43 protein-coding genes and 5 pseudogenes (1 of these 48 running past the window's edge) are annotated in these 53,865 nt (G+C 72.3%); 18 read left to right on the forward strand and 30 right to left on the reverse strand.

Annotated features, from left to right (window positions below):
* Together AB0D85_RS40520 and AB0D85_RS40525 are read right to left on the reverse strand one after the other, a co-directional pair.
* A protein-coding gene (locus tag AB0D85_RS40520) for a class I SAM-dependent methyltransferase (protein WP_362332171.1) crosses the window boundary here: on the reverse strand, positions 1 to 559 show its 5' portion. It extends 200 nt beyond the left edge of the window; only the first 559 of its 759 coding nucleotides appear in the window; the start codon lies at positions 557 to 559; its stop codon lies beyond the left edge, outside the window.
* Between the two features lie 5 nt (positions 560 to 564).
* Positions 565 to 870, reverse strand: a complete 306-nt coding sequence (locus AB0D85_RS40525; protein ID WP_362332174.1) for a 4a-hydroxytetrahydrobiopterin dehydratase — start codon at positions 868 to 870, stop codon at positions 565 to 567.
* A gap of 151 nt (positions 871 to 1,021) precedes the next feature.
* On the opposite strand from AB0D85_RS40525, the pseudogene AB0D85_RS40530 reads away from it, so the two are divergent.
* From AB0D85_RS40530 to narI, 7 genes and pseudogenes are all read left to right on the forward strand, one after another.
* Positions 1,022 to 1,932, forward strand: a pseudogene (locus tag AB0D85_RS40530) (helix-turn-helix transcriptional regulator).
* Between the two features lie 110 nt (positions 1,933 to 2,042).
* On the forward strand, positions 2,043 to 2,906 hold the full coding sequence (locus AB0D85_RS40535; RefSeq protein ID WP_362332177.1) for a helix-turn-helix transcriptional regulator: 864 nt from the start codon (positions 2,043 to 2,045) through the stop codon (positions 2,904 to 2,906).
* 20 nt (positions 2,907 to 2,926) lie between these two features.
* Complete coding sequence (locus AB0D85_RS40540) at positions 2,927 to 3,742, forward strand: SAM-dependent methyltransferase (RefSeq protein ID WP_362332180.1); 816 nt, start codon at positions 2,927 to 2,929, stop codon at positions 3,740 to 3,742.
* Positions 3,743 to 3,820: 78 nt separating this feature from the next.
* On the forward strand, positions 3,821 to 7,504 hold the full coding sequence (locus AB0D85_RS40545; protein ID WP_362332183.1) for a nitrate reductase subunit alpha: 3,684 nt from the start codon (positions 3,821 to 3,823) through the stop codon (positions 7,502 to 7,504).
* On the forward strand, positions 7,504 to 9,108 hold the full coding sequence (narH, locus tag AB0D85_RS40550; RefSeq protein WP_362332186.1) for a nitrate reductase subunit beta: 1,605 nt from the start codon (positions 7,504 to 7,506) through the stop codon (positions 9,106 to 9,108). Before AB0D85_RS40545 ends, narH begins: the two co-directional genes overlap by 1 nt.
* Positions 9,108 to 9,602 (forward strand): nitrate reductase molybdenum cofactor assembly chaperone, encoded by a 495-nt coding sequence (gene narJ / locus AB0D85_RS40555; protein WP_362332189.1) that lies wholly within the window; start codon positions 9,108 to 9,110, stop codon positions 9,600 to 9,602. The genes narH and narJ overlap by 1 nt, the downstream gene beginning before the upstream one ends.
* Positions 9,599 to 10,321 (forward strand): respiratory nitrate reductase subunit gamma, encoded by a 723-nt coding sequence (gene narI / locus AB0D85_RS40560; RefSeq protein WP_362332192.1) that lies wholly within the window; start codon positions 9,599 to 9,601, stop codon positions 10,319 to 10,321. Before narJ ends, narI begins: the two co-directional genes overlap by 4 nt.
* A gap of 1 nt (position 10,322) precedes the next feature.
* On the opposite strand, the gene dnaK is transcribed toward narI, so the two are convergent.
* From dnaK to AB0D85_RS40590, 6 genes are all read right to left on the reverse strand, one after another.
* The gene (gene dnaK / locus AB0D85_RS40565) at positions 10,323 to 12,170 is read right to left on the reverse strand and encodes a molecular chaperone DnaK (RefSeq protein WP_362332195.1); all 1,848 of its coding nucleotides are present in this window, start codon (positions 12,168 to 12,170) and stop codon (positions 10,323 to 10,325) included.
* A gap of 136 nt (positions 12,171 to 12,306) precedes the next feature.
* On the reverse strand, positions 12,307 to 12,732 hold the full coding sequence (locus AB0D85_RS40570; protein ID WP_362332198.1) for an OsmC family protein: 426 nt from the start codon (positions 12,730 to 12,732) through the stop codon (positions 12,307 to 12,309).
* 58 nt (positions 12,733 to 12,790) lie between these two features.
* Complete coding sequence (locus AB0D85_RS40575; RefSeq protein ID WP_362332201.1) at positions 12,791 to 14,614, reverse strand: hypothetical protein; 1,824 nt, start codon at positions 14,612 to 14,614, stop codon at positions 12,791 to 12,793.
* A complete protein-coding gene (locus AB0D85_RS40580; protein ID WP_362332204.1) occupies positions 14,611 to 15,672 on the reverse strand; it encodes a MoxR family ATPase in 1,062 nt (353 codons plus the stop codon). Before AB0D85_RS40580 ends, AB0D85_RS40575 begins: the two co-directional genes overlap by 4 nt.
* A 158-nt stretch (positions 15,673 to 15,830) precedes the next feature.
* A complete protein-coding gene (locus AB0D85_RS40585; RefSeq protein WP_362332207.1) occupies positions 15,831 to 17,831 on the reverse strand; it encodes an alkaline phosphatase family protein in 2,001 nt (666 codons plus the stop codon).
* 132 nt (positions 17,832 to 17,963) lie between these two features.
* Positions 17,964 to 18,395, reverse strand: a complete 432-nt coding sequence (locus tag AB0D85_RS40590) for a hypothetical protein (RefSeq protein ID WP_362332210.1) — start codon at positions 18,393 to 18,395, stop codon at positions 17,964 to 17,966.
* A gap of 84 nt (positions 18,396 to 18,479) precedes the next feature.
* On the opposite strand from AB0D85_RS40590, the gene AB0D85_RS40595 reads away from it, so the two are divergent.
* Together AB0D85_RS40595 and AB0D85_RS40600 are read left to right on the forward strand one after the other, a co-directional pair.
* A complete protein-coding gene (locus AB0D85_RS40595) occupies positions 18,480 to 19,253 on the forward strand; it encodes an MBL fold metallo-hydrolase (RefSeq protein ID WP_362332213.1) in 774 nt (257 codons plus the stop codon).
* 14 nt (positions 19,254 to 19,267) lie between these two features.
* Positions 19,268 to 19,894, forward strand: a complete 627-nt coding sequence (locus AB0D85_RS40600; RefSeq protein ID WP_362332316.1) for a VTT domain-containing protein — start codon at positions 19,268 to 19,270, stop codon at positions 19,892 to 19,894.
* Between the two features lie 68 nt (positions 19,895 to 19,962).
* Here the strand turns inward: AB0D85_RS40600 and AB0D85_RS40605 are convergent, their stop codons facing one another.
* The 3 genes from AB0D85_RS40605 to AB0D85_RS40615 all read right to left on the reverse strand — a co-directional run bounded on the left by AB0D85_RS40605 (position 19,963) and on the right by AB0D85_RS40615 (position 23,437).
* Positions 19,963 to 21,078: an MBL fold metallo-hydrolase gene (locus tag AB0D85_RS40605; RefSeq protein ID WP_362332216.1), complete on the reverse strand. Its 1,116-nt coding sequence runs from the start codon at positions 21,076 to 21,078 to the stop codon at positions 19,963 to 19,965.
* The gene (locus AB0D85_RS40610; protein ID WP_362332218.1) at positions 21,075 to 22,355 is read right to left on the reverse strand and encodes an aminotransferase class I/II-fold pyridoxal phosphate-dependent enzyme; all 1,281 of its coding nucleotides are present in this window, start codon (positions 22,353 to 22,355) and stop codon (positions 21,075 to 21,077) included. The genes AB0D85_RS40605 and AB0D85_RS40610 overlap by 4 nt, the downstream gene beginning before the upstream one ends.
* 80 nt (positions 22,356 to 22,435) lie before the next feature.
* A complete protein-coding gene (locus tag AB0D85_RS40615; protein WP_362332221.1) occupies positions 22,436 to 23,437 on the reverse strand; it encodes a hypothetical protein in 1,002 nt (333 codons plus the stop codon).
* A gap of 201 nt (positions 23,438 to 23,638) precedes the next feature.
* Here AB0D85_RS40615 and AB0D85_RS40620 point away from each other — a divergent pair, with 201 nt between their 5' ends.
* Positions 23,639 to 24,019 carry a DUF2795 domain-containing protein gene (locus AB0D85_RS40620; RefSeq protein ID WP_362332224.1) on the forward strand — a complete coding sequence of 127 codons (381 nt, stop codon included), beginning with the start codon at positions 23,639 to 23,641 and terminating at the stop codon, positions 24,017 to 24,019.
* A 105-nt stretch (positions 24,020 to 24,124) separates the two neighbouring features.
* On the opposite strand, the gene AB0D85_RS40625 is transcribed toward AB0D85_RS40620, so the two are convergent.
* The 3 genes from AB0D85_RS40625 to AB0D85_RS40635 all read right to left on the reverse strand — a co-directional run bounded on the left by AB0D85_RS40625 (position 24,125) and on the right by AB0D85_RS40635 (position 26,903).
* A complete protein-coding gene (locus AB0D85_RS40625) occupies positions 24,125 to 24,373 on the reverse strand; it encodes a DUF6158 family protein (protein WP_362332227.1) in 249 nt (82 codons plus the stop codon).
* Between the two features lie 85 nt (positions 24,374 to 24,458).
* Positions 24,459 to 26,078 (reverse strand): ATP-binding cassette domain-containing protein, encoded by a 1,620-nt coding sequence (locus tag AB0D85_RS40630; RefSeq protein ID WP_362332230.1) that lies wholly within the window; start codon positions 26,076 to 26,078, stop codon positions 24,459 to 24,461.
* Between the two features lie 165 nt (positions 26,079 to 26,243).
* Positions 26,244 to 26,903: a histidine phosphatase family protein gene (locus AB0D85_RS40635; protein ID WP_362332233.1), complete on the reverse strand. Its 660-nt coding sequence runs from the start codon at positions 26,901 to 26,903 to the stop codon at positions 26,244 to 26,246.
* A gap of 71 nt (positions 26,904 to 26,974) precedes the next feature.
* On the opposite strand from AB0D85_RS40635, the gene AB0D85_RS40640 reads away from it, so the two are divergent.
* Both AB0D85_RS40640 and AB0D85_RS40645 read left to right on the forward strand, forming a co-directional pair.
* Positions 26,975 to 28,456, forward strand: a complete 1,482-nt coding sequence (locus AB0D85_RS40640) for a phosphatase PAP2 family protein (protein WP_362332237.1) — start codon at positions 26,975 to 26,977, stop codon at positions 28,454 to 28,456.
* Positions 28,457 to 28,598: 142 nt separating this feature from the next.
* Entirely contained in the window at positions 28,599 to 29,414 is an 816-nt protein-coding gene (locus tag AB0D85_RS40645; RefSeq protein WP_362332242.1) for a methyltransferase domain-containing protein, read from the forward strand.
* A gap of 24 nt (positions 29,415 to 29,438) precedes the next feature.
* Here the strand turns inward: AB0D85_RS40645 and AB0D85_RS40650 are convergent, their stop codons facing one another.
* Both AB0D85_RS40650 and AB0D85_RS40655 read right to left on the reverse strand, forming a co-directional pair.
* Positions 29,439 to 30,104 (reverse strand): GvpL/GvpF family gas vesicle protein, encoded by a 666-nt coding sequence (locus AB0D85_RS40650; protein ID WP_362332245.1) that lies wholly within the window; start codon positions 30,102 to 30,104, stop codon positions 29,439 to 29,441.
* Between the two features lie 142 nt (positions 30,105 to 30,246).
* Positions 30,247 to 32,094 (reverse strand): transketolase, encoded by a 1,848-nt coding sequence (locus AB0D85_RS40655; RefSeq protein ID WP_362332248.1) that lies wholly within the window; start codon positions 32,092 to 32,094, stop codon positions 30,247 to 30,249.
* A 378-nt stretch (positions 32,095 to 32,472) separates the two neighbouring features.
* On the opposite strand from AB0D85_RS40655, the gene AB0D85_RS40660 reads away from it, so the two are divergent.
* Positions 32,473 to 32,823, forward strand: a complete 351-nt coding sequence (locus AB0D85_RS40660) for a VOC family protein (protein WP_362332251.1) — start codon at positions 32,473 to 32,475, stop codon at positions 32,821 to 32,823.
* On the opposite strand, the gene AB0D85_RS40665 is transcribed toward AB0D85_RS40660, so the two are convergent.
* From AB0D85_RS40665 to AB0D85_RS40715, 11 genes are all read right to left on the reverse strand, one after another.
* Positions 32,824 to 34,740: a DUF5107 domain-containing protein gene (locus AB0D85_RS40665; protein WP_362332254.1), complete on the reverse strand. Its 1,917-nt coding sequence runs from the start codon at positions 34,738 to 34,740 to the stop codon at positions 32,824 to 32,826.
* 69 nt (positions 34,741 to 34,809) lie between these two features.
* A complete protein-coding gene (locus AB0D85_RS40670) occupies positions 34,810 to 35,373 on the reverse strand; it encodes a GNAT family protein (protein ID WP_362332257.1) in 564 nt (187 codons plus the stop codon).
* Positions 35,374 to 35,392: 19 nt separating this feature from the next.
* On the reverse strand, positions 35,393 to 35,638 hold the full coding sequence (locus AB0D85_RS40675; RefSeq protein WP_362332260.1) for a LapA family protein: 246 nt from the start codon (positions 35,636 to 35,638) through the stop codon (positions 35,393 to 35,395).
* Between the two features lie 58 nt (positions 35,639 to 35,696).
* Positions 35,697 to 36,620: an LD-carboxypeptidase gene (locus tag AB0D85_RS40680; protein ID WP_362332263.1), complete on the reverse strand. Its 924-nt coding sequence runs from the start codon at positions 36,618 to 36,620 to the stop codon at positions 35,697 to 35,699.
* Positions 36,617 to 38,560 (reverse strand): prolyl oligopeptidase family serine peptidase, encoded by a 1,944-nt coding sequence (locus tag AB0D85_RS40685; protein WP_362332319.1) that lies wholly within the window; start codon positions 38,558 to 38,560, stop codon positions 36,617 to 36,619. The genes AB0D85_RS40680 and AB0D85_RS40685 overlap by 4 nt, the downstream gene beginning before the upstream one ends.
* On the reverse strand, positions 38,557 to 39,861 hold the full coding sequence (locus AB0D85_RS40690) for a M20/M25/M40 family metallo-hydrolase (protein WP_362332266.1): 1,305 nt from the start codon (positions 39,859 to 39,861) through the stop codon (positions 38,557 to 38,559). The genes AB0D85_RS40685 and AB0D85_RS40690 overlap by 4 nt, the downstream gene beginning before the upstream one ends.
* Positions 39,854 to 40,687 carry a M55 family metallopeptidase gene (locus AB0D85_RS40695; RefSeq protein WP_362332269.1) on the reverse strand — a complete coding sequence of 278 codons (834 nt, stop codon included), beginning with the start codon at positions 40,685 to 40,687 and terminating at the stop codon, positions 39,854 to 39,856. The genes AB0D85_RS40690 and AB0D85_RS40695 overlap by 8 nt, the downstream gene beginning before the upstream one ends.
* Positions 40,688 to 40,891: 204 nt before the next feature.
* Positions 40,892 to 41,617, reverse strand: a complete 726-nt coding sequence (locus AB0D85_RS40700; RefSeq protein ID WP_362332272.1) for a class I SAM-dependent methyltransferase — start codon at positions 41,615 to 41,617, stop codon at positions 40,892 to 40,894.
* Between the two features lie 136 nt (positions 41,618 to 41,753).
* On the reverse strand, positions 41,754 to 44,201 hold the full coding sequence (locus AB0D85_RS40705) for a SpoIIE family protein phosphatase (protein WP_362332276.1): 2,448 nt from the start codon (positions 44,199 to 44,201) through the stop codon (positions 41,754 to 41,756).
* A gap of 163 nt (positions 44,202 to 44,364) precedes the next feature.
* Positions 44,365 to 46,794 carry an MFS transporter gene (locus AB0D85_RS40710; protein WP_362332279.1) on the reverse strand — a complete coding sequence of 810 codons (2,430 nt, stop codon included), beginning with the start codon at positions 46,792 to 46,794 and terminating at the stop codon, positions 44,365 to 44,367.
* Between the two features lie 173 nt (positions 46,795 to 46,967).
* Positions 46,968 to 47,411 carry an SRPBCC family protein gene (locus AB0D85_RS40715; protein ID WP_362332282.1) on the reverse strand — a complete coding sequence of 148 codons (444 nt, stop codon included), beginning with the start codon at positions 47,409 to 47,411 and terminating at the stop codon, positions 46,968 to 46,970.
* A 204-nt stretch (positions 47,412 to 47,615) separates the two neighbouring features.
* Between AB0D85_RS40715 and AB0D85_RS40720 the strand changes: the two are divergent.
* Positions 47,616 to 47,846: pseudogene (locus AB0D85_RS40720) on the forward strand (radical SAM protein); the annotation flags it as partial.
* A gap of 862 nt (positions 47,847 to 48,708) precedes the next feature.
* Here the strand turns inward: AB0D85_RS40720 and AB0D85_RS40725 are convergent.
* From AB0D85_RS40725 to AB0D85_RS40735, 3 genes and pseudogenes are all read right to left on the reverse strand, one after another.
* Positions 48,709 to 49,450, reverse strand: a pseudogene (locus tag AB0D85_RS40725) (leucine zipper domain-containing protein); the annotation flags it as partial.
* Positions 49,447 to 50,058: pseudogene (locus AB0D85_RS40730) on the reverse strand (Cmx/CmrA family chloramphenicol efflux MFS transporter); the annotation flags it as partial. The pseudogenes AB0D85_RS40725 and AB0D85_RS40730, both read right to left, overlap by 4 nt.
* A gap of 397 nt (positions 50,059 to 50,455) precedes the next feature.
* The gene (locus tag AB0D85_RS40735) at positions 50,456 to 51,421 is read right to left on the reverse strand and encodes an Lrp/AsnC family transcriptional regulator (RefSeq protein WP_362332285.1); all 966 of its coding nucleotides are present in this window, start codon (positions 51,419 to 51,421) and stop codon (positions 50,456 to 50,458) included.
* 104 nt (positions 51,422 to 51,525) lie between these two features.
* Between AB0D85_RS40735 and AB0D85_RS40740 the strand changes: the two genes are divergently transcribed.
* The 4 genes and pseudogenes from AB0D85_RS40740 to AB0D85_RS40755 form a co-directional block, all read left to right on the forward strand.
* Positions 51,526 to 52,431 (forward strand): NADP-dependent oxidoreductase, encoded by a 906-nt coding sequence (locus AB0D85_RS40740; RefSeq protein ID WP_362332288.1) that lies wholly within the window; start codon positions 51,526 to 51,528, stop codon positions 52,429 to 52,431.
* Positions 52,432 to 52,440: 9 nt separating this feature from the next.
* A complete protein-coding gene (locus AB0D85_RS40745) occupies positions 52,441 to 52,896 on the forward strand; it encodes an antibiotic biosynthesis monooxygenase family protein (protein ID WP_362332291.1) in 456 nt (151 codons plus the stop codon).
* Between the two features lie 268 nt (positions 52,897 to 53,164).
* Positions 53,165 to 53,587 carry a hypothetical protein gene (locus tag AB0D85_RS40750; RefSeq protein ID WP_362332294.1) on the forward strand — a complete coding sequence of 141 codons (423 nt, stop codon included), beginning with the start codon at positions 53,165 to 53,167 and terminating at the stop codon, positions 53,585 to 53,587.
* Between the two features lie 37 nt (positions 53,588 to 53,624).
* A pseudogene (locus AB0D85_RS40755) lies at positions 53,625 to 53,865 on the forward strand (hypothetical protein); the annotation flags it as partial.

Consider the following 53,865-nt stretch of genomic DNA (forward strand, 5'->3'; position numbering starts at 1 on the left):
CGGCCTGCCCGGCGGGGAGCAGGCCGTGCGCTGCGGCGTGCGCGGTCACGTGCCCGGTGGCGTCCGGCGCCGGGCGGCGCGGGCGTGCGGCCAGCACCGCGTCGATGTCGCTGCCGACGTCGTGCGCGGCGGCCTTGTCGACGGTCGTGACGTACACCCCGCCGGGCCGCAGCACCCGCGCGCACTCGGCGACGATCGCGCGGACCTCGCTCGGGTCCGCTATGAGGTGGAGCAGCCAGACGGTGGCCACCGCGTCGAACGTGCCGTCCCGGAAAGGGAGTCGACGGCCGTCGGCCAGTGCGACCGCCCCCGGCAGCCGGGCCGCCGCCATCCGTGCCATGCCGGGCGCGCGGTCCGCCCCGGTGACCCGGAGGGCGGGGCGGGCCGCGGCGAGGCGGCGGGTGACGATGCCGGTGCCGCAGGCGAGGTCCAGGAGGTGGCCGGGGCGGCCGGGACGGTCGGGGATCAGGCCGAGGACGGCGTCGGTCGCCGCCCCGGCGCGGGCCTCGCCGCCGCGGCTCGCGTCGTAGGCCCCGGCTTCCTTGTCGTAGTCGAGCACACGGCTCAGTGTGCGCCGTGACCTGGGGCGATGTCCTCCACCCTGCGGGCGAGTTCGAAGTCCAGCCTGGTGACGGCGCCGCCGACACTGTGGGTGTTCACGGTGAGGGTGACGGTGTGGTAGCCGAGGGTGAGGTCGGAGTGGTGGTCGAGCTCGTCCTGGATGCGGGCGATGTGCACGACGAGTGCGGTGGCGGCGAAGTGGGAGTCGAGGCGGTAGGCGCGGGCGAGCCGGTCACCGTCCAGCGACCAGCCCGGCAGCTCCGTCAGCCGGTCCTCGATCTCCTTCTGCGACAGCGGTTCGACGGCCATGGTGCGGCTTCCTTCCCGGAGAACTGCGTGTGTCCAGCCTGCTCAGCGTGGACAGCCTGCCATGAACAGGCCCTCGGGTCCGGGGTTGACCGGGCCGGGGGGGGCCGATCGCGCCGCCGAGGAGGCAGGGCTCTCGACTACGGTCGTCCGTATGACCATTGCCGCGTCCGGTCCCGCCGCCTCCCCGACCGCCCCCGACGGCAAGGGCCTCGGCCCGCTGCTGCGCGCCTGGCGGGAGCGGCGGCGGGTCAGCCAGCTGGAGCTGGCACTGCGTGCCGGCTCCTCGGCCCGGCACATCAGCTTCATCGAGACGGGCCGTTCGCGGCCGAGCGAGGAGATGGTGCTGCGGCTGGCCGAGCACCTGGACGTGCCGGTCCGGGAGCGCAACGCTCCCCCAGTGCCTTAAGGGCCTGGGGGGACCCCCAGCTGCTGGCCGCCGGTTACGCCCCGCACTACCCGGAGACCCCGCTGGACGACCCGGCGCTGGACGCTCCCCCACGCTCGAACAGACTCGCGCGGGGGGACCCCCACCGCGACGGCATGGAGCGGCTGATCCAGGGCTATGAGCCGTATCCGGCGCTGGTGGTGGACGGCACGTACACGGTGGTCGCCGCCAACCGGGGCATCGCCATGCTCCTGGAGGGCGTGCCGGAGTCGCTGCTCGCGCCCGCGCCGAACGCGATGCGGCTGACCCTGCACCCGGAGGGGCTGGCGCCGCGCATCCGTAATCTGCGCGAGTGGCGCGGGCATCTGCTGGAGCAGATGGAACGGCAGATCGCGCTGCACCGCTCCGCCGCGCTGCGGGAGTTGTACGAGGAGGTCGCGGCCTATCCGGCCCCGGCGGGGCCGGAGGACAGCGGGGGCGGGGGCCAACCGGCCGAGCCCGTCGCCTACTTCGCGCTGCCGATGCGGATCGAGCACGAGGGGCAGGTGCTGTCGTTCGTGTCGTCGATCTCGACGTTCAACACGCCGATGGACGTGACGGTCGCCGAGCTGGCCATCGAGACGTTCCTGCCCGCGGACCCGGCGACGGCCAAGTACCTGCACGCGCTGGCGGGTTGACGCAAAGCCCGCTCCGCGCGTAGACACAGGAGTCTGCCTCGACAACGTGTGCGACGGCGGCATCGCGTGTCACACTGCACGCGTACTTGTGCACGTAGGGGAGGCGTGGCGTGAGTGAGCGGCGTGCTGCGCCCACGGTGGGTCAGGTTGTGCTGGGCAAACGGCTGCAGGAGCTGCGGGAGGCGGCGGGTCTCGCCCGGGAGGAGGCGGCCCGGACCCTGCGGGTGGCCCAGGCGACCGTACGGCGGATGGAGATGGCCGAGGTCGCGCTGAAGATCCCGTACGTGCAGGTGCTGCTGGAGACGTACGGGGTGCCCGAGGAGGAGCAGGCCGCGTTCGTGCGGCTGGCCGAGGAGGCCAACCAGCCGGGCTGGTGGCAGCGGTTCCACGACGTCCTGCCGGACTGGTTCAGCCTGTACGTGAGCCTGGAGGGCGCGGCCCGGGTCATCCGCTCCTACGAACCGCACTTCTTCCCCGGCCTGTTGCAGACCGAGGCGTACGCGCGGGCCGTGATGGAGGCCGGGACGATCGGCCACACCGACCCCACGGCCGTCGAACGGCATGTGACGCTGCGCATGACCCGGCAGCGGCTGCTGGAGCAGGACGATCCGCCCCACCTGTGGGTGATCATGGACGAGACGGTGCTGCGGCGCCCGGTCAGCATCGACTGCGGGGTGATGCGCGACCAGATCGACAAGCTCCTCGCCTATATCGAACGGGACCGGATCACCCTCCAGCTCGCCGAGTTCGCCAGCGGCCCGCACCCGGGCACGTACGCGCCGTTCACGCTGTTCCGGTTCGCCGAGCCCGAGCTGCCGGACATGGTCTTCACCGAGTATCTGACCGGCGCCCTGTACCTGGACTCCCGCGACGAGGTCGGGGCCCATCTGGAGGTCCTGGACCATATGACGGCCCGGGCCGCCTCGGCCCAGCGGACCGAGGACCTGCTGCGCGAGTACCGCGACACCTTCTGAGGATCCGAGGAGCACACACCGTGACCGCACCCGAGCCCGCGTCCACCCTCATCGACACCAGCCGGCCGCATCCGGCGCGGGTGTACGACTGGTGGCTGGGCGGCAAGGACAACTACCCGGTGGACGAGGAGCTCGCCCGGAGGATCCTCGCGGTGGACGGCACGGTGCTGCGCGGGGCGCGTGCCAACCGCCGCTTCATGCAGCGGGCCGTGCGCACGGTCGCCGAGTCCGGCACCCGGCAGTTCCTGGACATCGGCACCGGCATCCCCACCGAGCCCAATCTGCACCAGGTGGCGCAGGGCGTGGCCCCGGAGTCGAAGGTGGTGTACGCGGACAACGACCCGATCGTGCTGCGGCACGCCGAGGCCCTGCTGCGCGGTACGCCCGAGGGCGCCACCACCTATGTGCACGCCGACGTCCGCGACCTCGACACCCTGCTGGCCCGGGCCGCCGAGACCCTGGACTTCGAGCAGCCGATCGCGCTGTCCCTGGTGGCGCTGACCCACTACCTCGGCGACGACCCGGACGGCGACGACGTGCACGGCCTGCTCAAGCGGTACGTCGACGCGCTCGCCCCGGGCAGCCATCTGATCCTCTCCCAGGTCACCCCGGACCTCAGCCCGGCGGCGATCGAGCAGGCGGCGGCGAACTTCCGGCGCAGCGGCACGCCCTTCCATCCGCGTTCGCTGCCCGAGTTCTACCGCTTCTTCGAGGGCCTGGAACTGCTCGGCCCGGGCGTGATCCCGGTCTCCGGCTGGCGTCCGGACCCGGAGGACGTGGCCCTCCAGCAGGAGGGCATCGTGCCGGTGTACGGCGGTGTCGCCCGCAAGGTCTGACCCGTCCGGACGTCCTGAACAGGTGCGTTCCCGTGCCCGCCCCTAGCGTCGAAGCGACGGGTGAGCAAGGGAGCGCAGGTGACGGACACTGAGACACCCCCCAAGGAGCCGGGTGCGGCGCTGCTGAGCGCTGCCCGGTTCTTCCGGCCGGGCACGCCCGCACCCGATCTGCACGGCGTCACGCTGACCGGCGGCCGGGAGGCGGACGCCTTCTACCGGGACCGGTGGAGCCACGACAAGGTCGTGCACTCCACCCATGGGGTGAACTGCACGGGCTCCTGCCGCTGGAAGGTGTACGTCAAGGACGGGATCATCACCTGGGAGACCCAGGAGACGGACTACCCGTCGGTCGGCCCCGACCGCCCCGAGTACGAGCCCCGCGGCTGCCCGCGCGGCGCCGCGTTCTCCTGGTACACGTACTCGCCGACCCGGGTGCGCTATCCGTACGTCCGGGGTGTGCTCCTGGAGATGTACCGCGAGGCGAAGAAGCGGCTGCGGGATCCCGTGGACGCCTGGGCGGACCTCCAGGGCGATCCGGACCGCCGCCGCCGGTACCAGGAGGCACGCGGCAAGGGCGGTCTGGTCAGGGCGAGTTGGGACGAGGCGGTGGAGATCGTCGCCGCCGCCCAGGTGCACACCATCAAGACGTACGGCCCCGACCGCATCGCCGGCTTCTCCCCCATCCCCGCGATGTCGATGGTGTCGCACGCGGCCGGGGCCCGCTACCACTCGCTCATCGGCGCCCCGATGCTCTCCTTCTACGACTGGTACGCCGACCTGCCCGTGGCCTCCCCGCAGGTCTTCGGCGACCAGACGGACGTGCCGGAGTCGGGCGACTGGTGGGACGCGGCCTATCTGATGAAGTGGGGCTCCAACGTCCCGGTGACCCGCACCCCCGACGCCCACTGGATGGCGGAGGCCCGCTACCGCGGCCAGAAGGTGGTGGTCGTCTCCCCCGACTACGCGGACAACACGAAGTTCGCCGACGAGTGGCTGCACCCGCACCCCGGCACCGACGGCGCGCTGGCCCTCGCGATGGGGCACGTCGTCCTGAAGGAGTTCTTCGTCGACCGCGAGACGCCGTTCTTCACGGACTACGTACGGAAGTTCACCGACCTGCCGTTCCTGGTGACGCTGACCGAACGGGACGGCGCGTATGTGCCGGGCAAGTTCCTGCGCGCCGCCGACCTCGGCCAGGAGGGCGAGGGCGCCGAGTGGCAGACGGTCGTCCTGGACTCGGTCTCCGGTCGCGCGGTCGTCCCGAACGGCTCCCTCGGCTTCCGCTGGACCGACACCGGCAAGGGCCGCTGGAACCTCGAACTCGGCGACATCGAACCGCAGTTGAGCCTGTACGGCAGTGAGGTCGCGGCCGGCGTCGAGGTGCTGCTCCCGCACTTCGCCACGGACGGCGGCGAGCACGGCCAGGGGTGGGGGGACGTGCTGCGCAGGGCCGTACCGGCGACCCGCCTGGGCGGGCCGGACGGCCCCCTGGTGACCACGGTCTACGACCTCCTGCTCGCCCAGTACGGGGTGTGGCGGCACGGGCTGCCGGGCAGCTGGCCCACCCATTACGAGGACGCGCGCGCCCCCGGCACCCCCGCCTGGCAGGAGCGGCACACCTCGGTCCCGGCCGCCAAGTGCGTCAAGATCGCACGGGAGTTCGCGCGGACCGCCGAGCGGTCGAAGGGCCGCTGCATGATCCTGATGGGCGCCGGCACCAACCACTGGTTCCACTCCGAGACCATCTACCGGACCTTCCTGGCCCTCCTCCAGCTCACCGGCTGCCAGGGCCGCAACGGCGGCGGCTGGGCGCACTACGTCGGCCAGGAGAAGTGCCGCCCGGTGACCGGCTGGGCCGCGCTGGCCTCCGCCAACGACTGGTCCCGCCCGCCGCGCCAGATGATCGGCACCGCGTACTGGTACCTCAACACCGACCAGTGGCGCTACGACCGGTTCGCCGCCGACGTCCTGGCCTCACCGCTGGGTGAGGGCAGGCTCGCGGGGATGACCGGCGCGGACTGTCTGGCGCTGTCGGCCCGCGCGGGCTGGATGCCGTCGTACCCGACCTTCGACCGCAACCCCCTCGACCTCGGCGAGGCCGCCGGCGACCCGGTGGCCGGGGCGGTGGCCGAACTCCGCGCGGGGACCCTGAAGTTCGCGTGCGAGGACCCGGACGCCCCGGAGAACTGGCCGCGGGTGCTGACCCTGTGGCGGGCGAACCTGCTGGGCTCGTCCGCGAAGGGCGCCGAGTACTTCACCAAGCACCTCCTCGGCACGCACTCCTCCCTGCGCGCCGAGGAGGCGACCCCCCAGGAGCGTCCGCGGGACGTGGTCTGGCGGGACGAGGCGCCCGAGGGAAAACTCGACCTGCTCCTCTCCCTGGACTTCCGGCAGACCTCCTCCACCCTGCTCTCGGACGTCGTGCTCCCCGCCGCCACCTGGTACGAGAAGCACGACCTGTCGTCGACGGACATGCATCCGTATGTGCACTCCTTCACCCCGGCCGTGGACCCGCCCTGGCAGGCGCGCACCGACTTCGACGCCTTCAAGGCGCTCGCGGAACGGCTGAGCGAGCTGGCCGTGAAGCATCTCGGAGTGCGCAAGGACCTGGTGGCCGCGCCCCTGCAGCACGACACCCCGGGCGAGATCGCCCAGCCCGGCGGGGTGGTGCGGGACTGGAAGCGCGGGGAGTGCGAGCCGGTGCCCGGCCGGACCATGCCGAACCTGACCGTGGTCGAGCGGGACTACACGGCGATCGGCGACAGGTTCACGGCGCTCGGCCCGCTGGTCGAGCAACTCGGCCTGCCCGCCAAGGGGATCGCCCTGCGGCCCGACCAAGAGGTGGCCTATCTAAAGGAGTTGAACGGCACCGGATACCAGGGCCGCCCGTCCCTCGACACGGCGGTGAAGGCGGCCAACACCATCCTGGCGCTGTCCGGCACCACCAACGGCCGTCTCGCCACCCAGGGTTTCCGCACCCTGGAGCAGCGCACCGGGCAGGAGATGGCCCACCTGGCCGCCGAGCACGAGGGCAAGCGGGTCACCTACGCCGACACCCAGGCGGCTCCGGTGCCGGTGATCACCTCGCCGGAGTGGTCGGGCAGCGAGTCCGGCGGCCGCCGCTACACGGCGTTCACCCTCAACACCGAGCACCTCAAGCCCTGGCACACGCTCACCGGCCGCCAGCACTTCTTCCTCGACCACGACTGGATGCACGAACTGGGCGAGGCGCTCCCGATCTACCGGCCGCCGCTGGACATGAACAAGCTCTTCGGCGAACCGTACCTGGGCCCGGACGGACAGCAGGAGGTGACGGTCCGTTATCTCACCCCGCACAACAAGTGGTCCATCCACTCCGAGTACCAGGACAACCTGTTCATGCTCGCGCTCTCCCGCGGCGGCCAGAACATCTGGATGTCCCCGCAGGACGCGGACACCATCGGGGTGAAGGACAACGACTGGGTCGAGGCGGTCAACCGCAACGGCGTGGTGGCGGCCCGGGCGGTCGTCTCGCACCGGATGCCGGCCGGCACGGTCTACATGCACCACGCCCAGGAACGGACCGTGGCCGTCCCGAAGACGGAGACCACCGGGATGCGCGGCGGTATCCACAACACGCTCACCCGGCTGATCCTCAAGCCCTCGCATCTGATCGGCGGCTACGCCCAGTTGTCCTGGGCCTTCAACTACCTGGGCCCGACGGGCAACCAGCGCGACGAGGTGACGGTGATCCGTCGTCGCAGTCAGGAGGTCGAGTACTGATGCGTCCCATGGCCCAGATCGCGATGGTCATGAACCTCGACAAGTGCATCGGCTGCCACACGTGTTCGGTCACGTGCAAGCAGGCGTGGACCAACCGGCGGGGCATGGAGTACGTCTGGTTCAACAACGTCGAGACCCGGCCGGGCCAGGGCTATCCGCGCCGCTACGAGGACCAGGAGACCTGGCGCGGCGGCTGGGAGCTGAACCGGCGCGGCGCGCTGAAGCTGAAGGCGGGCGGACGGCTGCAGAAGCTCGCCGGGATCTTCTCCAACCCCAGACTCCCGGAGATCAAGGACTACTACGAGCCCTGGACGTACGACTACAAGAACCTCACCGACGCCCCGCTCGGCGACGACTACCCGGTGGCCCGCCCGGTCTCGCAGCTCGACGGCAAGCCGACGAAGATCGAGTGGTCGTCGAACTGGGACGACAACCTGGCCGGCGCGCCCGCCTACGGCGACCTGGACCCGATGGTGGAGCGCACCCGTCAGCAGGCGGCCGACAAGGTGAGGTTCGAGTTCGAGCAGACCTTCATGTTCTATCTGCCGCGGATCTGCGAGCACTGCCTCAACCCGTCGTGCGTGGCGTCCTGTCCGTCCGGGGCGATGTACAAGCGGGCCGAGGACGGCATCGTCCTGGTCGACCAGGACCGCTGCCGGGGCTGGCGGATGTGCGTGACCGGATGCCCGTACAAGAAGGTCTACTTCAACCACGCCACCGGCAAGGCCGAGAAGTGCACGCTGTGCTACCCACGCCTCGAGGTGGGCCTGCCGACGGTCTGCTCGGAGACCTGCGTGGGCCGGCTGCGCTATCTCGGGGTGATCATCTACGACGCCGACAAGGTGACGGCGGCGGCCGAGACCAAGGACGAGAAGGCGCTGTACGAGGCCCAGTTGGGGGTCTTCCTCGACCCGCACGATCCCAGCGTGCAGGTCGCCTGCGACTACGCGGGCATACCGTACGACTGGATGGAGGCGGCCCGCCGCTCCCCGGTCCGCGCGCTGATCAGCGAGTACCGAGTGGCGCTGCCCCTGCACCCGGAGTACCGCACCATGCCGATGGTCTGGTACATCCCGCCGCTGTCCCCGGTCGTGGACGCGCTCTCGGAGACCGGTCACGACGGCGAGGACGCCCGGAACCTCTTCGCCGCGATCGACACGCTCCGCATCCCCCTGGAATACCTGGCCGAGCTGTTCACGGCGGGCGACACCGGCCCGGTGCGGTCGTCGCTGGAGAAGCTCGCGGCGATGCGCTCCCACATGCGGGCCCACAACCTCGGCGAGGAGCCGGACACGCGGATCTCCGCCGCGGTGGGGATGACACCGGAGGAGATCGAGAAGATGTACCGGCTGCTGGCGATCGCCAAGTACGAGGACCGCTATGTGATCCCCACGGCGGCCGTCGGCGACGCCCGCCGCCTCGAGGAGTCGGCGCTGCCGGAGGGATGCAGCCTCGACTACGAGGGCGGCCCCGGTATGGGCGGCGACGGCCCCTTCGGCAAGGACTCGGGGCGGAAACTGCTCCCTCTGGTGTCGGTGGAGAACTTCCACATCCTGCGCAGACGGCAGACCGCCGACACTCCCGACGAGGCGAAGGAGGACTGATGCCCTCGGACGCGGTGTTCTACCAGGCGGCGGCGCTCTGTCTCACCTACCCGGACGACGACTTCGTCGCCCGGCTGCCGCTGCTGCGCGAAGCCGCCCCGCAGCTGCGGGAGTTCACCGACCACGCGGCGGTGACCCCACCGCAGGAGCTGGCCGCGCACTATGTGCAGGTCTTCGACTTCAAGAACCGGCACAGCCTGTACCTCAGCTGGTGGCACGACGGCGACACCCGGCGCCGGGGCATGTCGCTGGTCCGCTTCAAGGACGTCTACAAGGCGTACGGCATGGAGTTCACCGGCGAGGAACTGCCGGACTTCCTGCCGGCGGTCCTGGAGTTCACGGCCCGCACCGGCAACACCGACCTGCTCACCGAGCACCGGGACTGCCTGGAGCAGCTCCGGTGCCGGCTGACCGACTTCGGCACACCGTATGCCAGCGTCCTGAACGCGGTGTGCGACACACTGCCGACCTCGTACCGAGAGATGCGCCCGTGACCACCCTCCTCTGGGGTGCCCTCCCCTACATCGCCTTCGCCCTCCTCGTGGCCGGCCTGGTCTGGCGCTACCGCTACGACAAGTACGGCTGGACCACCCGCTCCTCCCAGGTCTACGAGTCGAGGCTCCTCAACATCGCCTCGCCCGCCTTCCACTACGGCATCCTGTTCGTCCTGGCGGGCCATGTCGTCGGCCTGTTCGTCCCGGCGTCCTGGACGCGGTCGCTCGGCGTCAGCGAGCACACGTACCACCTGTTCTCCCTGTACGGCGGCACGTTCGCGGGCGTCCTCACGGTGGCCGGCCTGGCCCTGCTCCTCTACCGCCGCCGCACCCGGTCCCCGGTCTTCCACGCCACCACAGCCAACGACAAGGCGATGTACCTGGTCCTGGTGGCCGCGATCGTGCTGGGCATGACCGCGAAACTGACCCACGCCTCCGGAGACGGCTACGACTACCGCGAGACGATCGCCCCCTGGGCCCGCAGCCTCTTCACCCTCCAGCCGCGGACAGCCCTGATGGCGAACGTCCCGGCCCTCTACCAGGTCCACGCGGTCGTCGGCATGATCCTGATCGCCCTGGTCCCGTACACCCGCCTGGTCCATATGTTCAGCGCGCCGGTCCAGTACCTGTTCCGCCCGTACCTGGTGTACCGGACCCGGGACCCGGGGCAGCTGGGCCCACGCCCGGAGCGGCGCGGCTGGGAGACGACGCGTCGCTGACTCAGCCGGCCGCACCCCTCTCGTCGTCCACGATCTCCGCGTCCACCACTCCCTCCTCCTCGGGTTCGGGCGCCCGCTGTTCTTCGGCCGGACCGGCGGAGGCCGACGCGTACATGGCCTGGCCCATCCGCTGGCTCACCGTGGCCAGTTTCTCGACGCCGTTCCGGAGCTCGGCGGTGTCGGCGCTCCGTTCCAGCAGCGCCTTGAGTTCGGTCACCGCTCCCTCGACGTCGGCCTTCGTGTCCGCCGGAATCCTGTCCTCGTTGTCCCGGACGAACTTCTCGGTCTGGTAGACGAGTTGTTCGGCCTGGTTGCGGGTCTCGGCGGCCTCCCGGCGCTTGCGGTCCTCCTCGGCGTACTGCTCGGCCTCCCGCATCATGCGGTCGATGTCGTCCTTGGGGAGCGCGGAGCCGCCGGTCACCGTCATCTTCTGCTCGCGCCCGGTGGCGAGGTCCTTCGCCGAGACGTGCATGATCCCGTTCGCGTCGATGTCGAAGGCCACCTCGATCTGCGGCACGCCGCGCGGCGCCGGCGGCAGGCCCGTGAGGTCGAAGACGCCGAGCTTCTTGTTGTAGGCGGCGATCTCCCGTTCGCCCTGGTAGACCTGGATGCCGACCGAGGGCTGGTTGTCGGTGGCGGTGGTGAAGATCTCCGCACGCCGGGTGGGGATCGTGGTGTTGCGCTCGATGAGCCGGGTCATGATGCCGCCCTTGGTCTCGATGCCCAGGGACAGCGGGGTGACGTCCAGCAGCAGCACGTCCTTGACGTCACCGCGGATCACGCCCGCCTGCAGGGTCGCCCCCACCGCGACCACCTCGTCGGGGTTGACGCCCTTGTGCGGGTCCTTGCCGGTGAGTTCCTTCACCAGGTCGGTGACCGCGGGCATCCGGGTCGAGCCGCCGACCAGGATGACGTGGTCGATGGCGGACAGCCGCACGCCCGCGTCCTTGACGGCCTGGTGGAAGGGCTTCTTGCAGCGGTCCAGCAAGTCCGCGGTGAGCTCCTGGAACTGAGCCCGCGTCAGCTTCTCCTCCAGGTGCAGCGGCCCCTCGGCGGAGGCCGTGATGTACGGCAGGTTGACCGATGTCTCCGTCGACGACGACAGCTCGATCTTCGCCTTCTCGGCGCCCTCGCGCAGCCGCTGCAGCGCCATCTTGTCGTTGCCGAGATCGACGCCGTACTGCCCCTTGAACCGCTTGACGAAGTGCTCGACGACCCGCTGGTCCCAGTCGTCGCCGCCGAGGTGCGTGTCGCCGTTGGTGGCCTTGACCTCGATCACACCGTCGCCGATCTCCAGCAGCGACACGTCGAAGGTGCCGCCGCCGAGGTCGAAGACGAGGACGGTCTGCTCCTCGCCCCGGTCGAGGCCGTAGGCCAGGGCCGCGGCCGTCGGCTCGTTGATGATCCGCAGCACCTTGAGGCCGGCGATCTCCCCGGCCTCCTTGGTGGCCTGCCGCTGGGAGTCGTCGAAGTACGCGGGCACGGTGATCACCGCGTCGGTGACGTCCTCGCCGAGGTACGCCTCGGTGTCCCGCTTCAGCTTCTGCAGCACCCGCGCCGACAGCTCCTGGGCCCGGTACCGCGTGCCGTCGACGCTCCCGCTCTCCGGGAACCGCCAGGCCCCGTCGCCCATGTGCCGCTTCACCGAGCGCGCGGTGCGCTCCACGTTGGTCACCGCCTGCCGCTTGGCGACCTCGCCGACCAGCACCTCGCCGTTCTTCGCGAAGGCCACGACCGAGGGGGTGGTGCGGGCCCCCTCGGCGTTGGCGACGACGGTGGGCTCACCGCCCTCCAGGACGGCCACCACCGAGTTCGTCGTACCGAGATCGATTCCGACCGCGCGTGCCATGTCCGTCCCCTTCCGCCCGGGCGCTTCCCCGACTCCAGCACAAAACTTGAGCGCGCCGTTGTCAATGCCGGGGACCCCGTAAACGACGCAGCCGCGCCCCCGGGACGGGGACGCGGCATCAGATGGCGTACGGCGGTCAGGCGAGCTTCGCCGACAGGGTGATGGTGGTGCCGGCCAGGGCCTGGCTGACCGGGCAGTTCTTCTTGGCGTCCTCGGCCGCGGCGGCGAAGCCGTCCTCGTCCAGGCCGGGGACCGTGCCCTCGACGGTCAGGTGGATGCCGGTGATGCCGGTGCCCGGCTGGAAGGTGACGTCGGCGTTGGTGACCAGCTTGGTGGGCGGGGTACCGGCACCGGCCAGGGCGTGTGACAGCGCCATGGAGAAGCAGCTGGAGTGGGCGGCGGCGATCAGCTCCTCGGGGCTGGTCTTGCCGTTCGCCTCCTGGGAGCGGGCCGCCCACGTGACCGGCTGCTCGCTGATGCCGGAGGAGTCGAAGGTGATGACCCCGTTGCCCTCGGTGAGGCTGCCTTCCCAGACAGTGTGTGCGGTACGCGTGGTAGCCACGGTTGTTCCTTTCGGCGTGTGGACCGGTTTCGCAGGTCCCATCCGATCACATCCGGGCTCAGCGCACGCGGAAGACGGGTCCCCTCGCGCTGAAGGGCAGCCGGGCCCCCTCGGGAATCAGGTACGCGTGCTCGCGCCGCACCCGCAGGACGTCGCACCAGCCGTCGGTGATCACCAGGACCGGCGCGCCCGGCGGGAAGTCGTCCGCGCGGTGCAGCAGGTCGATGCCGGGCTGCAGAACCGTACCGCCGCGGCCATGCACCCGGACCCGGCCCGCGATCTCGGCCGCCGGCAGATACCCGGCGTCATGCGGAGCCGCGTCGCAGAAGACTACGCGGGCGGCCGGTACGTCACGGGCCTCGGCGTACGACGCGATCGCGCCGAGGGCCTTGCCGAGCAGAGTGCGGTCCATGGACCCGGAGGTGTCCAGGACCACGCCGAAGGTGCAGCGGGCGACCTCCTCGGGCGGGAACCAGCGGCCCGCCCGCGGGATGTCCGGGGTGGACGACTGGCGCCGCGACGGACGGGCGTAGGAGCGTACGGCCTCCGGGCGCGGCACGAACTCGTCGAACCAGCGGGCGAGTCGGGCGTCCCACGGCAGCGGCGGATGACTGAGCGCGCGGATCTCCTCCACCAGCCCGCCCGGCAGGAAGCCCCGGCCCTGTGTCTCGTGCAGGTCGAGCCCCTGGCAGAGCCCTCGCCGGTAGAACTCGTCGAGGTCGGCATAGGCGCCCGGCGGCCCGATCGGCGCGCCCAGCACATCACCGCGCCCCTTGCCGCGCAGGGTGGCCAGACGCCGCAGCCTCCGCAGGTCGCCGACGATCCGGTCGTACACCTCCTCGGCCGACAGGTCCTTCAACTTCGGGTCGTACAGCAGCCCTTCGGGCATCGTGCCGACGCGCATCTCGACCAGCCAGCCGTTGATGACGTAGTCGCAGGCGATGTTGAAGAGGTAGTGGTCCCGGCTGCCGAGGCGGTCGCCGTGGCGCAGGGCGGCGTGCAGCATCTCGTGGGCGAGGACGAACCGCCACTCCTCGTCGTCCAGGGTGCGCAGCGGGTTGACGTAGATCTCGCCGGCCTCGGGGTTGACGGCGGCGACGGCGATGTCGTGGGCGCGGGCCAGCTCGGCGTCGGCGACCAGCTTGATGCCGGCCGCGATACCGCCGAGCAGCGGGTAGGAGGAGACGAACCAGCTCAGCGCCTTCTCCCAGGGGCGCCGTGGGGTGGGCGGGCCGGTCATCGAGGTGCGCCGGCCGCCGGCCAGGTCCATCGCCCGGGACATGGTGCGGGTCAGCGCGTGCGCGAACCCGACCTGCCAGTCGGGGACCTGACCGGCCCAGGCGTTCCAGGAGAGCAGGAGCTGGTCGGGCTCGCCGCCGCTGGTGCCGCCGTGCTCGTACGCGGCCGGGACACCGCCGGCCCGCCGCCAGCGGGCGGCGAGCTGCTCCTCGTCGCCGTCCGGGTAGGCCGCGGGCAGGTGGTCGGGGGCCTCGCCGACCGGGAAGGTCGCCAGGAAGCGGTTGACGACGGTGCAGCGGGCGGCGAGGTCGTAGCGGTCGGGCTGGGTGCGCGGCCCGGTGGCGGCCGGGAGGTGGCCGAAGCCGAGGTGGATGGTGCAGTGGGCCAACGCCCAGGCCCACTCGGCGGGTTCGGCGCGCCGGGTGGCGTGGGCGTGCAGGACGCCGTCGGAGTCGGCACGCACCAGCCCTTCGTGGGGCGCGAGTTCGCACTTCTCGTGCCGGCAGATGGTGAACTCGACGGCCCGGAGCGCCGGGTTGGCGCGCAGCAGCTCGACCCCGGCCGCGAAGTTCTCCGCGGCGGGGTCCTGCTTCTTCGGGTTCTTCTGCTTCCCCTGGTTCTTCTGGGGAGCGGTTCGGCTCACCGGCGGGCCTCCACGAGCCGGGGCATGTCCCGGGCCGCCTCGATCAGGAACCAGGCGGGCAGCACGGGGTTGCCGTCGGCATCGGAGGCGATGACGGTCTGGGCGACCTCGACGGAGATCTCGGCGAGCTGCACCAGCAGCGACTTGGCGCGGTACGCGGACTGCCGGCCGTTCGCCGACATGTGCTCCTTGTCGACGGGCAGTTCCTTGACGAGCCGCCCCCGGAACGACTCCGCGAGGTAGTACAGCAGGTCCCGGTCCTCGACACGGTGCGGCCACCCCGCGTCGCCCTTCAGGATCGCCTCGATCCCGAACCGGCTCCGCACGATCTTGACGTAGCCGCAGAAGGCGGTCGCGTGGGCAGGGGTGAGCGTGCCGTGGGCGAGGACCCTGAGGGTCTCCTCGTCGAGGTCGCGCCCGAAGGAGTGCAGGGCGTCGGAGAGCATGTGCCAGGAGCGCGGGGTGGAGAACGGCTCCTCGGTCTTCGGCGGCTTGGACCACAGCTGGTCGGGCCGGTCGGTGAGATGGTCCAGGATCCAGGGGTGGATGCCGTTGCCCGCGGCCCAGGCGAGCCAGTCGTGCGGGGAGGCCTCCAGATGGACATGGGCCAGCCGGTTGACGAGGGCGGAGGCGATGGGCCGGGCGAGGGCGTTGTCGGTGGCCCGGTTGCCGGCGCCGATGACGATCGACCCCTTCGGCAGTTCGTAGTTCCCGACCCGCCGGTCCAGGATCAGCGAGTAGAACGCCTTCTGGACGTCGGGCGTGGCCGCGTTGAGCTCGTCGAGGAAGAGGCAGTAGGGCTCGTCGCGGGCGATCGCCTCGGGCGGGCAGAACACCGACCGCCCCTCACGGATCTGCGGAACACCGATCAGGTCCTCGGGCGCGAGCTGCGTACCGAGCAGGCTCACACACTCCAGCCCCAGCGACTCGGCGAACTCCCGTACCAGGGAGGACTTCCCGATGCCGGGCGCGCCCCAGATGAACACGGGCCGGACGGTGGCGAGACCGAGGAGGAGTTCGGGAAGACGAGCGGGCGTGACGGTGACGGCTGCCTGCAAGAGGCGGCTCCTTGGGGGGTGTTCGAGAGGTTTGCGACTCGAACAGTGTGAGCCGGGAGGAGGAGAAACGCAGCCCATTTATCCGGAGCCGAGCTAAAGCGCCCCCTTGGGGGCGCGGGGAACTGCGCGACCAGCCCCCACCGACCCGCAGCGAACGTCTACGCGGCCTTCTCGTCCTGAACAGACAAAGGCACCTGCGGCCCGTCCGCCTCCCGAATCCACCGCCGCAGCACCCCATGCACCGCCTCGGCCCCCACAAGCTCACGCCCCTCCTCCACCGGCGCCGAGAAGTCGACCGGCGACAACAGGAACGGCCTCCCCTGCGCACCCCCCAACCCCCCGTGCGACCCGGTCTGCTCCTCGAAGGCCAGCACCTCGCCGCACTCGGGGTCGTACCACGAGTTCACCATGACGTCGGCGGTATGCGGAAAGGAGTGGGTCCGCCGTACGGCGTCCGCCGCCCCCGCCCCGAAGACGGCCAGCGGCCCCGGACGGCCGTCGAGCCGGTCGAGCGGCACCTCCGCCCCGAACGCGCCGAGCACCACCCCGCCGTGCTCCTCGCTGCGCACCAGCAGAAACCCGACACCGGGATGGTTGGCGAGGGTGGTGAGCAGGGCCGGGTACCGGGCGTCTATCTCCTCCTTGGTCATCCGGTGCGGCACGTCCGGGAAGGAGATCAGCCCGAGGTTGCCGGAGGCGAGCACGATCGGCTCGGAGCGCCGGGTGGGCCGGTGCTTCTCCCCGCCCTCCTCGACCGGCCTGCGCAGGGCCGCGCGGACGGCGGCCCGCGCCTCCGTGCCGCTGTGGGTACGCTCCGCGCGCCGCGGCACATGCAGCCCGCAGCCCGCCCGGACCAGGTCGCCGAGGGTGAGCCCGTAGCGGGAGCGGAAGGTCTCGCCTGGGCTCTGGCCGTGGTCGGAGAGGACGACGATCCGGTAGGGCCGCGGGGCGTGTTCGGCGACCTTCTCGATCAGGGCGAGGGCGCGGTCCAGGCGTTGCAGCACCTTCTCGGTGTCGCGGCTGCGCGGTCCGGAGTGGTGGGCGACCTCGTCGTAGGCGACGAGGTCGGCGTAGACGGCGCTGCGGCCGGCCAGCAGGTCGCCCATGACCGCGGCGACGACGACGTCCCGTTCGACGACGGTGGCGAAGGCGCGGACGAAGGGGTAGAGGCCGCCCCGGCTGATGCGCGGGCGCTGTTTGCGGAGCCGGGCCCTGGTGGACTCGACGGTCTCCCGGCCGACCTCGGCGAAGAAGGAGAGGGCAGTGCGGACGGCGTTGGCGGGGTCGGAGAAGTAGGCGAAGTAACCGGCGCGGGAACGGTTCTCCCGGCCTCGGCGCCGGGTGGCAATGGACAGCACGAGGGCCTGTTCGTCGGCGCCGCCGCTGAAGAGGTTGCCGCGGCTGGCGCCGTCCAGGGTGAGCAGGCCCCCGTCGGCGGTGCGCTCGACCGCCCGGCGCTGGAGTTCGGCGGCGCTGGTCGGCCGGTTGCAGACCATCACCTCCCGGTGCTCCTTCTCGTACCAGCGGAACGCGGGGACGTCGAAGGTGGAGCCGTGCAGGATGCCGAGCTGGCTGGCGCCGGTCTGGCTGGACCAGTCGGTGCGCCAGGGGGTGAGCCGGTGGGAGCGGTCGAGCCAGCGGGCCACCGTCGGCATCAGGCCCTTGGCGACCGCGGCGGTGAGGACGTCGTGGCCGACGCCGTCGAGCTGGAGGAAGACGGTGCCGGGGGCGGCCGGGCACGGCGGGTGGGACCTGCGGCGGCGGGTGGCCAGGCGGGAGAGCCGGCGCCGGTAGGCGTCGTCGTCGCGGACGGCGAGGGCGCCGCCGGTGGCGGAGGCGACGGCGGACATCACGGCGGCCACGATCACGGCCGTCTCCGGCGCGGCCTCGCTCTGCCCGGAGGGGTTGATGCGCAGGGCGACGAGGAGCAGGGAGCCGTTGAGGAAGAAGACCAGCAGGCCGAGGACGAGGGCGGGCACGAGCAGCAGCAGACGTACGAGCAGGGGCCAGACGACGGCCGAGAGCACACCGAAGGCGCCGGCGCCGAGGGCCGCGGTCACGGCGATGCGGGTGGCGCTGTCACCGTCGGGGGACTGGAGCTGGAAGTCGGGCAGGATGCCGGCTAGGACCAGCATGGTGACGGTGGACACCGCCCACACCGCGACGCTCCGTCCGAGCTGACTGACGACCCGCCGCCACCGCACGCCCCACCGACCTCACGTCCGCGCCCCGCGCCGGCCGCGGGTCCTGTGCCGTCAACACTGTCACACGGTTGCGGGGTGCGAGCGGGCTCACCGCCCGTCGTACCCCGCCGTCGGCATCGACAGCCGCCGGTGGATCATGGCCTTCATCTGGGCGTCGTAGCGTGGTTCCGCGCGCCCCACGGTCACCACGCGGACCCCGCGCCGCGCGCATTCCGCCGTGAAGTCCTCGACCGACGAGAGCGCGCTCTCCAGGACCCGTCTGCTCGGTGCGACGAAGACGTCCATGCCGGGCCGGACCCCTGCCCACAGCGCGCTGTGGTCGTGGCGCAGACCGCGGACCAGGAGTTCGCGGGCGATGACGTACCCGTGTTCCAGCGCCCAGCGCGCGCACATCGCGTGCTGGCTGCGCGAGTCGACCAGGAAGGGGTCGATCTCCAGTTCCTCCAGGGGCGTCAGACTCGCGATCGCGGTCACCCGCACCGGCCCGAGCCCGCCGGAGGCACCCCGCGTCTGTCCCATGGCGTCCCCCTCACCTCCGGGTTTCGCCGCCGACCCTACTCCTGCCCGTAGGCTTCGGGGAGTCGCGCGAAGGAGGCAAAGAAGGTGCCGGTGGAGATCACCTGGTGGGGTCACGCCACCTGCACGATCGAGGATTCGGGCATACGTGTGCTCACCGATCCTCTGTTCGCCCGCAGGCTCGCTCATCTGCGCCGCCGCCGGGGCGCCCCGCCGCCGTCCGAGGCCCGGCGCGCCGACCTCGCGCTCGTCTCCCACCTGCACGCCGACCACCTCCACGTCCCCTCGCTCGCCGGGCTCGCCCCGGGCACGCGCCTGCTTGTGCCCCGGGGCGCACCACGGGCGGTTCCCGCGCTCCGTCGACTCCGTCAGTTGCGGATCACCGAGGTGGGCGTCGGCGACGAGGTGCACATCGGCCCCCTGGTCGTACACGCCGTACCCGCGCTGCACGACGGCCGTCGGCTGCCGGTCGGCCCGCACCGCTCCCCCGCCCTCGGGTACGTCGTGGAGGGCGCGGCACGGACGTACTTCGCCGGGGACACCGGGCTGTTCGACGAGATGGCCGCGGCGGTCGGGCCGGTGGACGTGGCCCTGCTGCCGGTCGGGGGGTGGGGGCCGTATCTCGGGGAGGGGCACCTGGACGCGGGGCGGGCGGCCCGGGCGCTGGCCGCGCTGGCGCCGCGCAGTGCGGTGCCGGTGCACTACGGGACGTACTGGCCGATCGGCATGGACGCCGTGCGCCCCCATGAATTCCATGCGCCGGGCGATGAGTTCGTGCGCCTCGCGGCCGAGTACGCGCCCCAGGTGGCGGTGCACAAGCTCCGCCACGGGGAGGGCGTGCGGCTGGAGGTCGCACGGTGAGACTGCTGGTGGTCATGGCGGCCGCCGCCGGGTCCACGGCGGCGACCTCGACCTCTACCGAGTCCACGCAGCAGGCGACCGGGTATCCGACGCTGTTTCTGCTGGTGCTGATCGGAGCGCTGGTGCCGGTGGTGCCGACGGGGGCGCTCGTGAGTTCGGCGGCGGTGGTGGCGTTCCATCAGACGGCGCCGTTCGCGCTGGCGCTGGTGTTCGCGACGGCGTCGCTGGCGGCGTTCCTCGGGGATGCGGCGCTGTACTGGCTGGGGCGGCGCGGGCTGGGGTCGAAGAACGGGTCGCGGTGGCTGGAGGCGATCCGGGCGCGGGCGCCGGAGGACCGGCTGGAGCAGGCGCAGGCGAAGCTGGCCGAGCACGGGGTGACGGTGCTGGTGTTGTCCCGGCTGGTGCCGGCCGGGCGCATACCGGTGATGCTGGCCTGTCTGCTGGCGGACTGGCCGCCCAAGCGCTTCGCGCGGGGGAACGCGCCGGCTTGTCTGGCGTGGGCGGCGACGTATCAGGTGATCGGGATTCTGGGTGGGTCGTTGTTTCCGGAGCCGTGGGAAGGGGTGGTGGCGGCGGTCGGGCTGACGGTCGTCATCGGTGTGGCGCCGAGTGCGTGGCGGCGGGTTCGATCTGCCGGGTGATGTCTCGTTGCGGGGTGCGAGTGCGTGGGGGCTGGTCGCGCAGTTCCCCGCGCCCCTGGAGGGGCGCTCTAGTCAAGGACGTTGGACAGGACCCTCGATCCTCCGACCGGCAGGTCCCACAGGTCCTCGCGGTCCAGTCCCGCCCGCTCCCAAGCCGCCCGTGCCCGTGTCAGCGGTTCCAGGACCGGCTCCGCCGAGAGGATGAACGTGCCCCAGTGCATCGGTGCCATCCGCCTCGCCCCCAGGTCCTGCGTCGCCCGGACCGCCTCCTCCGGGTCGCAGTGGACGTCGCTGAGCCACCAGCGGGGGTCGTACGCGCCGATGGGGAGGAGGGCCAGGTCGATGCCGGGGTAGCGGCGGCCGATGCGGGAGAACCAGTGGCCGTAGCCCGTGTCGCCGGCGAAGTAGACGCGCTGGCCCTCGGGGGCCGTGAGTATCCAGCCGCCCCAGAGGCTGTGGCAGGTGTCGGTGAGGCTGCGCTTGGACCAGTGGTGGGCGGGGACGAAGTCGAAGCGGACGCCGGACAGTTCGGCCGCCTCCCACCAGTCCAGCTCGGTGACGGTGGTGAAGCGGCGGCGCCGGAACCAGCGGCCCAGGCCCGCCGGTACGAACACGGGAGTGTCGCGCGGGAGTCGGCGCAGGGTGGGGGCGTCCAGGTGGTCGTAGTGGTTGTGGCTGATGACGACCGCGTCGACGCGTGGCAGCGTCTCCCAGGAGACGCCGACCGGGGTGACCCGGGCGGGCGTGCCGAGGATGCGGCGGGACCAGACGGGGTCGGTGAGCACGGTCAGGCCGCCGATCCGGACGACCCAACTGGCGTGCCCCGCCCAGGTGACGGCGACCGTGTCGGTGTCGACGCGGGGCAGCGGACCGGGCTCGTAGGGCAGCCGGGAGACGTCGGCGAGACCCTCGCGGCCGGGGCGGACGGAACCCTCGCGGGCGAAACGGGCCATCGCCTTGAGGCCGGGCAGGGGTGCGGTCAGTCGGTCGTGGAAGGTCCGCGGCCAGACCCGGAGTTCGCCCAGCGGGCGGGGGGCGGCGAGCGGCGGGAACGGAGGCGCGTAGGGGGTCGGGGCCGCGGAGGTCACGACGTCCCGGGTGGTGGTGGCGGCGGTCGTCGTGCCGGAAGTCGTCGTGGTGGCAGTCGTCGTGGCGGACCCTGACTCATGCGTCTGCTGCGTCATCGAGGAGGCTCCCATCGCTGAGCGTCGTCGCGGAGATCGTCCAGTACCGACCTCAAGGACATCAACGCGCGTTGCACGTGTGGCAGTTCCAACGGTGCGGGTGACATGAGGCATTCCAGGCGTTCCTCGTCGGTTCCGCCCAGCAGCGGCCCGGTGGCGAGCCGGACCCGCAACGCGGCGAGGTCGTCGCCGAAACGGTGGCCGCCGGGCGCGGGCATGCCGAGCCGGGCGCCGAGGAGGTCCTCCAACTCCTGCGCGTCGCCCACCCCCTGGGCACCGAGCGCGGCACGCAGCGGTTCGAGGTCGGCGTACAGATGACGGCCGGCCTGCGGCGGCCGGGCCAGGGCCCCGCCGACGACCACCGCGGTGTGCGCCGCGGCGGCCACGCGCGCGTGCAGGCGTACGGCGGCCTCCCGGCGTACGACGACGGGCTCGGGCTCGTCGAGCGCGTAGCCGGCGGTGACCGCGACGGGGCCGGCCAGGCGGGCGCCCATCGCGGTGAGGACGTCGAGCACGCGCGCGTGCAGGGCCGTACCGGTGTCGCCCTCCGGGAACCGGGCGACGGCGGCGGGCCAGCCGGCCGGCAGCAGCGCGCCGGCCAGGTCCATGACGACGGTGACCCGGTCCGGGAGCATCTCGGCGGGGCTGAGCAGCACGGTGCCGTGCGGGACGTGCAGGGTGTCGCGCCAGGTCTCGTCGCTGACCAGGTGGAGGCCCTCGCCTGCGGCCGCCTCCACGGTCTCGTGCAGCAGTTCGGGCGGGGCGACGGTGGCGGTGGGGTCGTCCGCGATCGACAGCACCAGCAGCCTCGGGTCACCGCCCTCCTCCCGGACCCGGCGCACGGTCTCCAGCAGCGCGTAGGGGTCGGGTACGCCCCCGGACTCGGCCGGGGTGGGCACGTGGAAGACGGGCCGGCCGAGCAGTCTGGCGTACGGCGCCCACCAGGCGGGGCAGGGGCGCGGCACGAGGACGTCGCCGCCGAGCGCGGCGGTGAGCGCGAGCAGCAGGGCGGGGGCGCCGGGGCCCGCGGTCACGCGGTCGCCCGTGACGGCCAGTCCGCGCCGGGCCCAGTATCCGCAGGCCGCCTCGATCAGCGCGGCCCCGCCTCCGACGGGCTCCTCCCCGCCCCGGCCCGCGGCGGCGGCCAGCACGGCGGAGAGCTCGGGCAGGACGGGCAGCCCGTCGTCGGGCAGGGTCGGACCGTACCGTACGGGGCCGTGGCCCTGCGGGAGCGTCTGCGGGGCAGGCCGGTGTCCCTCGGGGTCCGTCCGCCGCATGTCCGCCTCCGCGCAGTCGGTGGTGCCGTGTGCTGTCCGGTACGGGGCCGTGCTCCGCCGTGGGCTGCGCGGCGACCGGGTCAGCCGTCCGCGCGGAACCTTCCGCCCCACAGCCGGTACGCGGCGCCGGCGCACGCGGCCGCGATCAGCGCGGCGCCCGCGGCGAGCGAGGGAACCGAGTCGGTGAAGGCGCCCCCTTCACCGGCCTCCACGCCGTGCTGCGAACCCGGCGGAAGACACGACGTGTCACGCTCCCCACCGCACTCGTCCCCCTCGCCCCGGCACGACTGCTGCCCCTCGGCACAGGGCCGCTCGCCGTTCCCCCGGGAGCCGGTGCCGTCCTCTCCCCGAGGATCCGCACCCTGGTCCCCACGAGAGCCCGTGACACCGTCCCCACGCGCGGCCGTACCGTCGTCCCCGCGCACAGCCGAACCGTCGTCCCCACGAGAGCCCAGACCGTCGTCCCCGCGCGGGACCGTCACACCACCGTCCGGGGAAACCACGCCATCGTCCCCGCGAGGGACCGAGCCGTCACCCCCACGGGAACCCGAACCGTCATCCCCGCGCGGAACCGTCACACCACCGCCCGGGGGAACCACGCCACCGTCCCCCGGGAACACCGTGCCGCTGTCGCTCTGGTCGACCGTGAAGTGGGCGGTCCAGGGCCGCTTCTGTGCCCCGGCGGTTCCTGGGCAGGTCCCCTCGACGTTCAGGGCGCCGTCCTGCCCGGGGCGCGCCGCGTCGCCCTTCGCGGTGCCCTCCCTATACATCGCCGGCTGGTCCACGGGGGCGTGCTCGGACACGAGCTGGGCGGTGCCCCGGTAGGCGAGCCCGGCCGTCCCCTGGGCGACCTTGGTCAGCCGCACGGTGTGCCCGGCGAACGCCGGTGAGGAGGCGTCGATGGCCGCCGGCGCCTGTACGCCGCTGCCCCCGCAGGTAACGGAGACGGTGACGGTGGCCCCGGGACGGGCGCTGCCGGGGCTCACCTCGGCGGCGGGGTCGGCCACGGCGGCCGTACCGGCGGCGCCGCACGCGGCACTCGCCAGGACGGCGACGGACAGGGCGCGAACGGTGCGGCGCATGGGGTGGGCTCCTCAGGGACGTACGGCTCCGGAGACACGCGGCTCGTGCCCCCGCAGCCATCACAGCCCGCCCCACTCCGCGCCGCGCGCGGCCGGACCCCATTCGCGGGACGTGAGCGCCCTTTCGGGTGAAGGACCGACGTGTCACCCTCCCCACCCCGGGTACGCGTCCCGCACCCCTTGATGCACCTGGAGGGAGCCATGCAGCGAGGCAGTGACCGGTTGAGTGTGCGCCGGGACGACGAGATGAAGCACGAGCTGCGGGAACTGCTCAGGTCCGGGCATCCCACGCGTACCGAGGACTGGAACGATCCCGAGCCGCCCGCGGAGGACGATCCGGAGATGTACCGGGCGCCGATGATGCCGTGGAACAGTGAGCGGCCGTCGGCGGCGACGCTACGGCTGGAGCTGGCCCGGTCCCTGACCCGGCACGACTTCCCGGCGGAGCCCAGGGAACTGGCCGGCGTGCTGCGCCGCGGGAACGCCCCGGACGCCCTGGTCCAGCGGGTGTCCCGGCTGCCGCGTTCGAAGCGCTACGGCAGCCTGCTGGCGCTGGCCGAGGCGGTGGTCGGCGAGGAGTGAACCGGGAGGCCCAAGAGGCTCGACGCGGGTGAAGAGGCCTCGACGCGTGTGCCGGGGCGGAGCGCGGAGCAGGGCGGCTGGGACGGGGAGTCCCGTGCAGCGCGTTCAGGCCCCGGGTGTCGCCGTCTCCGCGCAGGTCCGTTCCCTGGCGCCCTCCCGGGTGCGGCCCGCGGCGACGACGCGGCGCGGGTTGCGGCGCAGGTACTCGCCCTCCAGCTGGGCCATGCGCTCGTTGTGGGCGCGCAGCGCGTCGTTGGAGCCGTACAGCAGGGTGTCGTGGCGCGTCCGGTGGATGGTCTCCAGCTCTTTCATGAGCTGCTGGTCGTCCAGCCGGCTGGGGTCGACTCCGGTCATGGTGGTACCCCGCTCATGGTGTGGGTCCCGGCGGTCCGGATTCCTGCATCCACTGTACGGAGGTACGGGCTCCCGGGCCTGTCGTCTAGCGTGCGCGTTCCACCCGGCGCTCGTCCCACACCGGCTCCGGGGTCTCGCGGACCCGGCCGTCGGTGCCGAAGACCAGGTAGCGGTCGAAGGAGCGGGCGAACCAGCGGTCGTGGGTCACGGCGAGCACCGTGCCGTCGAACGCTTCGAGACCCTCCTGGAGGGCCTCGGCGGACTCCAGGTCGAGGTTGTCGGTCGGCTCGTCGAGCAGCAGCGCCGTTACACCCTGTAGCTCCAGCAAGAGGATCTGGAAGCGGGCCTGCTGGCCACCGGAGAGGCGGTCGAAGGTCTGTTCGGCCTGGTTCGTCAGCTCGTAGCGGCGGAGGCGGGACATGGCCGCGCCGCGGTCCTGGGAGTGTTCCGTCCACAGGATGTCGAGGAGGGTACGGCCCTGCAGCTCGGGGTGGGCGTGGGTCTGGGCGAAGTGCCCGGGCACCACCCGTGCGCCCAGTTTCCACTGCCCGGTGTGCGCCACCTCCTCGCCGGCCAGCAGCCGCAGGAAGTGCGACTTGCCGGAGCCGTTGGAGCCGAGGACGGCGACCCGTTCGCCGTAGAAGACCTCCAGGTCGAACGGTTTCATCAGGCCGGTCAGTTCGAGTCCCGCGCAGGTGACCGCCCGTACCCCGGTACGGCCGCCCTTGATGCGCATCCTGATGTCCTGCTCACGCGGCGGCTCCGGCGGCGGGCCGGCCTCCTCGAACTTGCGCAGCCGGGTCTGCGCGGCCGCGTACCGGGACGCCATCTCGTGCGAGACCGAGGCCGCCTGGCGGAGGTTCAGCACCAGCTTCTTCAGCTGGGCGTGCTTCTCGTCCCAGCGGCGGCGCAGTTCCTCGAAGCGGGCGAAGCGTTCGCGGCGGGCCTCGTGGTAGGTGGCGAAGCCGGCGCCGTGCACCCAGGCGTCGGCGCCGGTCGGCGAGGGCTCCACGGAGACGATCTTCTCGGCGGCGCGCGCGAGGAGTTCGCGGTCGTGGGAGACGAACAGGACCGTCTTGCGGGTCTCCTTCAGCTGCTGTTCCAGCCAGCGCTTGCCGGGGACGTCGAGGTAGTTGTCCGGCTCGTCGAGCAGCAGCACCTCGTCGGCGCCCCGGAACAGGGCCTCCAGCACCAGCCGCTTCTGCTCACCGCCGGAGAGGGTGCGCACCTGCCGCCACTGGGCCTTCTCGTACGGCACCCCGAGCGCGGCCGTCGTGCACATGTCCCACAGCGTCTCGTGCTCGTAGCCGCGGACCTCGGCCCAGTCGGAGAGTGCCTGCGCGTACTTCAGCTGGGCGGCCTCGTCGTCGACGGTCATGAGGGCGTGCTCGGCCCGGTCGACGGCCTGCGCGGCCTCCCGGATCCCGGGCGGTGCGACCGACACCAGCAGATCACGCACGGTCGTCTCGTCCCGTACGGAGCCCACGAACTGGCGCATCACGCCGAGACCGCCGCTGACGGTCACGCCGCCGCCGTGCGGTTTCAGCTCACCGGAGATCAGCCGGAGCAGGGTGGTCTTGCCGGCGCCGTTGGGGCCGACCAGGGCGACGGCCGCGCCCTCGCCGACCCGGAAGGAGACATCGCCGAGCAGGGCCCTCCCGTCGGGGAGGTAGTACTCGAGGTGCGCGGCTTCCAGATGTCCCATGGGCAGGGATTCTGCGGGGCGGCTGCCGCCTGGGGCAAACCGTTATCGAAAGGGCCGGTTCTTCGGCTGCGGGTGCGTAGTGGTTGCTCGCGCAGTTCCCCGCGCTCCTGACGGGGCGCTACAGCAGCGTGGGCGCGACCAGCCCTCACCGGCCCGCGCCCGGAGTCACTCCGCCGCCGTTTCCAGGGCCTCCCCCGTCGGCCCGCTCGCGCCCGCCGGTTCCACGACCGCCCCCTCCCAGGACAGCGCCTTCCAGCCGTCGTCCGGGCTGCCCTCCAGCACAACCACACCCGTGTTCTCGAGCGGCCGGGACGCGGCGTACGGGACGTCGACGTTGTCCGCCCGGGCCGCCGTCCACAGGCGGATCGCCGCGCCGTGGCTGATCATCGCGACGGTTCCGGCGCCGCTCGCGGCGGCCTCGGCGATCACCGCGTCGTAGCGGGCCAGCGCCTCGTCCCCGGTCTCGCCGCCGGGCATGCGCAGCGCCGTGTCCCCGGCCGCCCAGGCGAACACGGTCCGCATGTACCGCTCGCCGTGCTCGGAGTGGCCGGGCAGCATCTCCAGGTCGCCCGCGGAGACCTCCCGGATGCCGTCGCGGACGACTGGGACGAGGCCGCGGGCGGCGGCCAGCGGGGCGGCGGTGAGCTGGGTGCGGGTCAGGGTGGAGGCGTAGAGCGCCTCGATGTCCTCGTCGGCGAGGGCCTCGGGAAGGGCCGCCGCCTGCCGCTCGCCCAGGGCGGTGAGACCCGGGCCTGGTACGGCGGTGTCGAGCAGGTAGTCGACATTGGTCGGGGTCTGCCCATGACGTATGAGGAGCAGGCGCATCCGGGGGTTCCTCTCGCTCGACCGCACCGCGTACCGACAGAAAAGAGCGACTTCAGGGTACCCGGAGCCGCATGAGCCCAGACGTCGACCTGACCGTCAACAAGCCCGGCCGGCACGCGCTGCGCGACCGGCTGCTCGCCCTCGACTCCCGGCTGTTCGAGGTGGCGGCCGAGCGGAACTGTCCGTTCGCGGAGCCGGTGCTGCCGCGGCTGAGCCGGAGCGCGAACCACGGGGTGCTGTGGTGCCTGACGGCGGCCGCGCTCGCCGCGTCCGGCACCCCGCGCGCCCGCCGGGCCGCCGCCCGCGCGCTGGCCTCGCTGAGCCTGGCCTCCCTCACCATCAACACCCTCGGCAAGCGGTCCGTGCGCCGCCCCCGGCCGCTCCTGGACCCCGTGCCTCCGGTACGGCACCTGAAGCGGCAGCCGATCACCACGTCGTTCCCCTCGGGGCACGCCGCGTCGGCGGCCGCCTTCGTGACCGGGGTCGCCCTGGAGTCCCCGGCGTGGGGTGCGGTGGTGGCGCCGGTGGCGTTCTCGGTGGCGATGTCCCGGGTCTACACGGGCGTGCACTTCCCGAGCGATGTGCTCGCGGGCGCGGCGCTGGGCGCGGGCGTCGCGTTCGCCGTGCGGGAGCTGGTGCCGACCCGGGCGCAGACCGGCCCGCCGCCCCGGCCGCGCGCCGACGCCCCGGCGCTGCCCGGCGGCGCCGGTCTGGTGGTCGTGGCCAACCGGGCCTCCGGCAGCGCCGACCGGGTGCGGGCGCTGCGCGACGAGCTGCCGGACGCGGAGCTGGTGGAGTGCGAACCGGTCGAGGTGGGGGCCGAGTTGGAGAAGGCGGCGCGGCGGGCGCGGGCGCTCGGGGTGTGCGGCGGCGACGGCACCGTGAACGCGGCCGCCCGGACCGCGCTGCGCCACGGGCTGCCGCTGGCGGTGCTGCCCGGGGGCACGCTCAACCACTTCGCCTGCGACCTGAGCGTGGAGGACGGCCGGGGCCTGGGCCGGGCGGTGCGCGAGGGCGCGGCGGTCCGGGTGGACGTCGGGCGTTTCACCTCCGGGGACCGGGAGGGCTTCTTCCTCAACACGCTCAGCCTGGGCGTCTACCCGGAGCTGGTCCGGGAGCGGGAGCGCTGGGCGCGCCGGATCGGCGGCCGGCCCGCCGGGGTGCTGGCCGCGCTGCGTGTGCTGCGCAGGGACCGGCGTCCCCTGGAGATCGAACTCGGCGGCGCCCGGCACCCGTTGTGGCTGCTGTTCGTCGGCAACTGCCTCTACCACCGGGTGGGCCTGGCGCCGGGCCGCCGTACCGACCTGGCTGACGGGCAGCTCGACGTACGGGTGGTGCACGGCGGACGGCACCCCGCGCTCCGCCTCCTCTCCGCCGCCCTCGCCGGACCGCTCCCCTCCCCCGCGCGTGCGGACCGGGTGGGCCGGCTCCGTCTGACGGGTCTCGCGGCCGGTACCCCGCTCGCGTACGACGGTGAAGTCACCGCCGTGAGCGGCCCGATGACGGTGGAGAAGCTGCCGGAGGCGCTGACCGTCTACCGGCCACTGCCCTGAGGGCACGAACCACGGATGACGGGCCGTCAGTCCATATAGTAAAACGCGGGTCTCATCATTCGGCCCGCGGGCGTAGCGTTGCGGTACCGCGGGACGGAGTCGCCCGACCCCGTCCGCCGGTGTGACGCCAAGGGGTTGAGTCATGTCGAAGCCGCAGGAGACAGCCGTCTACACGCACGGGCACCACGAGTCGGTGCTGCGTTCCCACCTCTCGCGAACCGCCGCCAACTCGGCCGCCTATCTACTGGGTTCGCTCAAGCCCCACATGAAGATCCTGGACATCGGCTGCGGTCCGGGCACCATCACGGCCGACCTGGCAGATCTGGTCCCCGACGGCCATGTCACCGGCGTGGACCACGAGCCGGCGATCCTGGACCGGGCCCGGGCGACCGCCGCCGGACGCGGGCTGACGAACGTGGACTTCGCGCCCGCCGACGTGCACGCGCTGGACTACCCGGACGACACGTTCTGTGTGGTCCACGCCCACCAGGTGCTCCAGCACGTGGGCGACCCGGTGCAGGCGCTGCGCGAGATGCGCCGGGTCACCAAGCCCGGCGGTTTCATCGCCGTACGTGACGCGGACTACGCGGCGATGACCTGGTATCCGGCGACGCCGGGGCTGGACGACTGGCTGGAGCTGTACCGGCGGGTGGCCCGGGCGAACGGGGGCGAGCCGGACGCCGGGCGGCGACTGCGGTCCTGGGCGCTGGCCGCCGGGCTCACCGACATCACGGCCACCTCCGGCACCTGGACGTACAGCACGGCCGAGGAGCGGGCCTGGTGGGGCGGGCTGTGGGCGGACCGCACGGTCGCCTCCTCGTACGCCGAGCGGGCCACGGAGGGCGGTCACGCGACGACCGAGCGGTTGGAGGTCATCGCCGGGGCCTGGCGGGAGTGGGCTCGGCAGGAGGACGGCTGGTTCGCCGTCCTGCACGGGGAGATCCTCTGCCGCAAGTGAGGCTGCCGGTGTCGGTGGCACGGGTCACCGCGCCTCGCTCATTTCCTCCGGTTCCTCGGTGAGGTCTTCGGTGAAGGAGTAGGCCGCCCAGGGCCCGCTGAGCTCCACGCGCGCTCCCGGCGGCCCGTCCTTCGCGCGGTCGACGAGTTCCACGAATTCCTCGCAGTTCGCGCGCGCCACGAGATAGGCCGCGTCGAGCGCCTTCTGCCCGGCCGGGGCGCGCAGCCGGGAATCCTCGGCGCACCGGGAAAGTCTCTCGTGCAGGGCGCGGGCGAATTCCCCGGAAGCCGCTCCTCTCACCGTGACGCCCCACTCCACCCGTCCCTCCAGCCGGTCGAGGATGCGCAGGAAGTCGGCCTCGCGTGCCTCCAGCATCGTCCGCAGGGCGCTGTCGTCGGGGCAGACCGTGGCGAACCGGAGCGGCAGCGGGGTGGTGACCGTGGTGAGCGCGTCGATCACGCCCTGGTGGGCTCGGACGGCCGCGATCAGCCAGTCCGGGTCCGCCAGCCGGGCGAGCAGCTGCTCCTCGGCGAAGTCGCCCTCCGGGACCGTGCTGACGACCGCGACCAGCCCGCGGTGGCGGAGCAGCCCGGGCGGGGCGCCGGCCACACCGGTGAGCTGGCACTGGAGGGCCGCTTCGAAGGGCCGGCAGACGGCGTAGACATACCGGAGTCCGGGCTGTGCGGTCATCGGGCCTCCTCGTCGGGTCACAGCGGCCGCCGGAGCTCATCGGGTCACGCGGGCATCCGGCGCTCATCGGGTCACGCGGGCATCCAGCGCCCGTCGGGTCGCACGGGCCGCCCGCGACGTCGGCGCCGCCCGCGTGCGTCGGTCATCGCACGATCGCCTCCTCGACCAGCAGCCGTCCGGCCGCCGCGATCGCCTCGGCGTCGATGCCCGCGGCATGCAGCTGCTGGTCCGGGGCGGCCGAGCCCGGCATGGTGCGTACGGCGAGCCGGACCAGGCGCGGTACGGGCCTGCCGTCGGCGAACGCCTCCGCGACGGCGTCGCCGAGCCCACCCTCCTCGTGGTGGTCCTCGACGGTGAGCAGGCAGCCGGTGTCCTCGGCGGCCCGCCGGAGCGTCTGCCGGTCGACGGGCTTGACGGAGTACAGGTCGACGACCCGGATCCGGATGTCGTCCTCGGCGAGCGCGTCGGCGGCCTTCAGCGCCTCGTGCAGGGTGACCCCGGCGGCGACCACGGTGAGCCGGTCCTCGTCGGAGGAGCGCAGCACCTTGCTGCCGCCGACCGGGAACTCCTCGTCGGGGCCGTAGATCACCGGGCCCGCGCCGCGCGTGGTGCGCAGATAGCGGATGCCGTCGAGCCCGGCCATGGTCGCGACGATCTTGGCGGTCTGGTTGGCGTCGCACGGGTAGAGCACGGTCGAGCCGTACAGCGAGCGGAACATCGCGAGGTCCTCCAGGCCCATCTGGGAGGGCCCGTCCTGCCCGATCGCCACCCCCGCGTGCGAGCCGACCAGGTTGATGCCGCTGCCGCTGATGGAGGCCATGCGCACGAAGTCGTGGGCCCGGCTGAGGAAGGCGGCGAAGGTCGCGGCGTACGGCACCCAGCCGCGCGTGGCCATGCCGACGGCGGCGGCGACGAGTTGCTGTTCGGCGATGTAGAACTCGAAGTAGCGGTCGGGGTGTTCCTTGCCGAAGAGCTCGGTACGGGTGGAGTCGCCGACCTCGCCGTCCAGTGCGACCACGTCGGCGCGGGCGGTGCCGAGCGCGACGAGCGCCTTGCCGAAGGCGTCCCGGGTGGCGACCTCGTCCCCCTTGTCGTAGCGGGGGAGTTCGAGCGCGCCGGTGGGCACGGAGCGCAGCGCGCGGGCCGCCGGGGGTTCCTGTACATGGACCCGCAGCTCGCGGACTCCGCCGAGTTCGGCGACGGCCTCCTCGGGGTCGGGCAGCGGCTTGCCGTGCATGCCCTCGCGGTCCTCGACGGAGGCGACGCCCCGGCCCTTGCGGGTGCGGGCGAGGATCACGGTGGGCTGTCCGGCCGTGGCCGCCGCCTCGCGGAAGGCGCGGTCGACGGCGTCCACGTCGTGGCCGTCGACCTGCACGGTGTGCCAGCCGAAGGCCTGGAAGCGCCGGGCGTAGGCGTCGAGGTCGTGGCCGTGCCGGGTGGGGCCGCGCTGGCCGAGCCGGTTGACGTCCGCGATCAGGATGAGGTTGTCGAGATGCTCGTATCCGGCGTGTTCGGCGGCCTCCCACACGGAGCCCTCCGCCAGCTCGCTGTCCCCGCAGAGCACCCAGACCCGGTAGCGGCCGTGCTCCAGCCGCTTCCCGGACAGCGCGATGCCGACGCCGACCGGCAGCCCCTGCCCGAGGGAGCCGGTGGCGGTCTCGACCCACGGCAGCCGGCGCGGGGTGGGGTGCCCCTCCAGATGGCTGCCGAGCCGGCGGAAGGTGAGCAGTTCGGCGTCGTCGATGGCGTCGACCGCCTTGTACGCGGCGTACAGCAGGGGCGAGGCGTGGCCCTTGGAGAGGATGAAGCGGTCGTTGCCGGGGTGGGTGGGCCGCTCGAAGTCGTAGCGCAGATGGCGGGCGAGCAGGACCGCCATCAGATCGGCTGCGGACATCGACGAGGTCGGATGCCCGGACTCGGCCGCGGCGGCCGCACGCACGCTGTCCACGCGCAACTGCTGGGCGAGTTCGACGAGTTCGGCGGTTTTCATGAGACTCCTTCCCGAAGGCGGTCCGCGACGAGATCCCGCGTCCTCCCCGGCTCCGGCTCCGGCTCCGGCTCCGGCTCCGGCGAGGAGCGTGCGGGCGGCGGGAGGCGCGGGCACGGAACGTGGCCGGCCGTGCCGGGCAGGGTGACACCGGCCCGGGCCGACCACGGCCGGGCCCGGACCGCACGGCGGCCGGCGGTCACGCTGCGGGGTCGACGACTCACGGTGCGCCTCCGGAGGTACGACTCGTCGAGGCCTCTCGCGTAACCCTAGGCGGGACACTCAAACGCCGCCCGTCGAGACGCCGGGGCGCGCACCGCCGCAAACCGGGGATCACCGGAGGTGACGCCATCGGGTCCCGGGGCAACTAGGCTCGTGGGCATGGAGATTCTGGGCGCCTCCCTGCGCATCTGCGTCGACGACCTCGATACCGCGATCCCGTTCTACGAACGCCTCTCCGGCGGCAGAGCCCTCCGTTTCGAACGCGGGGGCGTCCAGGTCGCCGCGGTCGGCTCCTTCCTTCTGATGAGCGGCCCGGAGGCGGAGCTGGAGGTGCTGCGCAAGGTGGCCGCGACGATCGCGGTGAAGGACGTCGAGGAGGCCCACCGGCTGCTCGACGGCCTCGGCGCCAGGATCCTCGCGGGACCGGTGCCGACGCCGGTGGGCCGCAATCTGCTCGCGATGCACCCGGACGGCTCGATCTTCGAATACGTCGACCAGCACCACGGCTGATCAGGGACCGGTCGGCCGCATCCGGAAGTCGTAACGGTCGGGCAGCGGCTCGTCACCGAGCCGCGCCCACAACCGTCCGACGGCGTCCGTCCCCTCCCGCAGATCGGCGACCTCGAACCCGTCCTCGAACACGGCCAGGGCCGCCGCCCGCCGTCCCTCCGCGAGCAGCAGCTCCGCCTCCAGCAACCGGAACCGGCCGCGCCGCCGGATCGCGGGCAGCAGCGCCTCCCACACGGTGCGGGCGTCCGCGGCCCGCCGTACCCGCAGCAGCGCCTCGATGGCCTCACGGCCGAGCGCGGCACAGGCCGCCGTCCAGGCCTCGCCGTCGTCGCGCCGCTCCCGGCACAGGTCGTCGAAGGCGTCGGCGTAGCGTTCGGCGGCCCGCTCGTGGTGCCCGTACTCCTGGTCGGCGACGGCGAGGCAGCGCAGCAACGGCCACAGGGACGGGGCGAGTTGGAGGGCCCGCTCCCAGCTGCGGACGGCCTGGGCACGGTCGCCGGCGTGCCACTGGGCGATGCCGAGGTGGTACTCGGTGCCCGGGGTCGCGGGTGCCGTCTCCAGCATGTCCCGCCAGTGCGGGGCGACCAGGGTCGGGCCGGGCGGCCGCACCCGGCGGGGTTCGGGCAGCATGCCGGTGCGCAGCAGCTCCGCCCAGGGCGCCTGGGCCTCGCCCAGCATGGTCTCGGGGAAGGGGGTGCCGGGCAGCTTCCAGTCGCCGCGCAGCACTTCGAGCGCGCCCCAGCCGGAGCCGGTGGCGAGGAGTTCGCCGGGTTCGGTGTCCGCGTACGGCTGCCAGGCGGCGCGGGCGGCGTCGAACCCGGCGCGGGGCAGGGCGAGTTCCAGCTCCTCCTCGACGCTCTCCGGCGCCGCGGACAGCGGTCCGTACGCCTCCAGCCAGGACACCTCGCTCTCCGGTTCGAGGCGGATGTGCTCCAGCTGGGTGCGGGCGAGCCCGGCCTGGATCTCGCGGTAGCCGCCGTCGCCGGGTGCGCCGAGCCACTCCTGCCAGCGCCGGCCACCGGGCCCCGAGCCCCACACGAACTGTTTCCGGCCGCGCAGTTCGCCGGTCGAGGTCTGCACCAGCCCGTGGCCGTCCGCGTCCAGCGCGGCGATCCAGCGGCGCCGCCCGTCCGGCAGGTCGTAGAACCAGTCGGTGGCGTAGGGGTGTCGGGCGTCGTCCGCCGGAACGGGTACCCGCCGCAGCCGCCGCTCGTGCCCGAACTCCCAGGCTTCCTCCGCCGGAACGACGACCCGGCGGTGCTCCGGTACGGCCGTGTTGGACCACCAGTAGACCGGGACCGGGCGTTCGTGCGGGTTGCGGACGCGGACGCCGACGTACAGGAAGTCGGAGCCGTCCGGGAGCCAGAGGTCGACCTGGAAGGGCAGGTCGCGCAGCCGCTCCCACTCCCACAGACGGAGCATCTCCCCGCCGTCGGGCGCGGGGACGCGGGCCGCGTGGAGCGGGGCGCAGGAGAGGGTGGTGTGGCCGGTGGCGCCGATGTTCCACTCGATGCCGCCGGCGTACCAGGCGCCGTTGAGGGCGAGGTTGGCGGGCTGGAACACCGGGTTGCGGTAGAGGAGTTCGCGGCCGGCGGGAAGGTGGACGAGGGAGGCGACGCGGCCGCCGAGGCCGGGCAGGACGGTGGCGCGCAGCCGGTCGTTCTCGATCACGAGGGCGTCGACGGCGCGGGGTTCGCGGGATCTGCCGTAGCCGTCGCGGAGCCGCACCGGGAGGAGGCTGCGCAGCGGCTCGTAGCCGATCTGCCGGGCCATGTCCCGCGGCAGGTCCTCCCGGTCGCGGTCGTCGACCCGATGGAGTTCTTCGAGGGGGCGGAGCGGGGGCAGCGGGTTGTCCGGGCCCAACTCCGCCGCGGGCAGGGTCAGTACCTCACGTCGGATCCTCGTCACGATCACCATGGAACCCGGCACGGGGTGAGCTGGCCAGGGGATCTGCGGGTCAGGATTCCGCAAAGGCCGACCGGACGCTCAGCCGGAAGGCCGGTCTGCCGCCCGCATCTCCGCGGTGATCGCCCACCGCTCGTGGTCCCGCCAGGCGCCGTCGATGTAGATCATGTTCGGCGAGAAGCCCTCCAGGCGGAACCCGGCGCCGCGTGCGACCGCGATGGACGCGGCGTTGCCGGGCTGCACGTTGATCTCCAGCCGGTGCAGCCGCATCGGCCCGAAGGCGTGGTCGACGACCAGGCCCATCGCCTCCCGCATCAGCCCGCGCCCCGCCGCGTGCGCGAACATGCCGTAGCCGAGGGCACCGCACTGGAAGCCGCCCTCGACGATGTTGTTGATGTTGATGAAGCCGGCGATCGCCCCGCTGTCCTTCTCGCAGACCAGGAACCCGGCCTTGCTGCGGTCCTCGATCAGCCGCCCCGCGTAGCCGGCGTAGGCCGCGTCCGTGGTGGGCGGGAACAGCCAGGGCTGGTGCAGGTCCTTGCTCTCCCTGGCCCGGCCGATGAACTCGGCCCCGTCCTCGTAGGTGAAATGACGGATGCCCACGCGGGGGCCCTCGGCGAGATAACGGGAAGCGGTGTGCGGCATCCGGCCACCCTACGCCGGGCTACCTACGGCGGCGCGTGAAAAAGGCTCCGCAGACGGCGCCGATGAGGCCGGTGGCGAGCAGGGCGATCCACAGCGGCGTGGTGACCACGGGGATCAGCAGCCGGATCCTGGTGTCGCCGGTGTTCCCGAAGACGAAGACCAGGCCGAGGACGCCGAGCAGCAGTACGCCGATCCGGCCGGGGGTGAGCAGCGCTCCGTGCCGGCCGCCGGTGGCGTCCCGCCGCTCCGAGGTCTTCGGGCTCATACGACCAGAGTGCGCCCACGGCCCCCGCCCCGCACGCGGGCGGCTCCCCCGGTGGGCCTCAGCGCAGGGCCGGCTGGTGCAGGGTGAGCGTGCCCGCGTTCGCGTCCAGTTCCGCGGGTACCCCCAGCGGGATGGTCAGGGCGTCCTCGCAGTGGCCGAACCCGAACTCCTCCACCACCGGCACCCCGAGCCCGCCGAGCCGGTCGAGGAGCAGCGCCCGGACCCTGTCGTAGGGCCCGCACCGGTCCCAGGAGCCGAGCAGGATCCCGGCGACGCCGTCGAGCCAGCCGGACCGCAGCAGCTGGGTGATGCTCCGGTCGAGGCTGTACGGCGCCTCGCCCACGTCCTCCAGCAGGAGCAGCCCGCCGCGCGCACCGGGGTGGGTGCCCGGGGTGCCGAGTCCGGTCGCGAGCAGCCGCAGGCAGCCGCCGACCGTGACGCCCCGGGCCCGGCCGGGCACCAGCGCCGTACCCCGGCCGGTGATCGTGCGGACCGTCTCCGGGGCGAACAGGGTGGCCCGCAGATGGTTCTGCGCCTCGGTGCTCTTGACGAAGTCGGCGCCCGAGGCCACCGGCCCGTACAGGGTGGCGAGCCCGAGCCGGGTGGCGAACGCCTCGTGCAGCACGGTCGCGTCGCTGAAGCCGACGAACACCTTGGGTCCGGCCGCCCGCATCGCCTCCCAGTCGAGCAGGTCGACGAGGCGCTGTGCGCCGTAGCCGCCGCGGGCGCACAGCACGGCGGACACGGCCGGGTCGCACCAGGCCCGCTGGAGGTCTGCGGCCCGGTCGGCGTCGGAGCCCGCGAGGTACTCCAACTCTCCGTCCCTGGCGAGCACATGGGGTGCCACGACCGGGTCGAGGTCCCAGCCGCGCAGGATGTCGAGGCCGGCCTGGAGCCGCTCCTCCACCACCGGCCCGCTCGGCGCCACGACGGCGACCCGGGCACCGGCGGAGAGCCTCGACGGCCTTGTCAGTTCTGTCACTTCACCAGCTCCAGCTCGGGAATTCCGGGCACGTTCAGCCCGAACACCTGGGCGTACAGGCCGAGTTCGGCCTCCAATGCGCGGACCATGGTCTCGGCGCGGCGGAAGCCGTGGCCCTCGCCCGCGAAGGTGAGGTACGCGTGCGGGACGCGCCGTCCGTCGAGCCGGGCGAGGAAGCGTTCGCACTGCACGGGCGGGCAGATCACGTCGTCCAGGCCCTGGAGCAGCAGGAACGGCGCGGTGAGCCGGTCGGCGTGCTCGCTGGGCGACCGCTCGGCGTACCGCTCGGGGACCTCGGCGAGCGGCCCGATCAGGGACTCCAGGTAGCGGGACTCGAAGTCGTGGGTCTCCCCCGTGCCCCAGCCGGTGAGGTCGAGGATCGGGTAGGAGATGGTGCCGCAGGCGTACACGTCGGTGCCGGTCAGGGAGGCCGCGGCGGTCCAGCCGCCCGCGCTGCCGCCCCGGATCGCCAGCCGGGCGCGGTCGGCGGTGCCCTCCTCCGCGAGGGCGAGCGCGACGGCCGCGCAGTCCTCGACGTCGACCACGCCCCACTGCTCGCGCAGCCGGTTGCGGTACTCGCGCCCGTACCCGGTGGACCCGCCGTAGTTGACCTCGGCGACCCCGATGCCCCGGGAGGTGAAGTAGGTGATGGCGAGGTCGAGGACGAGGGGCGCCCGGCCGGTGGGGCCGCCGTGCGCCCAGACGACGTACGGCGGCAGCTCGCCGTCGGGGGCGGTGTGGCCGGGGTGGTGGGGCGGGTAGATGTGGGCGTGCACCTCGCGGCCGCCCGGGCCGGTGAAGGTGCGGACCTGCGGCCGGGGGTAGTAGGCGGGGTCGACCGGGTCGTGGTGCGGGGCGCCGACGACCCGGGCGCGGCCGCTCGCGGTGTCGAGTTCCACGACCTCGTACGCGGTGCGCGGACTGGCGCCGACCGCGACGACGCGGGTGCCGTGGACGGCGAGGGTGGGGGCGAACTCGGTCCACGGTCCGGCCGCGTCGACGACGGCACCGGATTCCGTGTCCAGTATCCCGAGGGCGGTCGCCCCGCGGCCGTGGACGACGGCGATCAGCCCGTTCGCCAGCGGTGCGAACCAGCGCTGGCCGAGCTTCCAGAGCGGCCCGGCGAACTCCTCCGCACGCGGGCAGAGGGCGACGCCGTCCCGGTAGAGGTTCCACCAGCCGCTGCGGTCGCTCGCGTACAGCAGCCGGTCGTCCGAGGACCATTCGACCTGTGCGACGGACTCCCGCGGCCCGCCCGCGACGGTGCGGACCGTGTGCAGGGCACCGTCGTCCCCGATCTCGCCGACCAGCAGCTCCGTGCCGTCCCACGGCATCCGCGGGTGGTCCCAGGCGAGCCAGGCGGCCCGCCGGCCGTCGTGCGAGAGCCGGGGCCCGGTGACGAACCGGTGCCGGTCGTCCGCGAGTTCGCGCACGGCGGCCCGGTCCTCGGCGGCCGATCCGTCCAGCGGTACGGCGGCGAGCACGCGCCGCAGGTCGCCGGGCCCGTCACCCGTGAACTCCTCCAGAACGCACCAGACTTCGCCCCGGTCGAGCAGCAACTGCGGGTCGGCCCACCGCAGTCCGGCCGGAGTGAGCGGACGCGGCTCGCCGCCCGGCTCGTACCGGTACAGCCGCTGGTCGTCGAAGTGGACGAAGACCAGGAGCTGCCGGCCGTCGGGGCGCACGGCACCGGCCCACGGCTGTCCGCCGTACTCGATGACCCGGCTGCGTACGTTCCACGGCGCGGGCAGCACGGACTCCCGGGTGCTCCCTCGCACCAGGGTCCGGCGGCCGCCCTCCTGCGGGCGGGGTTCGGTCCACCAGGTCTCGTCGCCGACGAAGCCCACCCACTCCGGGGACCCGTCGTGCGCGGCGGCCAGGGCCGCGTCGACGGGCGAGGGCCAGGAGCCGTACGCCTTTTCCACCACCGTGTCTCCTATGCCGTGCGCAGGAAGCGGTCCAGGACCCGGACGCCGAAGTGCAGTGCCTCGACGGGGACGCGTTCGTCGACGCCGTGGAACATCGCCTGGTAGTCGAGGCCTTCGGGAAGCTTGAGCGGGCTGAAGCCGTAGCCGGTGATGCCGAGCCGGGAGAACTGCTTGGCGTCGGTGCCGCCCGACATGCAGTACGGCACCACCTGCCCTTCGGGCGCGAACTCCTCGACGGCGGCGCGCATCCGGGCGTACGTCGGCGAGTCCAGCGGCGCCTGCAGGGCGACCTCGCGGTGCTGGAACTCCCAGTCGACGTCAGGGCCGGTGAGCTTGTCGAGGGTGGCGCGGAACTCGTCCTCGGTGCCGGGGAGAAAGCGTCCGTCGACGAAGGCGACGGCCTCGCCGGGGATGACGTTGACCTTGTAACCGGCGTTCAGCATGGTCGGGTTGGCGCTGTTGCGGACGGTGGCCTCGACCAGCTTCGCGGCCGGGCCGAGCTTGTCGAGGAGCAGGTCGACCTCGTGCAGGTCGGGCTCGATGCCGTAGAGCGCGGCGAGTTCGGTGAGGGCGGCGCTGACCGTGGGGGTGAGCCGGACCGGCCACCGGTGCTCGCCGATGCGGGTGACGGCGGCGGCGAGGCGGGTGACCGCGTTCTCCTTGTTCACCTTGGAGCCGTGCCCGGCCCGGCCGCGGGCGGTGAGCTTCAGCCAGCCGGTGCCGCGCTCGCCCGCGGCGATGGGGTACAGCCGGCGTCCGCCGCCGTCGTGGAAGGTGAAGGCGCCCGACTCGCTGACGCCCTCGGTGCAGCCCTCGAACAGCTCGGGATGGCGGTCGGCGAGGAAGCCGGAGCCGTCCTCGGCGCTGGCCTCCTCGTCGGCGGTGAAGGCGACGACGACGTCCCGGCGCGGCCGTACGCCCTCCCGGGCCCAGCTCCGCACCACCGCCAGGATCATCGCGTCCATGTTCTTCATGTCGACGGCGCCCCGGCCCCACACCACCCCGTCGCGGATCTCCCCGGAGAAGGGGCCGACGCTCCAGTCGGCGGCCTGCGCGGGCACGACGTCGAGGTGGCCGTGCACCAGGAGCGCGGCGGCGGACGGGTCGGTGCCCTCGATGCGGGCGACGACGTTGGTGCGCCCCTCGGTCCGCTCCAGCAGGGCCGGTTCCAGGCCCGCCCCGGCCAGCTGCTCGGCCGCGTACTCGGCGGCGGGCCGCTCCCGGCAGTCGCCGCCGCCGAAGTTGCTGGTGTCGATGCGGATCAGGTCGGAGGTGAACCGGACGACCTCGTCCAGTGCCTGCTGGTCAGCCATACTGCTCCTCCACCGCGGCCGAGACGATCGTGGTGACCGCCTTGAAGGTGCGGATGCCTTCGTACATGGTCCCGCTGGTGTACGCCACCTTCCGCTCGCCGGTCCGTTCGACGCCGGGGACGACGGTGGCGGAGAGGGCGAGGTGCTCGGCGTCGAACTCCAGGGCGATCGTGAACGGCCCGCCGGTCACGGGCTCGTGGCGCACCGCGAGCCGGGCCGCGTCCTTGGCGGCGGCGCGGATGTCGGCGGCGGTCCGTGCGGGTGTCCGGCACACGGCCGCGTACCTCGACACATGGTCCTTGACGGCGACCTTGAGGGCCTCGGGCGCGTAGCCGAGGGCGTCCTCGCAGGCCAGGTCGTCGCCGGTGAACAGGACGACCGGGACGCCGTACTCGGCGACGACGTGCGCGTTGAGCAGGCCCTCGCTGGCGCGGACGTCGTTGAGCCAGACGCCGGTGACGGAGTTGGGGAGGTAGGTGTGGGCGAGGACGCCTTCCATGCCGGCGCCGGTGTGGTAGCCGATGAAGGCGACACCGTCGATGTCTCCGTGCTGCACGCCCTCGACCATGGACAGGGTCTTGTGCCGGCCGGTGATCATCTCGGCGCGGTCGTCGAGCCGCTCCAGGAGCAGGTTGCGCATGCTCCAGTGGGCCTCGTTGACGAGCACTTCGTCGGCGCCGCCGTCGTAGAAGCCGAGCACGGCGGCGTTCACGTCCGAGGTGAACATCGGACGGCACCGCTCCCACTGCGGCGTCCCGGGCAGTACGTCGCCGGGCCAGGTCACCCCGGTGGCGCCCTCCATGTCGGCGCTGATGAGGATCTTCATGGTGGGTCACGTTACGCGCCGCGGGGCACCGCGGCCACGGTGCGACAGGCCGTCCAGGCGGGTGAGGGTGTCCGCCCACGTGCCGACACCGCCCCCGGCCGCACCCGGACCGGCCGCACCCGGACCGGCGGTGCCGGTCCGGGGCTCCGCCGGCAGTTCGTGACGGACGGCTGCCCCGGCCGACACCGACGTCCGGCTGTCGTGTCAGTTCTCCCGTCCCGCCAGCAACCACTTGGACGGCAGGATGATCGGGTCCCCGTCGGGGGTGAACTCGGTGGTCGTCAGGGGTAGTTCGCCGTTCGCGAGGACGGTGAGGCCGGCGTTGCGCAGGTATGCGGGGACCGCGTCGTCGGCGACCTCGCCGGGGGCTATGCCGTGCCGGAAGACCGGGGCGAGCTTGGGCGGCGGGCCGGACGGGCTCTGGGCGAGGCCGCCGAGGACCGGGCGGGCGGCCTCGGAGAGTTCGACGAGGAAGACCCGGCCGCGGCTGCCGACGAGGGTGGCGATGGCGTCGATCATCGGCTGCCGGTCGTCGGGCTCGCACTGGTGCAGGACGCCCCGCATATAGACGTTGGCATCGCCGAGTTCCGCGTGCAGGGCCTGGGCCTCGCTCTTCTCGGCCCCGTCGAGCAGCCGGTAGTGGGCCTGGCCCGCGGGGTCGGCGTGCCGGGCGTGTTCGAGGGCGGCTTCGGCCATGTCGACGCCCAGGACGCGTGGGAAGCGCTGGGCGAGGAATCTGGTCTGGGTGCCGTTGCCGCAGCCCAGGTCGACCAGGGGCAGGCCGGGATCGGTCAGCTCGGATTCGAAGAGGGAGACGTGGACGGCGGCGGTCACCGCCGGTTCGGCGTCCCAGAACACCGCCCCCGGCTCGTCGGGCGCCTCGCGCCAGAAACCCTCCCAGGCATCCCGGTACCGACTCGTCACGCTCATGGCCAACTCCCCAGGGTGAAACCGCAGATGACCGTCGTCAGTGACGGGCGAGTACGGTTTACCGTGCGCCGGTTACAGCCACAAGCGCCCGGCGCGGTCCTTCACCCCGCGTTCGACGGAACGCGCGCCCCCGTGGTCAGCGGCGCCGTGAGGTGAGTTCGAACCACACCGTCTTGCCGGCGGTCGTACGGCTGGTGCCCCATTCCCGGGCGAGGGTGCTGACGACCCGCAGTCCGCGTCCGGAGTCGTCACCGGGGGCCGTGCTGAGCAGGGTCGGCAGGGTGTGGTCGTCGTCATCGACCTCGCACAGCAGGGTCTCGCCGCGGATCAGCCGGAGCTGGACCGGGCGGCTGTGGGAGTGCCGTATCGCGTTGGTGACGAGTTCGCTGACCATGAGTTCGGCGGAGTCGGCGAGCCGGGCCAGGCCCCAGTCGTGGAGTTGTTCGCGGACGACGGCGCGGGCGCGGCGGACCTCGGCGGGGTCGAGGGCGAGCCGCCATTCGGCGACGTCGTCCGGTTCGATGCCGTTGAGCCGGGCCATCAGCAGGGCCACGTCGTCCTTGCGGCCGCCGCGGGTGTTGAGGGCGCGGATGATGGTGTCGCAGGCGTCGTCCATGGAAGCGGCCGGGTGCGCGGCGGACTCGCAGAGGGTGGCGAGGCCGACGCCGATGTCCTCGCCGCGCATCTCGACGAGCCCGTCGGTGCACATCACCAGCCGGTCGCCGGGGTCCACGCGTACCCGCATCGACTCGAAGGCGACCCCGCCTACTCCTATGGGCGCTCCGGTGGGCAGGTCGAGGAGTTCGCTGCGGCCGTCGACGGCTCGCACCAGCACCGGGGGGATGTGGCCCGCGTTGGCGAGGTGCAGTTCGCCCTCGATGGGGTCGTAGACGGCGTAGAGGCAGGTGGCGAGGTAGCCGTCGCCGAGGCGCTGGGCCAGGTCGTCGAGGTTGCGCAGGAGTTGGGCGGGCGGCAGGTCCATGGCCGCCATCGTCTGGACGGCGGTGCGCAACTGTCCCATCATCGCGGCCGAGTTGAGGCCGTGCCCCATGACGTCGCCGACGACCAGGGCGGTGCGGGCGCCCGGGAGTTTCACGGAGTCGAACCAGTCGCCGCCGACGCGGCCGAGCAGCGTGCCCGGCAGATAGCGGGTGGCGATGTCGCAGCCCGCCATGCGCGGCGGGATGTGCGGCAGCATGCTGTCCTGGAGGGTCTCGGCGACGCTCTCCTGGAAGGTGTACATACGCGCGTTGTCGAGCACGAGCCCGGCGCGGGCGGCGAGTTCGGCGCCGGTGACCCGGTCCATGTCGTTGAACATCTCGCGCCCGGGGTGGCGCAGCAGGATCATGAAGCCGAGCACGACATTGCGGGCCTTGAGCGGGACGACCAGCATCGAGCGGCCGGTGATCAACGGCCGGATGTCGCGCTTCTCGAACTGGGAGGCGATGGCGTGGCCCATCTCCTCGCTGATGCGGGGCACGAGGACCGGTTCGCCGGCGGTCATGCACTGGAAGAACGGGGTGTGCGCCGGGAACGGCATGGCCTCGCCGACCGGTACGACGTCGTCCCAGCGGCCGGGTTCGTCGGTGTGTTCGAGGGCGACCCGGTGCCACATGGTGGTGGTGTCCGGCACGCCGTCCGGGAACCCCTCACCGGCGACGACCTGTTCGCGCAGATAGGTGCCGGCGACGTCGGTGAAGCGGGGTACGACCGCTCTGCTGACCTCGACGATGGTCCGGGACAGGTCGAGCGAGGTGCCGATCTTCCCGCTGACCTCGTTGAGGAACTCCAGGTGCTCGCGGACGGCCGCGTACTCGAGGTCCTCGCCCTCCTCGTCGGCGAGTTCCTCGGGCAGGGGCAGCCCCTGGGCGGCGACGAGGGCGGCGCGCTCGCGGCGGGCCTTGCGCTCGGTGCGGCGGGTGACGCCCCAGTCGGGGGTGACGGGGACCCGGTCGTTCTGGCTGAACTCCAGGATCGGGTAGCCGAGTTCGAGGACCTGGGCGACGATCCGGGCGCCTTCGTCGACGCTCATGCTGGGCAGGATCTCGGGCAGCCTGCGGGCGAGTTCCTCGGCTCCGGGGAAGTCGGTGTGCAGGGCGAATCCGGGTGCGATCCGCTCGAACGCCACGCCCTCGTCGCGCTCGGACCGGCGCAGCAGCTCGGCGTCGGCGGCGAGCACCAGCAGCCGTTCATGGCCCGGGCCGACCAGCGGATAGGCCCACCAGAGCACATCGGCGCGGTCACGGCCGGGCACGGTGAGCCGGGCGCGGCCCGCGGCGGGGAAGTTCAGCCGTCCGTCGAGGGAGGACTCCAGGTCGGGTCCGAGTCCGTCGTACGCCGCGTAGGCCCCGTACGGGGTGATCTCGTCGTCCTCGGGGAGCGCGCCGGAGACCGGCAGCAGGTCGAGCACGGAGCGGCCGATCGCCTCTTCCTTGGCGGCGCCGAAGAGCCGCCGGGCGCCGGTGCTCCAGTGGGAGACCTGGCCCTCGCGATCGACGACGACCACGGCCAGGGGGATGCGGCCTGCCGCGCCGTCCCCAGCACCGAGGCTGGGAGGTGCGTCCCGCTCGCTGCCACGGTCCATGGCCCAGGCCCTCTCTCCCCACGGCTCCGCAAAAGATCTGTGCCGCCCGCCACTACCGTACGGTGGCGGCCGGTTGCGATGTGTGGCAATGCTGGAATTGGTTCCACCCGATCGCACCGGCGCGCAGGTCCGCGCCCCTGTCCCCCGCGCCCTCGCCGGATGCTCAGTCCTCGTGGCCCAGTTGGAGGTCACGCTCCGTCCGGCCGCCGCCGGCGACCTGGAGAACCGTGGCGACCGGTGGGTAGCCGGCGGCGATGACGGTGTACTCGCCGGAGGACAGGTCGACGAACCGGAACGTTCCGTCGGGGCCGGTGGTGAGGGTGTCCACGACGTTCCCGGCGGCGTCGAGCAGCGTCACGCGCGCGTCCTCGACGGGCCGTCCGCCGCCGGCCCGGACCGTGCCCTTCAGCACGGCGCCGCCCGCGAGTTCGACGTCCTGCCGGGTCTCCCGGGAGGCCTGGACGGTGACCGGCAGGGCGGCCGGGCGGAAGGCGGGGGCGCTGGCGGCGAGGGTGTACTCGCCGGCCACCAGCTCGGTGATGACATAGCCGCCCTCGCGCCCGCTGCGGACACTGGCGACGACCTCGCCGTGCACGTTGGTGAGGGTGACGGTGGCGTCCCGCACCGGGGTGCCGTCGGCGGTGAGCACACTGCCCGCGAGGCGTCCGGCGCCGCCGAGGACGACGTCCAGCTCGACGGGCCGCTCGCCGACGGTCACGGTGACGGCCTGCGGCTGGTGGCCGCCCGCCGCGGCGATCAGGACGTACGACCCGGAGCCGGGCGTGGACAGGGCGTACCGTCCGTCCTCGGCGCTGGCGCCCCGGCCGATCTGCTGTCCGGCGGCGTCGATGAGGGTGAGGGCGGCGCGGGGCACCACGGTCCCGTCGGGGTGCTGCACGGTGCCGCAGACGGGGATCCCGGCACCGGTGTGCGGCCAGCGGGGCGAGACGGGGGTCCCCCCGGCCGGAGGCTGGGGGCGGGCCTGCGGGATGGGGGCGGTCACGGGCGTGGACTCCGTTTCGGCTGTCGGGTGGGACACCAGCGGTTTCTCCTTGAGGAAGCAGGCGATGAGCAGCCCCAGGACGAGCACCGGGACCAGGTAGAGGAAGATCCGGGGCATCGCGTCGGCGTAGGCGCGGATGTAGGCGTCGCGCAGCGCCGGGGGCAGCGCGTGGACGAGCTGCGGGGTGAGGGACTCGGGGTCGGGGAGGCGGGCTCCCGCGTGGGCGGGCAGCCGTCGGTGCAGGGCGTCGGTGAGCCGGTCGGCGAACAGGGTGCCGAAGACGGCGGCGCCGACGCTGCCGCCGATCTGCCGGAAGTAGTTGTTGGCGCTGGTGGCGGTGCCGAGGTCGGCGGGCCGTACGGAGTTCTGCACGGCGAGGACGAGCACCGGCATCACCATGCCGATCCCGGCGCCGAGGACGGCCATCCAGATGCTGTACTGCCAGCGCGGGGTGCCGATGTCGAGGCGGGACAGCAGCCACATGCCGACGACGGACAGTCCCCCGCCGAGCACGGGGTAGATCCGGTAGCGCCCGGTGCGGCTGATGAGCTGTCCGGCGACGATCGAGGCGCCGACGATCCCGCCCATCATGGGCAGCATCAGCAGCCCGGACCCGGTCGCCGAGGCGCCGTCGACCATCTGCAGGAACGTCGGCAGATAGCTGGCGGCACCGAACAGCGCGACCCCGATGACCAGTCCGACGAGACCGGTGACGTTGAAGACGGGGTCGGCGAACAGCCTGGGCGGGATGAGGGGTTCGACCGCGTGGTGCTCGACGACGAGGAACAGCACGCCGGCGACCAGTGCCCCGGCGCCGAGCCCGAGGATCACGCGCGAGCCCCACGCGTACTCGGTCCCGCCCCAACTGGTCAGCAGCACGAGGCAGGTGGAGGCGGCGGCCAGCAACAGCGCGCCCAGCACGTCGAAACGGCCGCGGGCGCGGGGCTTGGGCAGCTTCAGTACGACGGTGACGACGGCCAGGGTGACCAGCCCGAAGGGGACGTTGACGTAGAAGCACCAGCGCCAGGAGAGGTGGTCGGTGAAGTAGCCGCCGAGCAGCGGCCCGGCGACGGAGGCGAGGCCGAAGGCGGCGCCGATCAGGCCCATGAAGCGGCCGCGCTGCCGGGGCGGCACGATGTCCGCGATGATCGCCTGCACACCGATCATCAACCCGCCCGCGCCGACGCCCTGGACGGCGCGGAAGGCGATCATCTGGTCCATGGTCTGCGCCCGTCCGGCGAGCGCGGAGCCGACGGTGAAGACGAGGATCGCGAACTGGAAGACGCCCTTGCGGCCGATGAGGTCGCCGAGTTTGCCGTAGACGGGCAGGCCGACGGTGGCGGTGAGCAGATAGGCGGTGATCGCCCAGGACATCCGGTCGAGGCCGTGCAGCTCACCGACGATCTTCGGGAGCGCGGTGGCGACGATCATCTGGTCCAGCGCGGCGAGGAGCAGGGCCAGCATCAGCCCGCAGAACACCAACCAGGTGCGGCGCGGCCCGAGTCCGGGCGCCGGGGCGGGTTCCGGCACGGGGGCGGCCGAAGGCGCCGCGGCCGGTTCCTCGTACTGCACCAGCGTCGTACCGCCCACGTACCGCTCCCCTCGTCGCACCTGCGCACAATTGCCGCCGTTAGGCGACAACTACGAGCAAGCACGACGAGTTACGGCACAAGACCGTCCGGCACGGAGATCCACTCGAACCGGTGAGGGGGGGCCAACGCCCCCTGCCCGTCCGGAGGTTGCCTACCGGCGGGCGGCCGGGGTCACTTCTCGACGTCGGCGGCGAGCTTGGCGAGCACACCGTCGTAGATCCGGCCGAGCCCCTTGGGCGCGAAGGTCTTCTCGAAGAAGCCGCCGATGCCGCCGGCGCCCTGCCAGGTGGTGTGGACGACGACCCTGGACCTGCCCTCGCCGGCCGGGGTGACGCGCCAGGTGGTGACCATGGAGGAGTTGCGGTCCTTCTCGACCAGCTCGCCGTCGGTGGGCTCGCTGACCTCCAGGAGGCAGTCCCGGACGCGCTTGCTGGTGGCCTGGAGCCTCCAGTGGACCAGGGTGCCCTCGCCGTCGCCGCCCTCGCGCACCTCGTACTCGCTGAAGTGCTCCGTCAGCAGGTTCGCGCGCGTGCCGCTGTAGTCGGCGAGCGCGTCGAACACAGTTTCCGCGTCCGCGGCGACGACCCGCTCCGTAGTGGCCTCGACCTGCGCCATTGCGTTCCTCCAGCACCTGAGTTCTCGGGGTTGCACCAAGCCAACCACCCCGGCGCCCGGCCGCCCAAATCGGGGTACCGGAAGCGGGCCCCGAGCGGTCGGGAACGCGATCGGAATCGGCGTCCGCACGGTCTCCACGGATCGTTCGCACGATCATGGGAACAGATGTTCTATTCTGTGGCGCAGTGCTACCGAGGAGGCGTCATGCGCTGGGAGAACCTCACCGAGGAGACCGGACACAGCCGGGCCGGCACCGCGCTGTTCGGCGCGGACGCGGTCACCACCCGCACGTTCGACACCCCCGAGTTCAGGGGGATCACCTTCCACGAGGTACGGGCACGATCGATCATCAACCGGGTGCCGGGCGCCTCGCGGATGCCGTTCGAATGGACGGTGAACCCGTACCGGGGCTGCACGCACGCGTGGCTGTACTGCACTTCATGACCCTCTTGAGCCCGGGAGGGCCGATGCTCAGCACCCCAAACGCGGACAAGGCCTGGAAAGGCATGACGAGGTCATTCCCGACCCCGGAGGCGCCAGACCAGTATGCCGCCCCGGACAAGGCGGAACGGACGGCCTACGCCGTGCTGCTACACGGACCGGCGGCGCGCTCAGGGGGCGCCGACGCGAGTCAGTGGCTGCTGCTGCGCGATCGCACAGCCAAGCGCCTGTAACCGGCACACCAGCAGCAGCCACACTCCAGGAACGCGTCAGTCGCCCAGGACGCCGTCGAGGCAGCCCTGCACCGGCCCGTACAGGCCACGCGGAACCAGCCTGCGGACCATCGCCCTGCGAGGCCCGGACGACCCCTCCAACCGCAGGATGCCCGGCTGTCTATTCAGCGTCACAGCAGCGTTCTGCATCGGTTCGTTTTTCTTCCTGCGGATGCTCCTCGGAAGTTGAGCCCGAGTTGTTCTTCTGACGGAGTATCAATCGGGTAGGGGGGCTTGGTCGTCCAGCCCTCCTACCCGACCGATACGTCGGCGTCTCGTGATGGGCATCCCCGGGTTCCGGTGGTGTCCCTGAGGGGACATTTTGCTGCCACCGGCCGGACACGACAACGACGCTGATCGCCGAAGTCCCCAGCAAGACACCGATGAGACCCGTCAATGCACCAGCCGGGACACGCATCGGCCTCCACCAAGACCCTTGACGGCCTCACACGAGTACGCCCAGTCCCGATCGTCTGCCTCTGGTTGTGCGCGAGCACCCGGCGCCTGTGGAGCCTGCCCACCGTGCGGGCCGCCGAGTGGAAACACGACGCCGACCGGATCGCCAACCGCATCGGTTCCCGCGAGCGCGCGAAGACCGCGGCGCGGAAGTTGGCGCCGTTGTCGGTGACCACGCGGACGATCCGGTGGATGCCGTGGGCGCCGAAGAAAGCGCGGGCGCGACCGAGGAAGGCCACGGTGGAGGCTGCTTTCTCGTCGGGGAGGGGTTCGGTGGAGGCGGGAGAACCCGTTGACGGCGGAGTGCAGGTGGACGTACCTGCCTCTGGCGCCGGCGGTCTTCGCGCGCTGGGCGTCCCTGGCCTGTTTGGAGTCGCGGCCGTGGGCCCGCCAGACGCCTCCGTCGGGGATGCGTCCGACTTTCTTTTCGTCCAGGTGGACCATGTGGCCCGGTTAGCGGGCCACGATCCGTTTCGGCGGGCACCGGTTGGCGGAGCTGTCGGGGTCGAGGAACCGGCGGTGGTTAATACCCAGGCGTGTCAGCGACCGGCCCACAGTGCGTTGGCTGATCCGCACGCCCTCTTCCGCGAGTTCGAGCGCGATCCGGCGGGCGGACCACTTTGGGTTCCGCCGCAGTTGCTCGATCCGTTCGACGATCTCGGGTGGGGTCTGGGTCGGTGAGGAGTGCGGGACGCTGGAGCGGTCCCTCAGCCCTGTTTCGCCGTAGGTGTCCTATCGGTTCTTCCACTTGGACAGGCAGGCGCGGGAAACGCCAGCCTCGGCGGGGACGTGCGCAGTCGAACGGGTGCAGCAGCGCTCGACGAGACTTCGGCGTCCCTAGATGGTCAAGGGGGTGTTCGCATGCGTCACCGGAGAACCTCGCTGCTCCGGCCGGCCGCGACCACTGCGCGCAGGGGGAACGCGATGAGTAGCGCGACTGCGACGAGAAGCCCGCTCACCCACAACGGCCCGAGGTCTCCGACCACAGTGGTCAGGGTGGTTGCCGCGATGAGCGGTCCGACGGCGGCGCCGATTTTGAGTGCGGCGGTCGCGTAGGAGCCGGCCATGGTGGGGGCCTCGGCCGCCTCGTAGAGGATCCGCGTGATCAGGGTGCTGCCCAGCGCGAACGACAGCGCACCCTGGACGAACACGAGGACGAGCAGCGCGACCGGCCGGTCAGCCAGCACCGCCAAGGCGGGCCAGCCGATGAGCAGCAGCGGACCGCCGACGGCGAGGATCAGGCCGGGGCGCTGGTCGGACAGCCGTCCGACGACGGTGACGCCGACGAAGGAACCGGCACCGAAGAGCACCAGGACGACGGAGATCCACAGCTCGCCCAGCCCGGCGGCGCCGGTCACGACCGGGGCGAGGAGCGTGATGCCGGCAAAGGTCGCCGCGTTCACCAGCGCGCCGAGCAGCACGACCACGAGCAACCGCAGACTCCCGAGCTGTGCGAGCTCCGCTCGCAGGGTCGGCCCCTCAGCCGCGTCCTTCTGCCCACGGCGCAGCAGGCCAGGCCCCGGCCGACCTGGCATCGGCCTCGCGGGCGTCGTCCGAATGCGCGGAGGGCGCCGACCGCGAAGAGCCGCCCCGTGGCTCCGCAAACGCGGCTCCACACCTGTGATCACGAGCTTTGCCGCAGCATCGCTGTTGAACTCACGCACCGCGAAGACGCCGCTCCACACGAGCCGATCCATTGCCTCGGACGCGAGGCACTGGATCCGTCCCCCAAGCGCCTCCCCTCATCGTCACCCGCTACGCCTGCGACGCCCACGGTCACCTGGACCTGAACCTGATTGGGTGCGGCTCTCGCTGGTGGAGAGCATGCGGGTGTTCCGCGGCAACGTGGCGCCGTCTCCGCTTCAGGCCGGCTTTTCAGCGGTGTCGGCCGGCGCGTTTGACGACCCGGATCACGGGGGCGGTCTGGGTCTCGCCGATCTGCGGCAGTGCGCCGAAGCGTTCGGTGAGGTATCGGTAGAGGTCTCGGCCATCGCGGCAGACGACTGAGGCGAGCAGGTTGGTCGGTCCTGTGGTGGCAGCGCAGAAGGCGACTTCGGGGTGGGCGGCGACAGCGGCGCCGATCTCGGCGAGGTGTGCGGGCGGCACGCTGGCCCACAAGCGTGCCTCGGCACAGTAGCCCAGCGCCGCTGCATTGACGTCGAGGTCGAAGCGGAGCAGATCGGCCGCGCACAGTGCATGGATACGGCGGGCGACGGTGGACTCCGACCAGCCGGTCGAGGCGGCGAGTGCGGGGTACGGCGCACGTCCGTCGACGGCGAGGGTTTCCAGCAGGGGCCGGTCGGCGTCGACCAGAGGGCCGGTGCGGACGTCCTCGTACGTCGGCCGCAGGACGGCGATCTGGTCGGTGGTGAGGGGGCCCGGTCCCTCGAAGCCGTGCCGGGCCGTGCTGAAAACGTTCAGCACACTGTGGGCCGTGACCGACACCACCGGTACGGTCTGGTGCAGGCGTTGCAGGATCAGCTCGTCGCGTTCGCGGGCGGACCAGGATCGCAGGCTGGCGCTGATCTCGGTGCCGCCGGAGAGCAGAGCGACCCATCGGGTGTCGTCGCGGCGGGCGAGGGCCTCGGCGACCTGGAGGGCGGACCCAGGCCTGCACTGCACTCGCACAACCCATTCCGCGCCACCGAGGCGACTGGCGTCGACGACCCCCACCAAGTTGATCACCTTGTTGTCGCGCAATCTCGCGTAGCGACGTGCGGCTGTCCGGTCGGATACGCCGATCACCTCGCCGATGCGCGCGAAAGACGCTCGCGCGTCGAGGTGCAGAGCGTGCAGCAGCTTCCGGTCGACGCTGTCCAGCGTGACTGAATCCCTCTCCATGGGTCACCATGGTGCTGGATTCCCGCAAAGCAGCGGGATGTGGTTCGGGACCGGGCACACGGCGCCGATCCTTGCAGCAGTCCGAACGAGCTGTTGGAGGGATGATGAAGGCTGTGAGATTCGCCCGCTACGGCGGGCCGGAGGTCCTGGAGCTCGTCGATGTCGACGCCCCGCACGCGCGAGCGGGTGAGATACGCGTCGCCGTGCGCGCGGTCGGCGTGAACGGCCTCGAAGGGAAGATTCGCCAAGGCCTGCTCCGAGACGTCCGTCCGCTGCGACTGCCGGCCGGTACCGGTGGCGACGCGGCCGGGATCGTCGACGAGGTCGGTGCCGGCGTCACCGGAATCCAGGTCGGCGACGCCGTGTTCGGCTCCGGTCGGGAGACATACGCTGAACATGCCGTGCTCACCTCATGGGCGCCGAAGCCGCCGACAGTACCCTTCACGGAAGCGGCCGGCTTCGCCACCCCGTTCGAGACCGCCCTGCGCGTCCTTGATGACGTCGGCGTGCGCAGCGGGCACACAGTCCTGGTCAACGGTGCCAGCGGCGGTGTCGGGTCAGCCGCTGTCCAGTTCGCCGTCGATCGAGGTGCCTTCGTCATCGGTGTCGCCGGTCCGTCGAACCAGAACTATCTCGCCACGCTGGGCGCCACCCCCACCACTTACGGCCCCGGGCTCGTCGGCCGGGTCCGCGCGCTCGCTGCGACCGGCATCGACGCCGCCGTGGACGTGGCCGGGTCCGGCGTCATCGCCGAACTCGTCGAACTGACCGGTGATCCCGCCCGTGTCGTTTCCATCGCCGACTTCACCGCCTCCGAGCACGGCGCTCGGGTGTCCACCGGTTTCGGCCGGGACAGGAGCCAGGCCCTACGCGAAGGCGCACGCCTGGCCTCGGCCGGCCGGTTCACTCTGCCCGTCACGCGAACGTTCCCCCTCGCCCAGGCCGGAGCGGCCCAGGCCGAGAACGCGACCGGCCATGTCCGCGGCCGCATCGTCGTCACCGTGCCCTGACCGGCCCCCATGATCATGCCGACCGCAGATGTTCGCGACCGCGGCCCGCTGTCGCCGTCGCTGCGATCGGCCGCCGTTCGCGATCACCGACATCAGGGAAAGGACACCATGCCCATCACCCTTGTCAACAGCTTCACCGTGCCGCCCGACAAGGAGCAGGCGTTCCTCCATGCGTGGCACAGCACCATCGACCATTTCGCCACCGCGCCGGGGTTCCTCCAAACCCGCCTGTGCCGCAACACGGGCCTGAACGACACCACCTTTCGGTACGTCAACGTCGCGCTGTGGGAGGACGTCGATGCCTATCGCGCCGCCTTCCGGGATTTCACGCCCGCCGGACAACGCATACCCGGCGTCAAGGCATACCCAGGCCTGTTCGAGGTGATCGTGGAGGTCAACGGCGCAAGCCGACACCTCGACCGGGCCCGGCAGACGAGCCCGTCGGACCCGGCTCTTCCGCAGTGAACGGGTGCCGCTGAACATCGTTGCCGTGAGTGATGCACAGCCGGACCTGCGTCCAGGCCCGATCCGCTGCCGCGGCCCTCAGGTTCCGCCACCGCCGTACACCTCCGCCGCGCCCTCGGACAGAGCAACGCTTCAGGTTGAAAGGCCCGGCCTGGACCACGGTCACCGTTCACCTGGGGACCCGCCGTCCCACAGCGGTCTGCCTCCTCATGCAGTCCGGCCATCCGACGGCGAGCGGTGAGCTCGGAGGGGAAGTAACAATGGACACATGCAAGAACTCCAGGTCAGAAGCGGTCCGCCGCCTCGGCAGCTGCCGGATCGACTGCGCGTGGTCGGGCCGGGCTGGCACCCGCTGCTTCTACGGCTGCACGAACGACTGCTTTCTCTGGAGGCGGACTACCGAATCGAGGACCTAAAGGAAAAGCTCGGCGGAGTCCGGATCCACGTCATGGCTGCCTCCACCACTGCGCACGCGGAGATGCGCGGCTTTCTCACTGAAGCCGAGAAACAGTCGGAGACCATCTGTGAGTTCTGCGGGCGACGCAGGCGACGCAACGATGACCCAGCGGGGTGGATCAAAACCGTCTGTGACCACTGCCATGCCGGGTGGTCGCACCACACCATCCTGATCATCAACGGGGAAGTGCGGCACCGATCCCACGAAGGCCGACGACGGAAATCCACCCCATAGTGTCTTGAGCCCAGGCACGAATGCCGGAAGGGCGACGATGGAACAGCCGCGGATACGCCTTGGCAGCAGCGGGCACAGCGAGGTGACCGCCCGCCGATTCGCCCCCCACACCGCGATCCGCTCGCCGTCCAGGCCCGTTCGCTCACGCCAGAGTTCAAAGCTGAGATCGTCGAGTTGTGCCGAGGACTCGAACGGTCAGCCGGTCGCCGTCACCGGCGCCTACATCGAACCGACCGCCGCCTGGCAGGGCGACGGCCCCCGGCCGCTGGTGGCGCTGG

Origin of the sequence: Streptomyces sp. NPDC048277 (genome assembly GCF_040652235.1) — a bacterium.
Classification (GTDB): domain Bacteria; phylum Actinomycetota; class Actinomycetes; order Streptomycetales; family Streptomycetaceae; genus Streptomyces.

Excerpts from the sequence above, each read along its gene's own strand:
- AB0D85_RS40525 (WP_362332174.1), bottom strand. The coding sequence starts at position 870 with ATGGCCGTCGAACCGCTGTCGCAGAAGGAGATCGAGGACCGGCTGACG.
- narH (WP_362332186.1), top strand. The coding sequence starts at position 7,504 with ATGCGTCCCATGGCCCAGATCGCGATGGTCATGAACCTCGACAAGTGC.
- narJ (WP_362332189.1), top strand. The coding sequence starts at position 9,108 with ATGCCCTCGGACGCGGTGTTCTACCAGGCGGCGGCGCTCTGTCTCACC.
- dnaK (WP_362332195.1), bottom strand. The coding sequence starts at position 12,170 with ATGGCACGCGCGGTCGGAATCGATCTCGGTACGACGAACTCGGTGGTG.
- AB0D85_RS40590 (WP_362332210.1), bottom strand. The coding sequence starts at position 18,395 with ATGGGACAGACGCGGGGTGCCTCCGGCGGGCTCGGGCCGGTGCGGGTG.
- AB0D85_RS40600 (WP_362332316.1), top strand. The coding sequence starts at position 19,268 with ATGGCGGCCGCCGCCGGGTCCACGGCGGCGACCTCGACCTCTACCGAG.
- AB0D85_RS40605 (WP_362332216.1), bottom strand. The coding sequence starts at position 21,078 with ATGACGCAGCAGACGCATGAGTCAGGGTCCGCCACGACGACTGCCACC.
- AB0D85_RS40610 (WP_362332218.1), bottom strand. The coding sequence starts at position 22,355 with ATGCGGCGGACGGACCCCGAGGGACACCGGCCTGCCCCGCAGACGCTC.
- AB0D85_RS40615 (WP_362332221.1), bottom strand. The coding sequence starts at position 23,437 with ATGCGCCGCACCGTTCGCGCCCTGTCCGTCGCCGTCCTGGCGAGTGCC.
- AB0D85_RS40620 (WP_362332224.1), top strand. The coding sequence starts at position 23,639 with ATGCAGCGAGGCAGTGACCGGTTGAGTGTGCGCCGGGACGACGAGATG.
- AB0D85_RS40625 (WP_362332227.1), bottom strand. The coding sequence starts at position 24,373 with ATGACCGGAGTCGACCCCAGCCGGCTGGACGACCAGCAGCTCATGAAA.
- AB0D85_RS40630 (WP_362332230.1), bottom strand. The coding sequence starts at position 26,078 with ATGGGACATCTGGAAGCCGCGCACCTCGAGTACTACCTCCCCGACGGG.
- AB0D85_RS40635 (WP_362332233.1), bottom strand. The coding sequence starts at position 26,903 with ATGCGCCTGCTCCTCATACGTCATGGGCAGACCCCGACCAATGTCGAC.
- AB0D85_RS40640 (WP_362332237.1), top strand. The coding sequence starts at position 26,975 with ATGAGCCCAGACGTCGACCTGACCGTCAACAAGCCCGGCCGGCACGCG.
- AB0D85_RS40645 (WP_362332242.1), top strand. The coding sequence starts at position 28,599 with ATGTCGAAGCCGCAGGAGACAGCCGTCTACACGCACGGGCACCACGAG.
- AB0D85_RS40650 (WP_362332245.1), bottom strand. The coding sequence starts at position 30,104 with ATGACCGCACAGCCCGGACTCCGGTATGTCTACGCCGTCTGCCGGCCC.
- AB0D85_RS40655 (WP_362332248.1), bottom strand. The coding sequence starts at position 32,094 with ATGAAAACCGCCGAACTCGTCGAACTCGCCCAGCAGTTGCGCGTGGAC.
- AB0D85_RS40660 (WP_362332251.1), top strand. The coding sequence starts at position 32,473 with ATGGAGATTCTGGGCGCCTCCCTGCGCATCTGCGTCGACGACCTCGAT.
- AB0D85_RS40665 (WP_362332254.1), bottom strand. The coding sequence starts at position 34,740 with ATGGTGATCGTGACGAGGATCCGACGTGAGGTACTGACCCTGCCCGCG.
- AB0D85_RS40670 (WP_362332257.1), bottom strand. The coding sequence starts at position 35,373 with ATGCCGCACACCGCTTCCCGTTATCTCGCCGAGGGCCCCCGCGTGGGC.
- AB0D85_RS40675 (WP_362332260.1), bottom strand. The coding sequence starts at position 35,638 with ATGAGCCCGAAGACCTCGGAGCGGCGGGACGCCACCGGCGGCCGGCAC.
- AB0D85_RS40690 (WP_362332266.1), bottom strand. The coding sequence starts at position 39,861 with ATGGCTGACCAGCAGGCACTGGACGAGGTCGTCCGGTTCACCTCCGAC.
- AB0D85_RS40695 (WP_362332269.1), bottom strand. The coding sequence starts at position 40,687 with ATGAAGATCCTCATCAGCGCCGACATGGAGGGCGCCACCGGGGTGACC.
- AB0D85_RS40700 (WP_362332272.1), bottom strand. The coding sequence starts at position 41,617 with ATGAGCGTGACGAGTCGGTACCGGGATGCCTGGGAGGGTTTCTGGCGC.
- AB0D85_RS40705 (WP_362332276.1), bottom strand. The coding sequence starts at position 44,201 with ATGGACCGTGGCAGCGAGCGGGACGCACCTCCCAGCCTCGGTGCTGGG.
- AB0D85_RS40715 (WP_362332282.1), bottom strand. The coding sequence starts at position 47,411 with ATGGCGCAGGTCGAGGCCACTACGGAGCGGGTCGTCGCCGCGGACGCG.
- AB0D85_RS40735 (WP_362332285.1), bottom strand. The coding sequence starts at position 51,421 with ATGGAGAGGGATTCAGTCACGCTGGACAGCGTCGACCGGAAGCTGCTG.
- AB0D85_RS40740 (WP_362332288.1), top strand. The coding sequence starts at position 51,526 with ATGAAGGCTGTGAGATTCGCCCGCTACGGCGGGCCGGAGGTCCTGGAG.
- AB0D85_RS40745 (WP_362332291.1), top strand. The coding sequence starts at position 52,441 with ATGATCATGCCGACCGCAGATGTTCGCGACCGCGGCCCGCTGTCGCCG.
- AB0D85_RS40750 (WP_362332294.1), top strand. The coding sequence starts at position 53,165 with ATGCAAGAACTCCAGGTCAGAAGCGGTCCGCCGCCTCGGCAGCTGCCG.